The following is a 57,507-nucleotide window of genomic DNA, read 5'->3' as shown; positions in this document are numbered from 1 at the left end:
CGCCCTCATTGCCCTTGGCGCCGAGGCCGACCGGCCATTCGACGGCCGAAGCGGCGCCGACTTCGTCAGCCCAGGACTTGGAGGCCTGCGACAGGTAGGTCGTGAACACGAAGCTGGTGCCCGAACCGTCCGAACGGCGCACGACGGCGATCGCCATGTCCGGCAGGTTGACGTCGGCGTTGAGCTTCTTGATCGCCTCGTCGTTCCACTTGGTGATCTTGCCCTGGAAGATGTCGGCCAGTGTCTGGCCGTCGAGGGTCACTTCACCCGGCTTCAGGCCGGGGACGTTGATGATCGGAACCACGCCGCCGATGACGGTCGGGAACTGGACCAGGCCGGCCTTGGCCAGCTCTTCCGGCTTCAGCGGGGCATCGGAAGCGCCGAAGGTGACCGTCTTGGCCTTGATCTGCTTGATGCCGCCACCCGAGCCGATCGACTGGTAGTTCATGCCGATGCCGGTTTCCTTCTTATAGGTGTCCGCCCACTTGGCGTAGACCGGATAAGGGAAGGTTGCGCCGGCGCCGGAAATGTCCGCTGCCTGGGCCGAACCGAAGCCGATGGTGGCGGCGAAAAGGCCGGCCGCGAGTGCGAATTTCTTGAATGTCACCTGACGTCTCCCTGACGGGGTTCCGGAACTTGCGAGTTGCTTGCCCCGACCACTTGCGACCGGGACGCGAGCGGACCCTAGTCACCACAGGTAATGGTTCTATGACAGTATCATCACTCTTTTATGACAGTCTAAATATAGGAAACGTCACGGCTTTTTCCTTCGCCGGGCAAGGAGCCCCCCGAGAGGGCGACGTTGAATGCGACAGTGAAGCTCGCCCCCTCGCCGGGGCGGCTCTCGATCAGCAGGCGGGCGCGATGGCGGTTGAGGATGTGCTTGACGATGGCGAGGCCGAGACCCGTGCCGCGCTGGGCGTGACTCGCCTGGATGTCGGCGCGGTAGAAGCGCTCGGTCAGGCGCGGCAGGTGCTCGGCCGGGATGCCGGCGCCGAAATCGCGCACCGTCACCACCGGCCCGCCGCGTCCGCCGGGCGGCGGCGTCGCCGTCACCTGCACGCGCTGGCCCAGCTTTCCGTATTTGCAGCCATTCTCGATCAGGTTCTGGAACACCTGCACCAGCTCGTCGCGGTCGCCCGGCACCACCAGAGGCGTCTCCGGCAGCTCGGTCTCGATGGTGACGCCGAGATCGCGCGCCAGCGGCTCCAGCGCATCGACCACGCCGCGGATGACGCCGGTCAGGTCCACCGGCGCCTCGGGGCGCATATGCGCCTTCATCTCGATGCGCGACAGCGACAGCAGATCGTCGATCAGCCGGCTCATGCGCGTCGCCTGGTCGTGCATGATGCCGAGGAAGCGCTGGCGCGCCACCGCGTCGTCCTTGGCCGGGCCCTGCATCGTCTCGATGAAGCCGGACAGCGAGGCGAGCGGCGTGCGCAGTTCGTGGCTCGCATTGGCGACGAAATCGACGCGGATCTTCTCGCTCACCCGCTGCTCCGTCAGGTCGGAGAAGATCAGGATGATGAAGCCGGAGCGGTCGCTGGCGCCGCCGGCCGGTTCCAGCGCCGAGAACCAGGCCAGATACCAGCGCTCGGTCGCGCCGCGCTCGAGAAACTGCACCTTCTCCGCCGCGCCACCGGCGGCGACGCGGTCGAAGGCGCCGACGAAATCGGGATTGCGCAGGCGGAAGGTCAGCGGATCGCCGGGCCGGATCGGGAAGGTCGCCTCCGCCCGGCTGTTGGCATAGCGCACGACGCCGCGCCGATCGAGGATGACGCAGGGATCGGGCAGCGCGTCGGCCATGCGCTTGATGCCGGTCTCCGGCCAGATCGAGGGCGGCGGGCGGCTGGTCAGCCGCACCGGCAGCTCCCCCTGACCGCGCAGGAAGAGCGCGAAGAAGCCGACCGTCGCGGCGAGCACCGCGCCCGCGGCGACCGCGCTCACCTGGTCGATCAGCACGAGGAACAGGAGCAGCGCCGCCATCGTCAGGAAGAACGGCCGCGCCTCGACAAGCCGGGCCATCACCCCGCGCTTGCCGGCGTCCTGCGCCTCGTCCTCGACGACGATCCGGTCCCTGTCGCTCATTCCGTCTCCATTTCCCAGGTTGGCGTTCCCCGGACGGGGCATCCGCCATGACTATGCCGGCTCATCATCGCATGTCGTACAGGACAAGCAGATGACAGCATGGCAGTGTCGTCCTCCAAACGGCTTCTATGTAGGAGATCGGAATCGACATGGCGAATTCAGACAAGAAGAAGTCCAAGTCCGACAATCTGAAAGCGGAGGCGGGCCAGTCCGACGAGCCGAAGGCCGGCAAGGATGCCGGCAAGAACGGCGAGGAGAAGAGCGGCGACGGCAAGAAAAGCGGCAAGAACGGCGACAAGGGCAAGTCCGAAGAGGGCAAGGCCGCCGCGCCCCTGCCCAAGCAGCTCGAACCCAGCGTCGACTCCCCTCCGATCGAGACCAAGCTCGGCAGCTTTGATCTCGACAATCCCGTCCTGCCGGCCTGGGTCGAGGAAACGGCGTTCGGGTCGGGTGGCTATCCCTATGACAAGTCGATGAAATCCGACAAATACGAGGAGGAACTGACGGCGCTGCAGATCGAGCTGGTCAAGCTGCAGCACCACGTCATCGAAAAGGGCCTCAAGGTGGTGATGCTGTTCGAGGGCCGCGACGCCGCCGGCAAGGGCGGCGCCATCTTCGCGCTGCGCCAGTATCTCAACCCGCGCAACGCGCGCGACGTCGCCCTGCCGAAGCCGTCGGACACCCAACGCGGCCAGTGGTACTTCCAGCGCTATATCGAGCAATTGCCGACCGCCGGCGAGATCGTCACCTTCGACCGCTCCTGGTACAATCGCGCCGGCGTCGAGACGGTGATGGGCTTCTGCACGCCCGAAGAGCGCAAGGTCTTCATCGATCAGGCGCCGATGCTCGAGGCGGGGCTGATCGAGGCCGGCACGATCCTGTTCAAGTTCTGGCTCGACATCGGCCAGGAGATGCAGCTGAAGCGCTTCCACGAACGGCGCCACAACCCGCTGAAGATCTGGAAGCTGTCGCCGATGGATTATGCCGCGCTCGGCAAATGGAAGGACTATTCCAAGGCCCGCGACTCCATGCTGGAGACCACCCATACCGACAAGTCTCCCTGGATCATCGCGCTCGCCAACGACAAGCGCCGCGCCCGCCTCAACATCATCCGCTACGTGCTGAGCCGGATCGACTATCCCGGCCGCGACAAGGACGTGGTGCGCGAGCCGGATCCGCTGATCCTGGGATCCGGCCCCGGCTTCCTCAAGAAGGGTTGAAGCCCGCGGCTCCAGCGGGGGCGCGCCCCCTGAAGGAGCCGTATGCTGCCGAAGTTTCGCCTTCAGGCGCTGCTATCAACGGTTCGTTCACCCTTTTCCGGTCATTCCCGAGCGTTATGAGCCAACTCCAAACGGTCCTGCGCCGCTCCGTCGCGCACCTTGCCCCCTCGGACCACGATGGTCGGGAGCGCATGTTCACCAGCGCGCGCGAAGCGATGATCCGGCTGCTGTGGTCGTATGACCCGCCGCTGACGCCGAGCGAGATCGACAGCAAGATCGACGAGTTCGACGGCGTCGTCGCGTCGATCCTCAGCGAACACCGGAACGCGGAGGGCGATGCGCCCGAGGACGACGAGGCCGAGGACGAACCGTCCAGCCTGGTCACGCCCGAAGCCGGCGTTCCGGCCAAGCCCGAGGCCTTGCCCTTTTCCGCCGCGCTGACGCTGCCGCCGCGCGAGCCGGCGCGCAAGCTGGCGCGTTTCGAACCGCTGTCGCGGATCGGCTCGCCGACGCCGATGCGGGACGCGACGAAGAACGACGACAGGAACGGCATCCCGGCGGCGTCCACCGCCGACTCCGCCGTGTTGGCGGCGCTTGCCGCGCTCGACAGCACGGCCGCCGACAAGCCGGCCGGCCGAGGCGACAGGGCCATCCTGGCCAAGTCGACCCAGGGCGGCGCCCCTGCCGCACCTGCCGAGGCCGGCGCCGCGGATGGCTGGCGCCCCGAAGAGGAGCCCGACCCCTTGGACGAGGCAGCGCAGGACGAGCCTGCCGCGGATGCCGAGGATGAGCAGCCGTCCGAGGATCAGGACGAGACGGAAGATCATCGGGCCGACGACGAGCCGCCCGATGAAGGCGACCTTGCGGAAGAGGAAGGACTGGCGGAAGAGGAAGGACTGGCGGAAGGGGAAGAGCCGCTGGACGACGAAGAGGACGGCCGCGACGACGGGCACCCGGACTTGGCCGGCAATGCCGGTCGTGAATCGGCTGACGACATCCTGCGCCGGCACCGCGAGCGCTTCGACGATCGCGCCGCCTTGCGGACCGAACCGCGCCAGCCCGTGGAAGACGATGCCGAGGACGACCTCGACGAGGAACCCTTCGACGCGGATGCGCTGGAGGACGAGCCGTTCGAGGCGGACGAACCGCGTCGCGGCCTTGGCGACCGGCTGCGCGATATCGCCGATGCGATCAGCGGCCGAATGATCGGCATCATCGCCGGTGTCGTCCTGCTGCTCGTCGCGGGCCTTGGCGGCGGCGCCTTCCTGCTCTCGCGCAGCCCGACGCCCGCCGCGACCGCCACCCAGGCCGGGCCTTCGGCACCCGCCCCGGCCCAGCCGGCGCCGCCGACCGACATTGCCGGCGTCATCGCCGCCGCCCCGGAAGAAGCCCCCGCCCCTGCGGCGCCGGCCGCTGCCATACCGGCCGGCGCGCTGGCGCTCGAAACACTCAATCTGTTCGATGGCCGCGATCCCAGCGTGTTCCAGTCGGTTCCCGACAATCCGGTCCGCTTCGAGGGCGATACGCAGGGCGGCTTTGCACGCGTCTCCACATCGATCCATTCGACGGGCTCGCGGATCACCGTCGGCCGCGGTGTCTATGAAAGGCTGGCCGGCCGCACCATCCGCCTCGTCGTCGTGGCGCGCGCATCCGCGACCAACCCGGCCCATTCGCTGCGCTTCGCCTATCAGAACGGCCGCAGCCTCAGTCCCTGGAAGGATGGCGAACTGGGCAAGGACTATGCCCCGCTCTCGGCGACCTGGACGGTGCCGAAGGAGCGCGGCGGCCCCGAGACGGACGCGGTGCTGATCGAACCCGGCATTCCCGGCGACGGTACGGCCGCCGACATCAAGTCGGCGCGGATCGAAGTGCTGCAATAAAGCGAGGCGAGACCCAGACCCCACCCTCTCCCGCAAGCGGGCGAGGGTGACGATCGAGCACGAAAGCTTGGCCTGTGATTGTCGGCGGAGGACGAAAAGCTCCGCCACCCCGCCATACCTCGCCGTCATCCCGGGCGGAGACCCGGGATCCATCCAGCCGGGTTGCGTGCGAGACGCCCAAGAACCCGGCTGCATGGATCCCCGCCTTCACGGGGATGACGGCGTTTTTCATACAGCGGACGTGCTTCCCGGATAGGGAGGCGAACGGCTGTCCTACCCGGCCGAATAGCCCTTCGCCACCAGATACGCCACGATCTCGTCGGCGAGCTGTTCGCTGTCGCCCGAGGTCGTGTCGAGGTGGATGTCGGCGGCGAGCGGCGCCTCATAGGGGCTGTCGATGCCGGTGAAGTTCTTGATCAGCCCTTCGCGCGCCTTCCGGTAGAGCCCCTTCACGTCGCGCGCCTCGGCGACCTCGAGCGGCGTGTCGACGAAGATCTCGATGAACTCGCCTTCCTCCACCAGTTCGCGCGCCAGCTGGCGCTCCGAGCGGAAGGGCGAGATGAACGAGACCAGCACGATCAACCCGGCGTCGACGAACAGCTTCGCCGTCTCGGCGACGCGGCGGATGTTCTCCACCCGGTCGGCATCGGTGAAGCCGAGATCGCGGTTGAGGCCGTGACGCACATTGTCGCCATCGAGCAGGTAGGTGTGCCGCCCCATCAGGTGCAGCTTCTTCTCGACCAGATTGGCGATGGTCGACTTGCCCGCGCCCGAAAGGCCGGTGAACCACAGCACGCCCGGCTTCTGACCCTTGGCAGCACTGCGCGCCGCCTTGTCGATGTCGAGCGCCTGGCGATGGATGTTGGTGGCGCGGCGCAGGCCGAAGCGGATCATGCCGGCCGCCACCGTCTGGTTGGTGAAGCGGTCGATCAGGATGAAAGCACCGGTGGCGCGGTTATCCTCGTAGGGGTCGAAGGCGATCGGCTCGGCCAGCGACAGGTTGGCGAAGCCGATGTCGTTCAGCGCCAGCGTCTTGGCGGCGAGCGGCTTCAGCGTGTCCGCCTCGACCCGGTGCTTCAGCTCCGTCACCGCCGCGCCGACGGTGCGCGTGCCGATCTTCATGAGGTAGGGTCGGCCGGGCAGCATCGGCTCCTCGGCCATCCAGATCAGATGGGCGGCGAGCTGGTCGGACACCTCCGGCCGCGCCTCGGCAGCGACGAGAACATCGCCGCGCGAAACATCGATCTCGCGGTCAAGCGTCAGCGTCACCGCCTCGTCGGTGCCGGCGACGCCGAGGTCGCCGTCATGCGTGACGATGCGCTCGATTTTCGCCACCTGGCCCGAGCGCGCCACGACCAGTTCGTCGCCCGGGCGCGCCGTGCCGCTGGCGATCGTGCCGGCATAGCCGCGGAAGGTCAGGTCCGGCCGGTTGACCCATTGCACGGGAAAGCGGAACGGCCGGTCGATGCCGGGTTCCAGCTCGACATTTTCCAGATGCTCGATCAGCGTCGGGCCGCGATACCAGTGGGTATTCGGGCTGAGCACGCTGACATTGTCGCCATGACGGGCCGAGAGCGGGATCGCGACGCGGCTGGCAAAGCCATAATGGGCGGCATCCGCGTCGAAGGCGGCGACGATGGCGTCATAGACGCCGCGATCGAAGCCGACGAGGTCGATCTTGTTGATCGCCAGCACGACATGGCGGATGCCGAGCAGCGAGGCGATGGTGGCATGTCGGCGCGTCTGGGTCAGGATCCCCTTGCGCGCGTCGATGAGCAGCACTGCGAGGTCGGCCGTCGAGGCGCCGGTCGCCATGTTGCGGGTATATTGCTCGTGGCCGGGCGTATCGGCGACGATGAACTTGCGCTTGTCGGTGGCGAAGAAGCGATAGGCGACGTCGATCGTGATCCCCTGCTCGCGCTCGGCCTCGAGGCCGTCGACCAGCAGCGCCAGATCCATGTCGTCGCCGACGGTGCCGAACTTCCTCGAATCCTTTTCGAGCGTGACCAGCTGGTCCTCGAACAGCTTCTTGGTGTCGAACAGCAGCCGGCCGATCAGGGTCGACTTGCCGTCGTCGACGCTGCCGCAGGTCAGGAAGCGCAGGATGCCCTTGTCGTCCGACGCGGCGAGGAAGCTGGCGCCGTCATCAGGTGCGGCGGCACGGGCGGAAACGATCTCGGCCATTAGAAATATCCCTCGCGCTTCTTCTTCTCCATCGAGCCGGATTCATCATGGTCGATTAGCCGACCCTGGCGCTCGGACGTGGTGGCGAGGAACATTTCGCGGACGATTTCGGGCAGGGTGTCGGCGTCGGACTCGACCGCCGCCGTCAGCGGATAGCAGCCAAGCGTGCGGAAGCGGACGCGCCGGTTCTGCGGCACCTCGCCGGGCAGGAGCCGCATCCGGCTGTCATCCGCCATGATCAGCTGGCCGTTGCGCTCGACCACCGGTCGCTCGGCCGAGAGGTAAAGCGGCACGATCGGGATTTCCTCGGCGAGGATGTATTGCCAGATGTCGAGCTCGGTCCAGTTCGACAGCGGGAAGACGCGGATCGTCTCGCCGGGCTGGATGCGGGTGTTGTAGAGCGACCAGAGCTCGGGCCGCTGGTTCTTCGGGTCCCAGCCGTGATTGGCCGAGCGGAAGGAGAAGATGCGCTCCTTGGCGCGGCTCTTCTCCTCGTCGCGGCGGGCGCCGCCAAAGGCCGCGTCATAGCCGCCGGCGTCGAGCGCCTGCTTCAGCGCCTCGGTCTTCATCACCTGGGTGTAGTTGGACGAGCCATGGTCGAACGGGTTGATGCCGGCCGCCTTGCCCTGCTGGTTGGTGTGGACGCGAAGCTCCAGCCCCAGCCGCTTCACCGTCTCGTCGCGAAACGCGATCATCTCGCGGAACTTCCAGGTCGTATCGACATGCAGCAGCGCGAAGGGCGGCTTGGCCGGATAGAAGGCCTTCATCGCCAGGTGAAGCATGACCGACGAATCCTTGCCGATCGAATAGAGCATCACGGGATTTTCGAAATTCGCCACGACCTCGCGCATGATGAAGATCGCCTCGGCTTCGAGGCGGCGAAGATGCGACGGGGCATGCGGCGATGGGGGGCGTGGCGACATCGGGGAACTCCGGACTGGAGCCGAAACCTAGTCTGCCGGGGGCCTTCGCCTCAAGCAACGGGGATGCCGTATATCCGCGCGGATGCCGCGATCCGTGCCGCGATCGGGCCGAATCCCGCAACCTGATTTCAGTAAACTAGATCGGTTTAGTCGTCTTAGCCTCGGCTGCCATCCGCGCTCCCCGCGCGACGAACCACGGATTGGCATAGGCGGAGATGCCCGCGCCCCCACCCGGTCCATAGGGAAGCGCGGCGCCGCCGACCGTCTCGACCGCCCCGCCGGCCGCGCGGAGCACGGCGTCGCCCGCCGCCGTATCCCACTGCATGGTTGGCCCCATGCGCGGATAGAGATCGGCCTCGCCGGCCGCCATCAGGCAGAACTTCAGCGACGATCCCGCCGCGACCAGCGACGCGCCGGGGAAGCCGGCGATGAAATCGTCCGTCTCCGGCGTGCGGTGGGACCGGCTGGCGAGGATGCGCGGCGGACTTTGCGCGGGATCGGCGACATGGATGGCGCGGCGGGCCGAAACCTCGAAATCGACGATGGACAGATGTTCGGCGCCAAGGCCGATCCGGCCGGCATAGAGATCGCCCCGCGCCGGGGCATAGACGAGGCCCAACACCGGCACGCCGTTCTCGACCAGGCCGATATTGACCGTGAAATCGCCGTTGCGGCTGATGAATTCGCGCGTGCCGTCGACGGGATCGACCAGGAAGAACGAGCCACCGACCGTCGGGATGCGCCCCTCGGCGCAGGATTCCTCCGCCACCACCGGGATCTCCGGCGTCAGGCGCGCGAGATCGGCGAGGATGACGATCTCGGCCTGCTTGTCCGCCTCCGTGACCGGCGAGGCATCGCCCTTGTGCTCGACCGCGAAGGCGCCGTCATAGACCTGCATGACGACGCGGCCGGCGGCGATCGTCGTCGCGATCAGGGCTTCGTAGAGGGCATCGTCGAGCGCGTGCATCGGATCTCGCAGGTCTGGCGAAGGAGGGTCTCCCGGGCTCGTAGCCCGATGCGCGGCCTTCGACAAGCGGCAAGCGTGGTCGCGATTGCCAGCCGGCCGCGTCGACGCCATGATCGCGCCGACCCCAAGAGGACACCGACATCGCCACTTCGCCGCCGCCCCATGGCCATCGCGCGCCCAAGACCTTCGCGCTGGCCCCCTTCCCCGTTTTTCTCGCGGCCTTCGCGCTCTGCCTGGTCATCCGGCTGTCGACGCTCGGGCATCTGGCGCTCTGGTTCGACGAGATCATCACCGCCGACGTCATCGCCGGCTCCTGGCGGGACCTCGTCGCCGACAGGCTCGCCAACGGCCATTTCCCGACCTATTTCGCGATGCTGAAGGCGCTGGGGCTGGCCGGGGCCGACGAATTCTGGCTGCGCCTGCCCTCCGCCATCCTCGACGGCCTGGCCGGCGGCCTGATCGCGCTGGTGGCGCTCCGGCTTTCCGGCGGGATCGGCGCCGTCGCGGCGGCGGTTCTTTACGCGCTCTACCCGGCACTGATCCAGTATGGCCAGGAGGCGCGGCCCTACGCGCTGATGCTCGCCTTCATCGCGCTCGCCATCACCGGCCAGATCAGGCTGCTCACCCGGCGCGCCCCGCCGCGCCGGCAGGCAATCCTCGCCACGATCGGCACCCTCGGCGCGGCGCTGGCGATGCCGGCCGGCATCGTTTCGGTCGCCATGCAGCACCTCGGCTTGCTCGCCTGCGGCTTCCGCCGGTTCGAACCGGCCGAGAAGCGGCTCTGGATCCGGCATGTCGCGGTGACCTGGGTCGCGATTGTCGCCGCCGCGCTGTGCCTGCTTCCCGCCATCCTCGACCAGGCGGCCAAGCCCGTCGGGCTGATGAAATGGCAGAGCCAGATCCCGTCGGCGTTCCGCATCCGCGAGGCATTCGGCGAGACCTATGGGCTGGCCGTTTCGCGCGACCTGCATCGCTTCCTGCCGGAGGAATGGACCGCGCCGCTGGCGCTCGCCCTGCTGGCACTGATGGCGATCGGGCTGATCGCCAACCGCGATCGCGCGCCGCACCGGATGCTCGCCGTCTCGGCCTTCCTGACGCCGCTGGTCTTCCTCGCGCTCGGGGCCTTCTCCGCCAGCGCCGGGCGCTATCTGATCGGCATGCTGCCGGCCGCGATCCTGCTGGCCGCCGCCGGCGTCGCCGCCCTGCTGGCCGACCGGGGCATGCGGCTTGCCGTCGGCGCCACGCTGGCCCTGCTCGGCGCCGGACTGGCGCTGCAGGCGCTCGACATGCTGGTCTCGCCGCGCAAGTTCGACTGGCGCCCGGTCGCCGCCCTGCTGCACGAAAAGGGAGTGCGCGACACGACGATCCTGGCCGATGCGCCGCCGATCGAAAAGGCGCTGCGCCACTACGCCCCGGCGTCCGACCATCTCGCCTTCGACACGCTCGACCCCGATGCCAAGCCGATAGCGACGCTCTGGGCCAGGGCGGCGGACCGGCCGATCGCATACCTCGTCCTCGGCGCCTACCAGACGATCCCGGCGGCGATCGCCAGGGACGCGACCGTCTGCGCCTTCCCGCTCGGCGACGTGCAGCTCGTGATGGTCGCCCGGGACGCGGCCCTCATTCCGCTGGCGCTCAATGGCTGCGCGCGGATTGAGTGAAGACGCTCTTCGCCTCTCCCTGAGAGAGAGGTCGACGGCCGCAGGCCGGCGGGTAAGGGGTTCAGGCCTCACCGGGGAGATCGCACCCCCTCACCCGTAGCTTCGCTCCGCGCTCGGGGGGATGACAGAGGCCGTGATCTACCTCAACCTCGAATGGTTAATAAGCCAACCTTTGCAACTTACCTTTTGACCCCGCCGTGCCTATGTAGAAATTGCCTCTACCGGCCGTTCCGGACCAGGGGCTCAAAAGGAGAGATCATCATGTCCGATACCAACCGGCTCGACGGCAAGGTCATCATCGTGACGGGTGCTGCCGGCGCGATCGGGGCTGCCGCTGCCCGCGTCATGCTGGCGCGTGGCGCAACCGTCGTCGCTGTCGACTATTCCGGCGACGCGCTGGCCAAGCTCGAGACGGAGCTGAATGCCGCCGACAAGCTCGCGACGATCACCGCCGACGTCAGCGACGAGGCGGCCGTGAAGGCCTATGTCGACGAGACGGTGAAGCGCTTCGGCCGCATCGATGCCTTCTTCAACAATGCCGGCATCGAGGGCGAAACCCACCCGATCCCCGATTACCCGCTCGCCGCCTTCCAGAAGGTGATGGCCGTCAACGTCATCGGCGTCTTCCTCGGCCTCAAATATGTGATCCCGGTGATGGCCAAGGCCGGCAAGGGCAGCATCATCAACACGTCGAGCGTCGCCGGCCTTTCCGGCTCGCCCAACATGGTCGCCTACAATACCTCGAAGCACGCTGTGATCGGCCTGATGCGGGTCGCGGCCGTCGAATGGGGCGCAAAGGGCATCCGCATCAACACCATCAATCCGGGCCCGATCGAGGGCCGCATGATGGATTCGCTCGATTCCACCCGCGCCGCCGACGCCGTGGCGGTCCGCAAGGCGACCCAGGCCGCCATACCGGCCGGACGCTATGGCAAGCCGGAGGAAGTGGCGGCACTCGCGGCCTTCCTCGCCTCCGACGACGCCAGCTACATCAATGGCGGCGTCTACCCCGTCGATGGTGGCCTCACCGCCGCCTGATCGCGGCACAGATAGCCCTGACATGGAAAACGGGCGCCCAGGGGCGCCCGTCCTTGATCGATCGCGTTGCGGCGAAGCCGGCCTATTTCAGGCCCGCCGCGTCGGTCACGGCATGCGTCCAGGCGCCGGTCGGCTCCTTGGTGATGACGGGCGATTCACCGCCGGCTGCCAGCAGCGTCGCCACGGTGCGCTTGTAATCGGCTTCGTCGAGCGCGCCGGTCGTGCCTTCGGTCAGCTTGTTGACCTCGCCCATCATGAACTTCTGGTGGGCTTCGGTCTGCGCGCCGGTGTCGTCGTTCTCCAGAACGATCTTGGCGGCTTCGTCGGTATTGTCGCGGGCATAGGCCCAGCCCTTCATCGAGGCGCGGACGAACTTCGCCATCTTCTCGACGAAAGCCGGATCCTTCAGCTTGTCTTCCATGACATAGAGGCCGTCTTCCAGCGTCGCGACGCCCTGGTCCTCATATTTGAAGACGATCAGCTCGCTTTCCGGAATGCCGGCGTCCAGCACCTGGCCGAACTCGTTGTAGGTCATGGTCGAGATGCAGTCGGCCTGCTTCTGGATCAGCGGGTCGACGTTGAAGCCCTGCTTCAGCACGGTGACGCCGTCGGGGCCGCCCTCGGTCGAAAGGCCGAGCTTGGCCATCCAGGCGAGGAAGGGATATTCGTTGCCGAAAAACCAGACGCCGAGCGTCTTGCCCTTGAAGTCATCCGGCGATTTGATGCCGGTTTCCTTGCGGCAGGTCAGCATCATGCCCGACTTCTTGAAGGGCTGGGCGATGTTGACGAGCGGCACGCCCTTTTCGCGGGACGCCAGCGCCGCCGGCATCCAGGTGGTGATGATATCGGCGCCGCCGCCGGCGATCACCTGCTCGGGGGCGATGTCCGGGCCGCCCGGCTTGATCGTCACGTCGAGGCCTTCCTCGTCGTAGAAGCCCTTCTCCTTGGCGACATAGTAGCCGGCGAACTGGGCCTGCGGGACCCATTTCAGCTGTAGCGTCAACGCATCGGCCGCATGGGCCGAGACGCTGGTCATGAGCCCCGCCGCAATCGCGAGCGCTCCAATCATAAGCTTCTTCATTGACCCCTCCAGGTTCTGTTCGTTGTCGTCTCTTGCCGGTCGCGCTTTCCTCACGCGAACCGGTAGCCACTTCGCTCGAAAACGCTCCAGCCCCGCCTTCAGGTGCGGAAGGACGGATGCCAGAAGGTCGAGGCGCGCTCGATGAGCGCGATCACCCCGTAGAAGACGGAGCCGGCGAGCGCCGCCACCGCGATTTCCGCCCACACCATGTCGATGTTCATGCGCCCGACTTCGGTGGAGATACGGAATCCCATGCCCACGATCGGCGTTCCGAAGAACTCGGCCACGATGGCCGCGATCAGGGCGAGTGTCGAATTGATCTTGAGGGCATTGAATATGAAGGGCAGCGCCTCGGGAAGCCGGAGCTTGAAGAGGGACTGCCAATAATTCGCGGCATAGGTGCGCATCAGGTCGCGCTGCATCGGCTGCGAGGCGGCAAGACCGGTGACGGTATTGACCAGCATCGGGAAGAAGGTCGCGACGACGACCACCGCCGCCTTGGACGGCCAGTCGAAGCCGAACCACATCACCATGATCGGGGCGATGCCGATGATCGGCAGCGCCGAGACCAGATTGCCGACCGGCAACAGGCCGCGCTGCAGGAAGGGAACGCGGTCGACCAGGATGGCGACGAGAAAGCCGGAGCCGCAGCCGAGCACATAGCCGGCGATCACCGCCTTCAGGAAGGTCTGGCGGAAATCGGCGGCAAGGATCGGGATCGACGAGACGAGCTTGGCCCAGATCGCCGAGGGCGGCGGGATCAGCACGCTCGGCACCTGGAAGGCGACGACGATCACCTGCCAGAAGACCAGCAGCCACGCCCCGAACAGCAGCGGGACCACCAGCTTGAGCAGGAAGCCCGCCGGCCCGGCGCGCGGCTTGATGGCGGCCAGTTGCGACACCAGCGCCCAGGCGAGCAGCCAGGCCGTGGCGAGCAGCGCCCAGAAGCCGGGGCCGGCATGGCCGGCGAGTCCGGGCAGGATGTCAAGCACCATCCACGCGCCGGCGCAGGAGGCCAGCGCCAGCAGGACGGCGGTGACGGGGCTGCGCTCCGCCTTGACCGCGGCATAGGCGGCGGCCGCCAGGAGAAGGATCACGACCCAGCCGAAAGCGCCCTCGCGCGGCAGCAGGCGCCAGGCATCGGCGGCATCCAGCGGCAGGGCGACGGCGGCGAACAGACCCAGAAAGGCGATCCAGGGCTGGAGATGCCCGCGCGGGTGGGTGGCGCCCATGGCCCTCATGACCGGCCCTCCGCGTGCTCAGGCCCTCGCCCGCTTGCGGGAGAGGGCTTTCTGAGGGTCCTGCATGCTTCGAACTTGCGGGCGGCTTGGGGGAAGGAAAGAAAGCCCCTCACCCCCGCCCTCTCCCGCAAGTGGGCGAGGGAGCGATCCGCGCTTCGTCCGGCTGGAAAGAGCCCTCTCCCGCTCGCGGGAGAGGGTTGGGTAAGGGTCTTGCTTGCTTGGGTTTTGCGGACGCCATCGTTCATCGCGCCATCCCCATTCGCCGCACGACCAGCCGGTTGGCATAGCCAACGATCGCCACCAGCACGGCGGCGAGGATCGAGGCGGCGAGAAGCGCCGCCCAGATCTGCACCGTCTGGCCATAGTACGAGCCGGCCAGCAGCCGCGCGCCGAGGCCCGCCGCCGCGCCGGTCGGCAATTCGCCGACAATGGCGCCGACCAGGCTGATCGCGATGGCGATCTGCATCGAGGTGAACAGATAGGGCAGCGAGGCCGGGAAGCGCAGCTTCCAGAAGGCCTGCCAGCCCGTCGCCGAATAGGTCCGCATCAGGTCGAGATGCATCGGATCGGGCGAGCGCAGCCCCTTCACCATGCCGACCGTGATCGGGAAGAAGGACAGGTAGGTCGAGATCATCGCCTTGGCGAGGAAGCGCGACGTATCGGTCGAGAGGCCGAGCTGGCCGTTCATGAGGTTGTAGCCGACGACGACGATCATCGGCGCGATCGCGACGATGGGGATGGTCTGCGAGGCGACGACCCAGGGCATCAGGCTCTTGTCGAGACTCGACACATGCACGATGCCGACGGCGAGCAGCAGGCCGAGCAGCGTGCCGATGACAAAGCCGGCGAGCGTCGCCGAGAGCGTCACCCAGCCGTGATAGACGAGGCTGCGCTTGGAGTTGATGGCATAGCCGGTCGTGCTCTTCCAGAGCTCGGTCGCGACCTGGTGCGGCGCCGGCAGCAGCGGACGCTCCATCGAATAGGTGGCGCCGATCATCTGGCCGAGGGTCGGCTCGACCTTCTGCCGGGCGAAGGCATCGCGCGCCAGCTGCGCATTCAGGAAGAACGCGCCGACATACCAGATGGCGAGGATGGCGACGACGACGACCATCACCGGAAAGACCTGGCCGGGCTTCTTCAGCGGGCGGGGTGCTGGGACGGCGAGCGTGGTCATGCCGCGAGCCCCTCCCCATATATCCCGCGACGATCCCGCAGCGACGCGACCAGCCGAGGGGAACCCCAATGAGCACCACGACCGCGACCCGGCCGACCTGCCGGATCATCCGACCCAACGAGGCCTATGCCGGCAAGCAGGGCTTTTCCTATCTCGAGGGCATCTCCGCCCAGTCGGTCGGCTCGACCGGCCTGTGCATGGTGCTGCTCACCATCCCGCCCGGCGGCCGCGCCAGCGCTCACAAGCACGAGCACCACGAGACCGCGATCTATGTGATCGCCGGCAAAGCCGAGACCTGGTTCGGCGAGCGGCTGGAAAGCCATGTCGTCGTCAAGGCGGGCGAGATGTTCTACATCCCCGCCGACATGCCGCATCTCGCCGCCAATCGCGGGACGGAACCCTGCGTCGCGGTCATCGCCCGCACCGATCCGAACGAACAGGAAAGCGTCGTCCCGCTGCCGGAGCTGGAATGCCTGGTGCCGCGCTGACGGAAGGATAACGGAGGGTTTACACGCGCCGGGCGCGTTAACCCCCTCACCGGCGGTTCTCGCTACGTCAGTCCTCATAGGAGTGCCCTGCCCTGAGACCGTTGCGGACGCGGGCGGCGACCTCCAGGAATTCCGGCGTCTCGCGGATGTCGAGCGTCCGGTCGCGGGGAAAGCCGCAATCGATGATGTCGGTGACGCGGCCCGGGCGCGGCGACATCACGACGATCTTGGTCGAAAGAAAGACGGCCTCGGGGATCGAATGGGTGACGAAGACGACGGTCTTCTGCGTCTTCGCCCAGAGCTTCAGCAGTTGCTCGTTCAGATGGTCCCGGACGATTTCGTCAAGCGCGCCAAAGGGTTCGTCCATGAGCAGAAGCTCGGGCTCGACCGCGAGCGCGCGGGCGATCGAGGCGCGCTGCTGCATGCCGCCGGAAAGCTGCCAGGGATATTTCTTCTCGAAGCCGGCAAGGTTGACCAGCGCGAGGTTGTCGGCGATCCGCCGCTCCCGCTCAGCCCTGGGCAGGCCCATGATCTCGAGCGGCAGAGCGACGTTCCTGGCGATGGTGCGCCAGGGATAAAGTGCTGCCGCCTGAAAGACATAGCCATAGGCGCGGGCCTGCCGCGCCTCCTCCGGCGACACGCCATTGACCGTGATGGACCCGCCGGTCGGCTGCTCGAGATCGGCGATGACCCTGAGCAGCGTGGTCTTGCCGCAACCCGAAGGCCCGATGAACGAGACGAAATCGCCCCGCCTCACATCGAGATCGATGTTGGACAGCGCCTGGACCGGCCCGTCATTCGTCTCGAAGGTGAGCGAGAGCCCCCGGATATCGATGACGGATGCGGCGTTTCCGGCGGCTGGCTGATCGTCGGCTCTTTCCTCGTAAGGCTGGAACACGGCGCTCATCCCCGCCTCAAACGCCGATCGGCATATGCTCGGGCGAGCGGGTCACGGCGCGCGGCGCCGTCACTTCCTTCCACTTCGAAAGGGCGGCGTTGACCGCCGGGAACGGCTTGCGCCTGATGAACTTGCCGCGGCCGGGCTGGGGCTGCGAATTCTGCCCGTCGGCCCAGACGATCTCGCCGCGCGACAGCGTGTAGCGCGGCAGGCCGTTGACGGTGAAACCCTCGAAGACATTGTAATCGATGATGGATTTCTGGTTGGCGGCGGAAATCGTCTTCGAAAGCTTGGGATCCCAGACGACGAGATCGGCGTCCGACCCGGGCAGGATCGCGCCCTTCTGCGGGTAGATGTTGAGGATCTGCGCGATATTGGTCGAGGTCGCGGCGACGAACTCGTTCGGCGTCAGCCGGCCGGTTTCGACGCCCCTGGTCCAGAGCACGGATAGCCTGTCCTCGACGCCGCCGGTGCCGTTCGGGATCTTGGCGAAATTGCCGAGGCCGAAGCGCTTCTGCTCGGTGGTGAAGGCGCAATGGTCGGTGGCGACCACCTGCAACGACCCGGCGGCGAGGCCCGCCCAGAGGCTGTCCTGGTGGATCTTGTTGCGGAAGGGCGGCGACATCACACGGCGGGCGGCATAGTCCCAGTCGCGGTTGAAATATTCGCCCTCGTCGAGCGTCAGGTGCTGGATCAGCGGCTCGCCATAGACGCGCATGCCCTTCTGCCGGGCCCGGCGGATCGCCTCGTGGCTCTGCTCGCAGGAGACATGGACGATATAAACCGGCACGCCGGCTGCGTCGGCGATCATGATGGCGCGGTTGGTCGCCTCACCCTCGACTTCCGGCGGGCGCGAAAAGGCGTGGCCTTCCGGTCCAGTCGTGCCTTCGGAGAGATATTTCTGCTGCAGCGCCGCGACGATGTCGCCGTTCTCGGCATGCACCAGCGGCAAGGCGCCAAGCGCCGCACAACGCTGGAACGACGCGAACATCTCGTCGTCATTCACCATCAGCGCGCCCTTATAGGCCATGAAGTGCTTGAAGGTATTGATGCCGCGATCGACCACCTTGGCCATGTCTTCAAAGTGCTTCTGCGACCAGCCGGTGACGCACATGTGGTAGGAATAGTCAGAAGACGCCTGCCGGGTGGCGCGGCCTTCCCATTCCTCAAGCGCGGCCAGCATGCCGGCTTCGCCCGGAATGACGAAGTCGACCACGGTGGTGGTGCCGCCGGAAAGGGCGGCGAAGGTGCCGCTTTCCCAGGTTTCGGCCGCCGTCGTGCCCATGAAGGGCATTTCCAGATGGGTGTGCGGATCGATGCCGCCGGGGATGATGTAGGCGCCCGACGCATCCACCACCGTATCGCCGGAGAGATCCGGCCCGATGGCCTGGATGGTCTCGCCTTCGATGAGGATGTCGGCTTCGTAGCTGCGGTCCGCCGCCACGATCGTTCCGCCCTTGATAACCGTCGACATGGTGAAATTCCCTCTGGTCTCTCGGCCGACTTTGCCAGCCTTTTTGTTCTTGTGCCGGAGGTTAGAGCCTTTCGCCGTTTCGTTGAACGGGGAAGGGCTCTAACACCCTGACGGGTCGCGTTTTCTTCACGCGAACCGGAATCCACTTCGCTCGAAAACGCCCTAGCCGGCGATCTCGGCAGTCTCCAGCACGGCGTGCAGCAGCACGTCGGCACCCGCCGACGCCCATTCCGGACTGATTTCCTCGGCCTCATTATGCGACAGACCGCCGACGCAGGGACAGAAAATCATGGTGGTCGGCGCGACCTTCGCCGTCCAGCAGGCGTCGTGGCCCGCACCCGAGATGATGTCGGCGTGGCTGTAGCCGAGCCGTTCGGCAGCGCCGCGCACGCGTCCGACCAGCGTCGGATCGAAGGTCACGGGGTCGAAATGGCCGACGGCCTCGATGGCGCAGCCGACCCCCAGCGCCTCGGCGATCCCGGCGGCTTCCGCTTCGATGCGGGCGCGCATGGCATTCAGCTTGGCGAGGTCGGGCGTCCGGATGTCGATGGTAAACACAACCTTGCCCGGCAGCACGTTGCGCGAATTGGGCGTGAAATTGACCTGGCCGACGCCGCCCACGGCGCCTGGCTGATTGTCCATCGCCACGGCCTGGACCATCTCGAGGATGCGCGCCATGGCGAGGCCGGCATTGACGCGGAGGTTCATCGGCGTCGAACCGGTATGCGCCTCGCGGCCGGTCAGGGTCACCTCCAGCCACCAGAGGCCCTGGCAGTGCGTGACCACGCCGATCTGCTTCGCTTCAGCCTCGAGGATCGGGCCCTGTTCGATGTGATACTCGAAATAGGCGTGCATCTTGCGCGCGCCGACTTCCTCGTCGCCGACCCAGCCGATCCGCTTCAGCTCGTCGCCGAAGGTCTTGCCTTCGGGATCCCTGCGTTCATAGGCGTAATCGAGCGTCAGCGCGCCGGCGAACACGCCGGAGGCCAGCATGGCGGGAGCGAAGCGCGCGCCCTCCTCATTGGTCCAGTTGGCGATGGCGACCGGATGCCTGGTCCGGATGCCGAGATCGTTGAGGCTGCGGACGACCTCCAGCCCCGCCAGGACGCCCAGCACGCCGTCATACTTGCCGCCGGTCGGCTGGGTATCGAGATGGCTGCCCATATAGACCGGCAGCGCGTCCGGATCCGTGCCGGGACGGACGGCAAACATGCTGCCCATCTTGTCGACGCCCAGAGTCATGCCGGCCGCCTCGCACCAGGACTTGAACAGGTCGCGGCCCTCGGCATCGGCATCGGTCAGCGTCTGGCGGTTGTTGCCGCCGGCAATTCCCGGCCCGACCTTGGCCATCTCCATCAAGCTTTCCCAAAGGCGCTCGCCATTGATGCGGAGATTGTCGGTCGGGCCAGTCATGCGTTCATCTCTCTACAGGAAGGCTTTCAGCCGTGGTTACGGTCAGAGCCGGGACACTCCCGCGTCGCATCCAGCCGGAAAAGGCGCCGGCCGGATGCGTCCCCGACGAAGCAGGGATCGCGGCAACAAGATTCTGTCCCGACAACACTTTAGCGTCACATCGTCGGGAAATTGAACACCGCACCGGACTTGATCCCGTCCGGCCAGCGCGTCGTCACCGTCTTCAGACGGGTGTAGAAATGGACGCCCTCCGGTCCGTAGATGGCGTGGTCGCCGAAGATCGACCGCTTCCAGCCGCCGAAGGAATGATAGGCGACGGGAACCGGAATCGGCACGTTGATGCCGACCATGCCGGCCTCGACCTTGTCGGCGAAGGAGCGCGCGGCGTCGCCATCGCGGGTGAAGATCGCGGTGCCATTGCCGAATTCGTGGGCATTGATGAGTTCGAGGGCATCGGCATAGGAGTTCGCCCGGAGCACGGAGAGCACGGGACCGAAGATCTCCTCGCGGTAGATCGTCATGTCCTTGTCCACATGATCAAAAAGCGTGCCACCGACGAAGTAGCCGTTCTCGTAGCCCTGGAGCTTGAAGCCGCGGCCATCCACGACCAGCTTGGCGCCTTCGGCCACGCCCTTGTCGATATAGCCGAGCACCTTTTCCATGTGCTGCTTCGTGACCAGCGGCCCCATCTCGGCGTCGCGGTCGGTCGCCGGGCCGATCTTCAGCGCGCGCACGCGTGGCGCCAGCGTCTCGATCAGCGCGTCCGCCGTCTTCTGGCCGACGGGAACCGCCACCGACACGGCCATGCAGCGCTCGCCGGCCGAGCCATAGCCCGCCCCCATGAGCGCGTCGGCCACCTTGTCCATGTCGGCGTCCGGCATGACGACCATGTGGTTCTTGGCGCCGCCCAGCGCCTGGACGCGCTTTCCGGCCGCCGTTCCGGTCGCATAGACATATTGCGCGATCGGCGTCGACCCGACGAAGGAGACGGCCTTGATGTCGGGATGATGCAGGATCGCGTCGACGACTTCCTTGTCGCCATGCACGACGTTCAGCACGCCGGCGGGCAGGCCGGCCTCATGCAGGAGTTCGGCCACCAGCATGGCGGCGCCCGGATCGCGCTCCGAGGGCTTCAGGATGAAGGTGTTGCCGCAGGCGATCGCGACCGGATACATCCAGAGCGGCACCATGCAGGGGAAGTTGAACGGCGTGATTCCAGCGACGACGCCGAGCGCCTGGCGATCGGAATAGGTGTCGATCGCGGGACCGACATTCTTCGAATATTCCCCCTTGAGCAGATGCGGGATGCCGCAGGCGAACTCGACCACTTCGAGGCCGCGCTGCACTTCGCCGAGCGCATCGTCATGCGTCTTGCCGTGCTCGGCCGAGATGGCGCGCGCGATCCGGTCGGCGTTCTGTTCCAGCAGGTCCTTGAACTTGAACATCACGCGGGCGCGCTTCATCGGCGGCGTATCGGCCCAGGCCGGAAACGCCGCCTTGGCCGAGGCGACGGCGGCGTCGAGCTCGGCCGCGGTCGAAAGCGGCAGCGTCGCGGACGGCTCGCCGGTCGCGGGATTGTAGACCGGCTGGCTGCGGGTCGACGTCGAGGGCGACGGCTTGCCGCCGACGAGATTGGTGATGGTATTCAAGGCGATGGCGTCCATGATTTCCTCCACGAGCCTCAGTCGATCTGCTTCAGCACGCTCGAAAGCGTTTCGAAGATCTCGTCGATATGGCTCTTCTCGATGATCAGCGGCGGCGACAGGGCGATGATGTCGCCGGTCGTGCGGACCATCAGATTGCTCTCATAGGCCTTCAGGAAAGCCTGGAAGGCGCGCTTGGTGGGCGCACCCGGGATCGGCTCCAGCTCGATCGCGCCGATCAGGCCGAGATTGCGGATGTCGATGACATGCGGCAGGCCTTTCAGGCTGTGCAGCCCGTCCTCCCAATATTGCGCGATCTCGGAGACGCGGGTGAGCAGGCCTTCCTCGGCATAGACATCGAGCGTGGCGAGCGCCGCGGCGCAGGCCACCGGATGGGCCGAATAGGTGTAGCCGTGGAATAGCTCGATCGTGTTCTCGGGCGCATTCATGAAGGCGTCGTAGATCTTGCTCGACGTGAACACGGCGCCCATCGGCACCACGCCACTGGTCAGGCCCTTGGCGGTGGTGACGAGATCCGGGATGACGTCGAAATAATCAACGGCGAACGGGGTGCCGAGGCGGCCGAAGCCGGTGATGACCTCGTCGAAGATCAGCAGGATGTCGTGCTTGTCGCAGATCTCGCGCAGGCGCTTCAGATAGCCCTTCGGCGGCACCAGCACGCCGGTGGAGCAGGCGACCGGCTCGACGATCAGCGCCGCGATGTTGGACGCGTCATGCAGCGCGATGACCTTTTCCAGATCATCGGCGAAATCGGCGCCATATTCCGGCTGGCCGCGCGTGAAGGCATTGTGCGCCAGGTCATGCGTGTGGCGGATGTGATCGACGCCGGTCAGCATGGTGCCGAAGGTCTTGCGATTGCCGGAGATGCCGCCGACCGAGATGCCGCCAAAGCCGACGCCGTGATAGCCACGCTCGCGGCCGAGCAGGCGATACTTGGTGCCGTTGCCCTTGGCGCGGTGATAGGCAAGCGCGATCTTCAGCGCCGTATCGACCGATTCCGAACCCGAATTGGTGAAGAACACATGGTCGAGCGGCTTCGGCATCATCGCCGCGAGGCGCGCCGCCAGTTCGAAGGCCTTGGGATGGCCCATCTGGAAGGCCGGTGCATAGTCGAGTTCCGCGACCTGCTTCGACACCGCCTCGACGATCTTGGGACGGCCGTGGCCGGCATTGACGCACCAGAGGCCCGCCGTGCCGTCCAGGATCTGCCGACCATCCGCCGAGGTGTAGTGCATGTCCTTCGCAGAGACGAGCATGCGCGGGTTCTGCTTGAACTGGCGGTTGGCCGTGAACGGCATCCAGAAGGCTTCGAGATTGTTCGAATACTGCGCGCTGGTCATTTTTTCGGGGGTCCTCATACGGCCGACTTCCCTGTACGGCCGATCATTTTTATGAACGTATCCGCAGGGTATGAGCCGGTCAATTCGTTGCAGCCGTTAAGAATGTTCTTTATATTGAACGGATGAACGCTTCGAATTTCGATGTCGACGTGGGCGCCCGGCTGCGCGAACTGCGCGTGCGCCACGGCCTTTCGCAGCGCGCGCTGGCCAAGCGCGCCGGGGTCTCCAACGCGACCGTGTCGATGGTCGAGGCGAACCGGATGAGCCCCTCCGTTTCCGGCCTGCGGCAGATCCTGTCGGGCATCCCGTTGAGCCTGTCCGAGTTCTTCGCCGAGGCGAAGCCGACGGTCGAGCAGGTGGTGTTCCGCGCCTCGGAGCTGAAGGAGATCGCCGGCGGCAGGATTTCGTTCCGCCAGGTCGGCAGCAATCTGGAAGGGCGCTCGCTGCAGATGATCCACGAGCGCTACAAGCCGGGGGCGGTCTCGGGCAAGGCGATGCTGTCGCATCAGGGCGAGGAGGCCGGACTGATCATCCGCGGCCGAATGGGGCTGGAGGTCGACGGCGCCCGCTACGAGCTCAATCCGGGCGACGCCTATTTCTTCGACAGCCGCAAGCCGCACGCCTTCAAGAATATCGGCGACGAGGATCTGGAACTCGTATCGGCCTGCACGCCGCCCAGCTTCTAGCCGCCGCCGCGGCCGCGAAACCATTGAAGTCGAGCTAGAATCGACCGAAAGTCGGACCGGGACGGCAAGCCGGCGTCGCGACGCTCCGCGACAGAAGGCCGGAACTTGCCGGGTGGTCGGGCGCGCCACGGAGAACCAACGGGAAAATCGGCCACCACCATGACACCTGCCAACACCGCCCGCGCCGGCCAGACGAAGAAGCGGACGCGCATCCAGGAAGAAAACGAGGAACGTATCCTCGACGCGGCGCTGGAAATCTTCTCGAGCTACGGCTTTCGCGGCGCGACGGTCGACCAGATCGCCGAGCTGGCGGGCATGACCAAGCCGAACCTGCTCTATTATTTCCGCCGCAAGGACGACATCTATCTCGCCATCCTGCGCCGGACGCTGGAGCTCTGGCTGCAGCCGCTGGAATCGCTCGGCGACGGCGACGACCCGGCCACCGAGATCCGCGCCTATATCGACCGCAAGCTGGAGATCTCGCGCGACAACCCGAAGGCGTCGCGGCTCTACGCCATGGAAATCCTGCAGGGCGCGCCGGTGATGGGGACGGTGCTGAACAGCCGGCTGAAGACGCTGGTCGACAGCAAGGCCGAGGTGATCCGACGCTGGATCGACGAGGGCCGCCTGGCGCCGATCGATCCCTACCATCTTCTGTTCATGATCTGGGCAACGACACAGCATTACGCGGATTTCGATGTTCAGGTCCGCGCCATGCTGGGCGACGAGACCGATGACAACCGCCACTTCGCGACGGCGACGCGGACGCTCGAGGACCTGTTCCTCAAGGGCATTTTCCGCAGCTGAAGCGGCAAGGCGCTCCCCTCGTTCGCCAATAGGTCAAAGAGGCTTACGCCGCCGCTCTCAAACAGACGCCCGCCGACATAGGAAGCCCCCTCCCGCGCGACACGCGGGAGGGGGTTGCGTTCCTTATTCCGCAGGCTCGACGACCGCGGCGGGAGCCGCCATCGGGTTGTTCTTGTGGGTCGTCCAGTTGGCATATTCGCCGGTGATGGCGTAGCCGGTGCGCGGATCCACGCCGTCGACCATCTGCTCCATCGTGATGCAGTTCTCGACCGGGCAGACATTGACGCAGAGATTGCAGCCGACGCATTCGGCGTCGATCACCTCGAAATGCCGGACGCCGTCGAGCATCGAGGTGATCGCCTGGTGCGAGGTGTCCTCGCAGGCGATGTGACAGCGGCCGCACTTGATGCAGGCATCCTGGTCGATCTTCGCCTTGGCCACATAGTTGAGGTTCAGATACTTCCAGTCGGTGACATTGCCGACCGCGCGGCCGACGATCTCGTCCACCGAGGTAAAACCGTGCTTGTCCATATATTCCGACAGGCCGGTGATCATCTCCTGCACGATGCGGAAGCCATAGGTCATGGCGGCGGTGCAGACCTGCACGTTGCCGGCGCCGAGCGCCATGAACTCGACCGCGTCGCGCCAGGTCGTGATGCCGCCAATGCCGGAGATCGGCAAATCGCGGGTCTGCGGATCGCGGGCGATCTCCGCCGTCATGTTGAGGGCGATCGGCTTCACCGCCGGGCCGCAATATCCGCCATGGCTGCCCTTGCCGTCGACCGTCGGGATCGGCGCGAAATTGTCGATGTCGACGCCGATGATCGAGTTGATGGTGTTGATCAGCGACACGGCGTCGGCGCCGCCATTATGCGCGGCGCGGGCCGAGGTGCGGATGTCGGAGATGTTGGGCGTCAGCTTGACGATGACCGGCATGCGCGTGTGCTGCTTGCACCAGCGCGTGACCATTTCGACATATTCCGGCACCTGACCGACGGCGGCGCCCATGCCGCGCTCGCTCATGCCATGCGGGCAGCCGAAATTCAGCTCGACGCCGTCCGCCTCGGTGTCCTCGACCTTGGCGAGGATGTCCTTCCAGTAATGCTCCTCGCAGGGAACCATCAGCGACACGACCAGCGCCCGATCCGGCCAGTCGCGCTTGACCTCCTTGATCTCGCGCAGATTGACGTCGAGGGGACGGTCGGTGATCAACTCGATATTGTTGAGGCCGATCAGCCGGCGGTCGTTGGAGTGGATCGCGCCGTAGCGCGGGCCGGAGACGTTGACAACCGGCGGATCGGTGCCGAGCGTCTTCCAGACGACGCCGCCCCAACCATCCTTGAAGGCGCGGACGACGTTATAGGCCTTGTCGGTGGGCGGCGCGGAGGCCAGCCAGAACGGATTGGGCGACTTGATGCCGACGAAACTGGACGCGAGATTGGCCATGGGTTCCTCCTAGGCCGCGACAGACGAGAGCGCGCGATGGATGGACTCGGCGGCGATGCGGCCGTCGGCGACGGCAGCGACCGTCAGATCTTCTCCGGTGGCGGCGCAATCCCCGCCGGCCCAGACGCCGGGAAGCGTCGTGCGTCGCTCGTCGTCGACGCGGATCTTGCCACCATCGAGCGCGATCGTCTCGGCCGATCCGTTCAAAGCTGCGGGAACGAGGGTCTGGCCGATCGCCTTGAACACGGTGTCGGCGGGGAGCGTGAAGGTGACTCCGGTGCCTACCAGCCGGCCGCCATCCTCCATCGTCTCCTCGAACTCGATCGCCGCGACGCGGCCATCCTCGGTCAGGAGACGGCTCGGCTTGGCGTTGTGCCGGATGACCACGCCGTCGGTCTGGGCAAGATCCTGCTCATAGCCGGAAGCGCCCATCTTCTCCTGGCCGCGCCGATAGACGACGGTCACGTCCCTTGCGCCGAGGCGCTTCGATTGCACGGCGACGTCGATCGCCGTCATGCCACCACCCACCACGACGACCCGGGCGCCGACCGGTAGCGTCGAGAGATCGGTCGCCTGACGAAGCTCGGCAATATAGTCGACCGCGTCGGCGACGCCGGCGAGATCCTCATTTTCGAGGCCGAGCGCATTGACGCCGGCAAGGCCCATGCCGAGAAACACGGCGTCATAGCCCTTGCGCAGATCCGACAGCTCGACGTCGCGGCCGATCGCCTTGCCGTGCTCGACGGTGATGCCGCCGATGGACAGGACGAAGTCGACTTCCTTTTGGGCGAAATCGTCCGGCGCCTTGTAGGCGGCGATGCCATATTCGTTGAGGCCGCCGGCTTTGGGACGCGCATCATAGATGACGACGTCGTGGCCATGCATGGCGAGGCGGTGCGCGGCGGCAAGGCCCGCAGGCCCGGCGCCGACCACGGCGACGCGCTTGCCCGTCGAAGGGGCCCGGGCAAATGGTTGCTCGCCCTGCTCTTCCATCAGAACGTCGGTCGCATAGCGCTGCAGCAGGCCGATCTTGACCGGCTTGCCCTCTGCTTCCTCGCGAACGCAGGCTTCCTCGCACAGCGTTTCGGTCGGGCAGACGCGGGCGCACATGCCGCCCAGGATGTTCTGCGACAGGATCGTCTCGGCCGAGCCGATCGGATTGTCGGTCATGATCTGGCGGATGAAGAGCGGGATGTCGATCGATGTCGGACACGCCTTCACGCAGGGCGCGTCATAGCAGAAGTAGCAGCGATCCGCCTCGACCACGGCCTGGTGGTGGTCGAGCGGCGGGTGGATATCGAGAAAATTGGCGGCATATTCGTCGGGCGCAAGACGGCCCGATGCGATGCCCGGCAGATGCGACGGCATGCGCTGATCCCTCCCTACCGGCCAAGCGTGGCCCTGGGTTCCCATGGTCCGGCAGGCGCTCCGCCAACCGGTCGAAACTGCTGCCGCGACCACCCCTCATTTTTTGATTTTTGGGGTCGCGGCTCAAAAGCTTGATCATTTGGACAAATTCTAGAAATTTCGTCAAGGCTCGATTTGAGCCATTCCAAAGTGTGCGCTGCACAAGAACGAGCCAGTGGCGCGGCGCGCTGGAAACCCATGGATTCGCTTCTGCATGGAAATTGCGCAGCGCCCTGAAAACGGGCTGCCCGCCATTGGCCAGACACTCAGACTGCTTAAAAATTCGGCAGGCATCTTATTTCGCCATGCCAAACAGTCGCGCCCTCTCCTTCCCCAAGCCTTTCCCAATCGGAAAACCGCGGAATTCCGCCGCTGGCACGCGACTTGCCACTCTCTCCGCAGGTTCCATTGGAGACGATGATGGCACGACCCGCAGATCTGGAATTGGCATCGGTCACCAAGAGCTATGGCGGCACGATCGCCGTCGACGCGATCAACCTCAAGATCAAGGCTGGCACCTATTGCTGCCTTCTCGGCCCCTCGGGGTGCGGCAAGTCCTCGACGCTCCGGATGATCGCCGGGCACGAGGCTGTTTCCGACGGTGACATCGCGCTCGGCAACGAGATCGTGAACAAGCTGCCGCCCGCCAAGCGCGGCACTGCGATGATGTTTCAGTCCTACGCTCTCTTCCCGCATCTCTCGGTGCGCGACAACGTGGCCTTCTCGCTGAAGATGAAGGGCGTCGGCAAGGTCGACCGCTCGATCAAGGCGACCGAGGCGCTGAAGCTCGTCGACATGGAGCGCTATGCCGAGCGCTTGCCCGCGCAGCTCTCCGGCGGCCAGCAGCAACGCGTGGCGCTGGCCCGCGCGCTCGTCACCGATCCGCAGATCCTGCTGCTCGACGAACCGCTCTCGGCGCTGGATCCCTTCCTGAAGATCCGCGTGCGCGCCGAACTGAAGCGCTTCCAGCGCGAACTCGGCATCTCCTTCATCCATGTGACGCACAGCCAGGAAGAGGCGATGGCCCTGGCCGACCTGATCGTCATCATGAACAACGGCAAGATCGAGCAGGCCGGCACGCCGCGCGAGATCTTCAACGCTCCGGCGAGCGAATTCGTCGCCCGCTTCATCGGCGGCCACAACGTCCTGCCGGTCGATGGACGCACGGTAAGCGTCCGCGCCGACCGGCTGAGCGTCTCGCCGGGTGGCGGCGAAGGCGTCGCCGCCGCGGTGCGCGACGTCGAGTACCAGGGCACCGCCGTTTATCTCAGCCTCGCGACCGATGCCGGCATCGAGATGACCGCGATCGTCCCCGAGCGCGCCTTCTACCAGCAGCCTTTCGAGACCGGCGACACCGTCACGGTGCAGTGGGATCCCAACGACGTCCACGAACTCTCCGCCTCGGCCTGAGCGCGGATCACGGCAACAAACCCAGAGGAGAACAGGGAATGAGCGACAAGACCAAGAGCGGGATCTCCCGCCGTACGCTGCTGAAGGGCTCCGCGATCACCGCCGGCTTCCTCGGCACCACGGCCGTGACCGGCTTTCCGGCCGTGCATGCCGACGAACCGATCACGCTGCGCTACCTCTCGACCGCGACCAACCAGTCGCCGGCCATCGCCGCCAAGGCGAAGGAAATCACCGGCATCAACATCGAATACGTCACCGTCACCACCGATGACGTCACCAAGCGCATCATCACCCAGCCGGACTCGTTCGATCTGGTCGATACCGAGTATTTCTCGCTGCGCAACCTGATCCCTTCCGGCAACTTCCAGGCGATCGACGCCAAGAAGGTCAAGCTGGTCGACAAGCTCGCGACCGCCATCACCAAGGGCGAGATCGACGGCAAGAAGATCGGCGACCAGGGCACCGCGCCGCACAAGGTGATGTATCTCGAGAAGCAGCGCGGCAAGGAGTTCGCCAAGGAGCAGACCGAGTGGATCACCCTGATACCGACGACCTACAACGCCGACACGCTCGGCATCCGTCCCGACCTGATCAAGCGCCCGATCGAAAGCTGGGCTGAGCTGCTCAACCCGGAATTCAAGGGCAAGACCTCGATCCTCAACATCCCGTCGATCGGCATCATGGACGCCGCGATGGTCAACGAAGCCCTCGGCACCGTGAAGTACGGCGACAAGGGCAACATGACCAAGGAAGAGATCGACAAGACGATCGCGACCCTGATCGAAGCCAAGAAGGCCGGCCAGTTCCGCGCCTTCTGGTCGGACTTCAACGAGAGCGTCAATCTGATGGCCTCGGGCGAGACGGTCATCCAGTCGATGTGGTCGCCGGCCGTCACCGCCGTCCGCCTGAAGGGCATCCCCTGCACCTTCCAGCCGCTGAAGGAAGGCTATCGCGCCTGGGCTTCGGGCTTCGGCCTGCCGAAGACGCTGAAGGGCAAGAAGCTCGACGCCGCCTACGAGTTCATCAACTGGTTCCTCGACGGCTGGGCCGGCGCCTATCTGAACCGCCAGGGCTACTACGCCGCCGTGCTCGATACCGCGCAGCAGAGCATGGAACCCTATGAATGGGCGTTCTGGATGGAAGGCAAGCCGGCCGAGAAGGACATTCTCGGTCCGGATGGCGGCCTGCTCGAGAAGGCCGGCTCGATCCGTGACGGCGGCTCCTACAACACCCGCATGGGTGCCGTGGCCTGCTGGAACTCGATCATGGATGAGAACGCCTACATGATCCAGAAGTGGAACGAGTTCATCGCCGCCTGATCGGCCATGACCTTGCCTGCGGGCGGGATCCCAACCCCCGCCCGCAGGCAAACTGCGATACCAGACGACCGCGCCCGCCCGCCGTTCCTAGCCCGGTCGCCCCCGCAATGCCCCTGCCCGTCGGCGCAGAGTCATGCGATCCCGGCTTTCCGCCTTCTTCCATCGAAATGGAGCCTGCCCGACCATGCTGGAAATGAAATCGCGCTGGGCACCCTATTGGCAGGCCGCGCCGCTCGCGATCGTCTTCCTGATCTTCTTCGTGCTGCCGCTCCTGGTAACGCTTGCCGTCAGCTTCTGGACCTATACGGGCTACTCGATCGAACCGGCCTTTGTCGGCGACAACTACGCCACGGCCTTCGACAAGTGCCTCGCCTCGCTGCCGGACCTCTGCACCACCTTCCGCACCTATCTGTCGACGCTGAAATTCTGCCTGATGGTCTGGCTGATCACGCTCGTGCTCGGCTTCACGATCGCCTATTTCCTCGTCTTCGAGATCAAGTCCAACAACATGCGCCTGATCCTGGCGCTGGTCACGACGATCCCGTTCTGGACCTCCAATGTCATCCGCATGATCTCCTGGATCCCGCTGCTGGGACGCAATGGCGTCGTCAACCAGTGGCTGATGGGCGTCGGCCTCACTTCCGAGCCGCTCGACTGGCTGCTCTATTCCAATTTTTCCGTGGTGCTGGCGCTCGTCCACCTCAATACCGTCTTCATGATCGTGCCGATCCTGAACTCGATGTCGCGCATCGACAAATCGCTCGTCGAGGCCGCCTATGACACGGGCGCTTCGGGCTGGCAGACGCTGTGGAACGTCATCATCCCGCTATCCAAGACCGGCATCGCCATCGGCTCGATCTTCGTCATCACGGTGGTGATGGGCGACTTCATCTCGATCGGCCTGATGGGCGGCCAGCAGATCGCCTCCGCCGGCAAGGTGATCGAAAGCCAGATCAACGCGCTGCAATTCCCGATCGCCGCCGCCAACGCCGTCGTCCTTTTGGCCATCGTGCTGATGATCATCTGGACGCTGCTGCGCTTCGTCGACATTCGCAAGGAGCTCTGAGCATGGCCGAAGGACGCTCCCGCGCATTCTACGTGCTGTCGGCGGTTTTCGCCCTCTATGTGCTGTTCCTCTACGGCCCGACGATCACCATCCTGGTGCTGTCGTTCCAGGGCCCGAACGGCGGCATGACCTTTCCGATGAATGGGGTCTCGCTGCACTGGTTCCACAATCTGTGGGCCGGCATCGGCGTGCCCAACGTCGTCGACGCGCTGATCAACTCGCTGAAGCTGGGCCTCGTCGTGACGCTGGTCACCGTCGTGATCTCGGTGATGGCCGGCTATGCCTTCCGCCAGAAGTTCAAGGGTTCCAACATCCTGTTCTTCACGGCGATCGCCAGCCTGATCCTGCCCTCGATCGTCGTGTCGCTCGGCATCGCGCTGGAATTCCAGCTGTTCAACCAGACCATCACCGGCCTCGGTGACCGTCTGGTCGAAAACTATGTCGACATCCCCGACCCGACGATGTGGACGAACTTCCTCGGCAATATCGGCATCCTGATCCAGGACAATTTCCAGACCCTGATGGGGCTGTTCACCTCCGGCCTCGGCGCGCATCTGACCTGGACGCTACCCTTCGGCCTGCTCATCATGTTCGCCGTCTTCAACCGATTCAACCCGGCCTATGAGGAAGCGGCGCGCGACCTCGGCGCCTCGTCCTGGCAGACCTTCCGCTATGTCGTGCTGCCGATGATTGCACCGTCGCTGGTTGGCGTCGCGCTGTTCGGCTTCACGCTGTCCTGGGACGAGATCGCCCGCTCCAGCCAGACGGTCGGCTCGGTCAATACCCTGCCGCTGACGCTGCGCGGCCTCACCACCACGGTGACCACACCCGTGATCTACGCGCTCGGCACCGTGACGACGGCGGTCTCCTTCGCCGTCATCGGCCTGGCGATCCTCGCCATGCTGATCGCCCAGCATCGCCGCAAGCGTCATGGCTCCGACGCGGGCAAGGGCACGACCTGACAGGACGCCGGGGCACGACCCCGGTTCTTGTCGAAATGACAGACTTCCGCCGCGTCCGGGTCACCCGGGCGCGGCGGATTGCATTGGAGCAGGCTTGCCATCGTGCGGCGAAGAGCGGTCGCGATCCCACTGGAACCATTGGCGATTTGGGCCGTTCTCTCTGCGGGTCGCTTGGAATGAACCAGGATGGAACAAATGATCGCATATCAGGGATATGCCGGCTTTTGGCGGCCCGGGGATATCGTCGAGGACAAGGTTCTCTCGGACAGCCAAAAGGCGGAAACGCTGCTGCATTGGCGACGAGCGGTCAGCAGGCTGGCGCCCCTTGCTTCAGCCGAGGAGCGGGAAGCTTATAAAAAGCTAACCATGGAACTCTCCACCGCGCTGAAACATGTCGACAACTCGATGCCCGCGCCGCATATACTTCCGGGTAGATCTCTCAAGCCTTCTTAAACTTGAGCAACGAACAGGAGTGCCAAAATGGTGACCAAGACAGACGGTTCGGACCTCTCCGACCAGGTGAAGGCCATCCAGGCCGAATTGGCCTCGCTGACGGATACGATCCGCAAATTCGGTTCGGAACAGGCGAGCGCCGGAGCGGACGCGCTGCACAATGCCGCCGGCCGGGCCAGCGAGACCTTCCGCGCCTCGGCCGACGAGGCACGCCGCCGCGGGCAAAGGGTCGCCGAGGATATCGAAGGCCAGATCACCGGCAATCCGGTTCCCGCCGTGCTGATCGCAGCCGGCATCGGCCTGTTCATCGGTGCGCTCATAGGCCGGCGATGAGCGGCCTGTTCCAGGCCCTGACAAGCGTGGCGGCCGCTGCCGCCACGCAAACCACCGTGCGCACCCTCAAGCGAGTCGGCCTTCTGGCCCTCGCGGGGGTGTTCATTATTGTCGGCGTTTGCTTCGGCGTGGCTGCCGGGTACCAGGCACTGGCCTACAGCTATGGATCGCTGGTCGCCAAGATGGTCGTGGGCGGAGCGTTCCTGGTGGTTGGATTGATCATCCTGCTGGTGGCGAACTGGCGTAACGGCCGCCGCCAGCAGCAGGAGGTCGGCACCACCAGCGTCGCCCTTGCCTTCGCCATGGGCCTTCTGGGCGGCCTGGCGCGCAAGCGCTGAATTCCAGCCCGGCCCCGCGCCGCGGCTAGACATCCAAATTGCGGAAACGGAGAGGAGCCTTTCACAGGCTCCTTTTTTGTTGCGGGCTTCGGCGGAGTGGCCGTCCGACCGGGAACCTCGAATGGCCTCAGTCCAGCGCGTGGCTCGAGGGGATGTCGATCTCGCACACCACGCCGCCCGGCGTGAACTCCAGCGTGACGATGCCGTCGAGCGCCTGGCCGACGCTGCGCTCCAGCAACGTGACACCGAAGCCAGTCTTCTCCGGCTGCTGCACCATCGGCCCGTTGGTCTCCTCCCAGCGGAGGTGAAGCCGATCGCCGTTGCGGATGCCCCAGTTTAGCGAGATGCGCCCGTCCGGAACCGAAAGCGCGCCGTACTTGGCCGCGTTGGTTGTCAGCTCATGCAAGGCCAGGCCGATATTCTGCACGGCATCCGGGCGAAGACTCAGCATCGGTCCTTCGATGACGAGCTGGTCGGAACCCGGATCGATCGCCTGCGAAAGCTGGGCGCTGACGAGGTCCTTCAGCGTGGCGCCGTGCCATTCGCGGGCGACCAGCAGGTCGTGCGACGCCGCCATCGCCCGCAGCCGGGCGGAGAAACGGGTGACGAAGGTCTGCGGATCGTCCGAGCGGGCGGCGGTCTGGCGCGCCATGGCCTGGATCACCGCGAGCAGGTTCTTGGAGCGGTGGGTCAGTTCGCGCATGACCAGCCGCAGATGCAGTTCCTGCTGATGCGCCTCGGTGACATCCACCGCCACGCCCGCCAGTCCCTGGATGCTGCGATCCCGCCCGAGGATCGGCTCCAGCCGTAGCTGGAAATAGCGTGGCTTGTCATCGAGCGTCATGACGATCTCGCCATGCTGCGCCTCGCCGGAGGCCACTGCCGCCTTCTTCATGTCGACGATCGACTGACTGCCTTCGTCCTGCCAGAATTCCTCGTCGGTGCGGCCGATCATGTCATCGGCATTGAGGCCGATCGCCGGATTGTAGACCCAGTTGTAGCGCAGGTCGCGATCATGGCTGAAAACCATGATCGAGGATCCCCGCAGCGCCATGTCGAACCGGGCATTGGCCTCGGCCAGTCCGGAGGTCAGCGCCGACAGGCGCGTCTCGTAGTCATGGCGCTCGGTGAGGTCGACGACCGCGGACGTCAGGCCGATGATCTCGCCCGACCCGTCCCGCAGCGGCTCGATCGAAAGGCGCAGATACTGGGACGCGCCATCGGTCTTGACCACGACGTTGAGCGACGTCCCCTTGCCGCTCTCGACCACGTTGCGCTTGGCGTCCGCCACGGACTGGGCGACATCTTCGGGAAACAGGTCCGCGTCCGTCTTGCCGACCACCTCTTCCGGCGTCAGGCCGCGCCGCGGGTCATAGGCCCAGGTGAAGACCAGCCGCGTATCCTGGTTGAAGACCGCGATATCCGAGCCGGAGAGCGCTGCTTCGAAGCGCTGCTTGGTCGCCGTCAGCTCGCGCGTGCGGACATATACCTTCTCCTCGAGCTCGCTGCGGATGTCGGTCAGCTGCCGCATCGTGTCGATATGCGCGTCGATCTCGGATTTGAGATGGCGGTTGTTGCGCTCCAGCAGCCGAGGCGACGGCAAAGCGAGCAGCTCCGGAAGAACGTATCGGATGAGGAATACCGCCACCAGCGCGCTCAGGGCGGCGACGATCTCGAAGACCCGCGCATAGATCGACGGTCGCAGCACCGGAAAGGCCGCAATCAGATAGGAGACCGCGATTCCCAACAGCAGCAGGATGAGCGACAGCGCGACGCGCCGATAGACGGTGGGAAGATCGCGGCGACGCCACAGAAACGATATCGCGGCCACCGCGATCGCAAAAGTGCTGACCGAAACCATCAGCCTCGGGATCGATCGCAACAGATTTCCGCCCAGCGCATCCGAACCCTGAGAAAGGATGTTGAGCAGCCAGTCCATGGAATGGTCCTTCTTCGCGCTGCGTAAATGCGGGAACGATCCGGCCGACCGGCCATTGACCTTCCACTACTCCACCCGAAAGAGGAGACGGACAATGAACCGGGACGCAGTCCAAGGCAATTGGAAGCAGTTCAAGGGCTTGGCCCGCCAGCAGTGGGGAAAGCTCACTGATGACGACCTCACCGTGGCGGCCGGCAAACGCGAGGAATTGGCCGGCCGGCTTCAGGAGCGCTACGGCATCGCGCGCGAAAAGGCAGAGGCCGAAGTCGATGAATGGATGAAGCGGCTGTCATGATGCGGGGGGAGGCCCGGCTTGACGCCGGGCCCTCTCGCCTCAGGCTGCCACCGACGCTGTCGAGTTGAAGAACAGAGCCTGGCTGATCGCCGCCTTGACGGTGCGGGGATCGAAAGGCTTGGTCAACAGGAAGGTCGGCTCCGGGCGTTCGCCCGTCAGCAGACGCTGGGGGAACGCCGTGATGAAGATAACGGGAAGCGTGAAACCGGAGAGGATGTCCTTCACGGCATCGATGCCGGAGGAGCCGTCGGCAAGCTGGATGTCGGCCAGCACCAGACCGGGCTGCTCGCGCGCGGCAGCCTCGACCGCATCGGTGCGAGTGCGCGCCACGGCGGCGACCTCGTGACCCAGTTCCTGAACGATGCCGGTGAGATCCATCGCGATCAGCGGCTCGTCCTCGATGATCAGCACCCGCGTGCGGGTCTGGCGATCGATCTCCGCGAGCGCGTCGCTCAGCAGCGGCTGGACTCGCTCGGCCGGAATGCCCATGACGGCGGCGGCGTCCTCGTCGGAAAAACCTTCCATCGTGGTCAGAAGGAGGGCCTGCCGGCTTTCCGGCGTCATGGCGGCAAGACGCTGCTGCGCCGTCGTCTCCTGGCGGCTCAGGCCGTCGATGACAACGTCGCTACCAAGCTGCGTTCCCGACCAGATGGCGTGGAACAGGCGATAGAGAGCAATCTTGGGATGGACCGAGCGATCGATGATCGCGGGCGCGTTCACAATCGCGAGCAGGCAAGCCCGGACATAAGCATCGCCGCTGATCTGGCCGCCGGTCAGGGCGCGCGCGTAGCGCCGCAGAAACGGCAGATGCGGCGCAAGCGCCTGCGACAGACTTTCGGGCATCTATTCCCCCTTCAAAAGGATCGTTCCAGACGAGAGAACGCAGTCGGTTCGATTCGGTTCCAAAAATTCAGGAACCTTTTTTGGGGTGCCGCATTGGCACCGACAGAGACGCACCGCACTCACCAACGGAGCGCAAATTGGGCACAGCCAGGACAAGAAACGTGGACAACAACGATAGCAACGCGAAAAGCGCCGAGTTTCGCTCCGCGCCCCCTTCGGCCAACAGCCAGGGCGAAAAAGAGGACTGGATCGGCCGGCAGTTGCGCCGTGTCTTCGACAATTCGTTGAGCGAACCTCTCCCCGACGACATCATGTCCCTTCTCGACAGGATCGACGACGAGCCCGTGAAGTCCGAGCCGCCGCCACCACCCAAGGGCACCCCGTGAGACGACTGCCGCATATCCTGAAACTGCCCCAAGGCATGGATTGCCACGGAGACAGACATGAAGAATGAACTGGTCGACGCACTGCCCATGCTTCGCGCCTTCGCTCGCTCGATCAGCGGCAATCGCGATCGCGCTGACGACCTCGTGCAGGAAACCGTCATGCGCGCCCTTGCCAACAAGGACAAGTTCCAGGTCGGCACGAACCTGCACGCCTGGCTGGTGACGATCCTGCGCAATCAGTACTATTCGGAAGGCCGTAAACGTCGGCGCGAGGTCGAGGACGCGGAAGGCACGCACGCCGCCCGTCTGTCCGATATCGGAGCCCAGCACGGCCATCTGGAACTGGACGACTTCCTGCGCGCCATGCAGCTCCTGCCCGACGAACAGCGCGAAGCGCTCGTCCTGATCGGCGCCAGCGGCTTCTCCTACGAAGAAGCGGCCGAGATCTGCGACGTGAAGGTCGGCACGGTGAAGAGCCGCGTCTCCCGCGCCCGCGCCCGGCTGGAGGAGATCATGAGCGGCGGCGTTCCCCTGCCGCCGGCCGAAACGGCCAAGCGCTCCGCCGACGAGATCGAACAGGCAATGGCTCTGCGCGCCGGCTGAACCGCTCCCCGATAGCCCAACAAAAAAACCCCGCGATCCGAGATCGCGGGGTTTTTTGTGACGTCGCCTTCGAGCGTTCAGGCCCGACGCATCAGGTGCATGACACCGGAGATCAGGAACAGAACGATCGCGACCACAAAGATGATCTTCGCGATGCCAATGGCGGTACCAGCGATGCCGCCGAAACCAAGAACGGCAGCGACAAGCGCGACTACGAGAAAGAAAATCGCCCAGCTCAGCATCAAAATTCTCCATGGGTGCACGCGGCTTCAGGCCGCTCAAGCATCCAATGCAGAATGAGCGATGCGGTTCCCTCCGCGAAAACCCGCTATGCCTTCCGGGCCAGGAAATCACTCATCCGAATGCTCGCGGCCGGTAATGGCGATGCCGAACCCCTGCAGGCCGACATATTGGCGCTCCTGCGACGACAGCAGGCGGATCGAACGGACCTTGAGATCCCGCAGGATCTGAGCGCCGACGCCGATCTCGCGCCAGCGCTCCTTGCGCTGCCGGGCCGACATATGGCGCTCCTCGCCATCGCCGGCGGCCGAGCCATCCGGACGCACCACCGCGGGATCGCGGATCAGCACGAAGACACCGCGATCGGCGGCGCCAACCTTGCGCAAGGTCGTTTCGAGCCAGCCCTTGGAGTCCGGGCCGCGCGAGATCAGGTCGGAGATCGGATTGGCACGATGGATGCGAACCAGCACGTCGGCCTGCTCGGCGACGTCGCCGAAGACGATAGCCAGATGCTGCAGCGGATCGAAAGGGGTCTCGTACACGAAGGCCGTCGCGGTGCGCCCGCCGACCGGAACCTGGAAACTGTCGACGACCTTGACGAAGTTTTCCGTGCGGGCCCGATAGGCGATCAGATCCTCGATCGAGACGATCTTCAGACCATGCTCCCTGGCGAACTCCAGCAATTCCGGCAGGCGCTTGACGGTGCCATCGTCATTGACGACCTCGGCCAGCACGCCGGCCGGCTCCAGCCCGGCCAGGCGCGACAGGTCGGTCGCCGCCTCGGTATGGCCGGAACGGATCAGCACGCCACCCTCGCGCGAGATCAACGGGAAGATATGGCCGGGACGGAGGAAGTCCGATGCGGTGCAATTGTCGTTGGCAAGCGCCTGGATCGTGTTGGCGCGCTCCTCGGCGGAAATTCCGGTGGTGAGGCCCACCTTGTAATCGACCGTGACGGTGAAAGCAGTGCGCATCGGATCGCGGTTGTTGGCGACCATCGGCGGCAGATGCAGCGCCTCGGCGCGATCGGCATGGACGGGAACGCAGATGATGCCGCTGGTATGCCGGATCATGAAGGCGACCTTCTCGGCCGTTGCCTTCGACGCGGCCATGATCAGGTCGCCCTCGTTCTCGCGATCCGTATCGTCGACGACGACAACCAGTTCGCCGGCAGCGATCGCGGCGACGGCTTCTTCAATCGTATTGAGGGCCATGAACCATGTCCGTGAGCGGAAAAGATCCTGTCCTTATAAGCAATCAACCACGGAGTGCCACTCCGCAAGCGCGCAAAACGGGTTGTCTGATGACCATATGGGCCTTACCAGTATCGCCACCGTAGAGGCGGCGTTGTTCGGACGCGGACAGAGGAAGAATAGACGAATGGCAGATATCAAGCGTTTTTCCGGTCGGGGAGCGATCGTGACGGGCGGCGCTTCGGGAATCGGGTTCAAGACCGCCGAGCGCATTGTCTCCGAGGGCGGAACAGTCTGTATCTGGGACGTGGACGCAGCCCGAATCGACGCCGCCAAGGCCGCACTGGGCCCGAAGGCGCATGGCGTGCAGCTCGATATTTCCAAGCCGGAACAGGTCGAAGCCGCCGCCAAGACCGCCGAAAGCCATCTCGGCAAGATCGACATCCTGATCTGTTCGGCCGGCATCGCCGGCAAGAACGCGCTCGTCGTCGATTATCCGATCGAGGAATGGCAGCGCGTGTTCGAGATCAACGTCCACGGCCTGTTCTATTGCAACCGCTTCGTCGCGCCGCTGATGAAGAAAAACGGCTACGGCCGCATCGTCAATGTCGCCTCGATCGCCGGCAAGGAAGGCAATCCGACGGCATCGGCCTATTCGGCCGCCAAGGCCGCGGTCATCGGCTTCACCAAGTCGCTCGGCAAGGAACTGGCCAAGGACAACATCACGGTCAACGCCATCACGCCGGCGACGATCGACACGCCCATCCTCAAGCAGGTGAGCCAGGCGCATATCGACTACATGCTGTCGAAGATCCCGATGGGCCGCTTCGGCACGGTCGAGGAAGCCGCCGCCATCCTGACCTGGCTCGCCAGCGAGGAATGCTCCTTCACCACCGGCGCCGTGTTCGATCTTTCGGGCGGCCGCGCTACCTACTGATCATCGCGCTTTCCCAGCAAACCTCCGGCCCCGCAGCGGGGCGGAGGTTTTTTATTGGCTTGCACCCGGCCTTGCGCGGACGGAGCACCGTGCTTCCGACGCAACCGAAAAAGTCGCCGGCGGGACGACTCACCGCGATCGGCGCCCTTGCAGGCGCCCTCTTCACTCCCAATCTCTCCATCCAGCGCGGCAGCGCCGGGCGAGTTGTGACGGATTTGCCGCAGATTGGCGGGCCGGACGAAGATTCGACAGCGGCGCTTCCAGCCCCATCTTGACTTAGCGGCATGGCGACAGCATCTGCTGCGAGCGAACATTCATTCGCAAGTAAGTCCGGATGCCAATGACCCAGCTCGCGCAACCTGAAGTCACCGACCTCTCGCCGCGCGAAAGCGCGCAGGATGCCCGACGCACGCAGATCCTCGACGCGGCCCGCACCTGCTTTGCCCGCTCCGGGTTTCGCGGCGCCTCAATGCAGGAGATCTGCCTCGAAGCCAAGATGAGCCCCGGCGGCCTCTATCGCTATTTCCCTTCCAAGGAAGCGATCATCGAGGCCATCGCCCAGGAGGAACGCTGCGGCGCGGCCGAACTGATCGAGACGATGCGCGGAACCGGGCCGCTGCTGGATCGGATGATGAGCTGCGCCATGGGCTATTTCGCCTATATGCGCGATCCCGGCGCCTGCGAGTTGATGGCGGAAATCAGCGCGGAAAGCCTGCGCAATTCCGAGATCGGCAAGCGCTTTGCCCAGATCGACGACAGCGTGCGCGACATCATGCGCGAAGTTTTCCTCGAGGCGATCGAGACGGGCGAAATGCCGCCGAACGCCGATCTCGATGCAACGATCAGCATGCTGCAGGCCGCCGTCGACGGCATTGCGCTGCGCCAGATCAACGACCCCGACCTATCGCTTGCCCGGGTCGAGCCGCTGCTGCGGCGGCTCGTCGCCGGTGTTTTGGGAATGAAAGCCTGAGCGGCATGACGGCGGCGTGAGACCGCCCGCGCCAACCTGACCAGAGGGGCCGCTTGAGGCGGCCGAACGAATATGAAGCGTATGACCCGTCTCGCGGCTTCGGCCGCCTTCGTCGCCGCCATCGCCGCCGGGGCGCTCGCCCTGCCGGACTCGATGTTCCCGGCGTCGGCCAACGAGCCCAGGCCGTCCACGGAAGCCCCCAAGCCGCCGGCGATCACCGTCATTCCCGCGGCGCGCAAGGAGGTCGTGCAGACCGCCATCGTCATCGGATCGCTGGTGCCGCGCGAGGAAGTGCTGGTCGGCGTCGATCTCGACGGCTACCGGCTGACCGAGCTTTCGGCCGAGGAAGGCGACCACGTCAAGGCCGGCCAGGTTCTGGCGCGGCTTTCGACCGACATGCTGGATGTCCAGCTTGCGCAGAACGCCTCGTCCCTCGCCCGCAACGACGCGGCGATCGCCCAGGCCAAGAGCCAGATCGCCGAGGCGACCGCCATCGAGGCGCAGGCCAACGCTTCCTTCGATCGCGGCCAGTCGCTGAAGACCAAGGGCATCGTCGCCCAGGACACGCTCGACCTGCGGGAATCGACCGCCAAGACGGCCGCCGCCCGCCGCGACGCCGCCGCCCAGGGCCTGGCGCTTGCCGAGGCCGACAAGACTCTGACCGAGGCGCAACGCCGCGAATTGGAACTGCGCGTCGCCAAGACCGAGATCAAGGCGCCGACCGATGGGCTCGTGTTGTCGCGCTCGGCCCGCATCGGCGCGATCGTCTCCGGCGGCGGCGAACCGCTGTTCCGCCTGGCCGAGGATGGCGCCATCGAGCTGGAAGCGCAGGTGCCGGAAGCCGAACTGGCGCAGATCGCGGTCGGCCAGCCGGTCCTGGTCACCGTCCAGGGCGTGCCGGAAGGCATTCCCGGCACGGTGCGCCTCGTCGCTCCGCGCATCGACAATGCGAGCCGGCTTGGCCGCCTGCGCGTCGCGCTGCCGGCCGGCATCAAGGTCAATGCCGGCGCCTTTGCGCGCGGCACGGTCGAACTCGCCCGCCGGGAAGGCGTGACGATCCCCGTCTCCGCCGTCGTCACCACGGCCGGTGAAGCGACCGCGCAGGTCGTCGTCGACGGCAAGATCCAGACGCGGCCGATCAAGACCGGCATTTCCGGCAAGGGACTGGTCGAGGTCGTCGAAGGCATTTCGGTGGGCGACGCCGTGGTGCTGCGCGCCGGCACGTTCGTACGGGACGGCGATGCCGTGACCCCGGTGGAAGCCAAGCGCGAAGGCGACAGCGAGGGAGCGAAGGGATGAACTGGAACTTCTCCGCCTGGGCGATCCGCAATCCGGTTCCGCCGATCCTCCTGTTCGTCGTGCTCTGTGCCTTCGGCATCGTCTCGTTCATGGGACTGCCGATCACGCGCTTCCCCAACATCGACGTGCCGATCATCTCGGTCACCGTGACCGATGCCGGCACGGCGCCGGCCGAGCTGGAAACCCAGATCACCAAGAAGGTCGAGGACGCGGTTGCCGCCATCACCGGCGTCAAGCACGTCTCCTCGACCATCACCGACGGCCAGTCGACGACCGCCATCGAATTCCGCCTCGAGGTCAATACCGACCGCGCGCTGAACGACGTCAAGGACGCGATCGCGAAGATCCGTGGCGACCTGCCGCGCACGGTGGACGAACCGATCGTCCAGCGAATCGACGTCGAAAGCCAGTCGATCATCACCTATGGCGCGCTGGCGCCGACCATGTCGCCGGAGCAGCTCTCCTGGTTCATCGACGACAGCGTCATCCGCGACCTGCAGGCGCTGAAGGGCGTCGGCCGCGTCGAACGCATGGGCGGCGTCACCCGCGAAATCCAGATCCGTCTCGATCCCGACCGCCTGATGGCGCTCGGCGTCACGGCGGCGGACGTCAATCGCCAGCTGCAGATCACCAATGTCGACCTCGCCGGCGGCAAGGGCGAAGTCGGCAGCCAGGAGCAGACCATCCGCACCCTGGCGGGCGCCAAGTCGATCGAGGATCTCGCCAACGCCCGCATCGTGATTTCCGGCGGCCGCGAGGTCCGGCTCGGCAGTCTCGGCACGGTCGAGGACCATTGGGAAGAGCCGAAATCCTTTGCCCGCCTCGACGGCAAGCCGGTCGTGGCGCTGGCGATCTATCGCGCCAAGGGCGCCAGCGATGCCTCCGTCGCCGAGGTCGTCGACGCCAAGATCGCCGAGATCGGCCAGGCGCATCCAGACGTCACCTTCTCGGTCATCGACAACACCGTCCACTACACCTACGGCAATTACGAAAGCGCGATGGATACCCTCTATGAGGGATCGATCCTCGCCATCCTCGTCGTGCTGCTGTTCCTGCGCGACTGGCGCGCGACGCTGGTCGCGGCGATCGCGCTTCCGCTTTCGGCGATCCCGACCTTCTGGGCGCTGTCGATGCTGGGCTTCTCGCTCAATCTCGTCAGCCTGCTCGGCATCACGCTGGTGACGGGCATCCTCGTCGACGACGCCATCGTCGAGATCGAGAACATCGTCCGCCATACCCGCATGGGCAAGAAGCCCTATCGCGCGGCGCTCGAGGCCGCCGACGAGATCGGCCTCGCCGTCATCGCCATCTCGGCGACGATCATGGCGATCTTCGCGCCGGTCTCGTTCATGGGCGGCATCGCCGGCCAGTACTTCAAGCAGTTCGGCCTGACGGTCGCCGTCGCCGTATTCTTCTCGCTGCTGGTCGCCCGCCTGATCACGCCGATGATGGCCGCCTATTTCATGCGCGCGCCCTATCTCGGCGACGGCTCGGACGGCGAGCCCGTCTATGGCGGCTTCCGGAACGATCTCGGCCGCAAGCTCCGCGCGATGATCCCCATCGCCGTGGTGATGGGGCTCGGCGCACTCGTGCTGCAGATCACCGGCGAAGCGCTCGTCGGCGTGCCGCTGCTCGGCACGCTCGCCGAACGCGTCGCCTCGATCGGCTGGACCAAGATCGCGCTCGGCGCGCTGGCGCTGGCCGCCGGCTTCGCCCTGGTGCGCGCCTGGCTTGGCCAGCCGCACCCGGCCGAGGAGCATGATGGTCTCGTCATGCGGATGTATACCGGCCTGCTCCGGGCGACCCTCGCCCGCGGCATGCGCTGGGTGACGCTCGGCATCGGCATCGCCACCTTCGCCGTCTCGATCTGGGCGACAGGCCTGCTGCCGTCCGAGTTCATCCCCGAAGGCGACGAGGGCCGGCTGATGGTCTCGGTCGAGCTGCCGCCGGGCACCGGGCTCGACGAAACCACCGTCACCACCGACAAGATCGCCGCGGCGCTCGGGCAATTGCCGGAGATCCAGCGCGTGTTCGTCATGGGCGGCACATCGCCGACCGGCACACTCGAAACCCGCCGCGCCGCCGTCATCCTGGAACTCGTGCCGAAGAAGGAGCGCAGCGTCAGCCAGAAGGACATGAAGCCGATCGTCGCCTCGGTCCTCTCGACCATTCCCGACATCCGCTTTTACGTCGTCAACGAACGCGGCGACCGCGAAACCACGATCGCCGTCACCGGACCGGATGGCGACGGCGTCGCCAGGGCGTCGGGCGACCTCGAAGCGGCGATGAAGGCCGACCCGATGTTCCTGAACCCGGTCGCGCTCTCCTCCTTCGCGCGTCCGGAAATCCGCATCGTGCCGAAACTTGACGAGGCTTCCGCGCTCGGCATCGCGCCGGACCGGATCTCGGAGACGATCCGCGTCGCCACGACCGGCGCCGCCGACGCCAATCTCGCCAAGTTCACGGTCGATGGCCGTCAGGTGCCGATCCGGGTCGAACTCGACCGCGTCGCCCGCTCCGATCTTTCGGTGCTGTCGGCGCTGCGGGTTCCCTTGCCGGCCGGCGGCTCGGTGCCGCTTTCGACGGTTGCCGATGTCAGCTTCGGCCAGGGTCCGGCAACGATCGAGCGCTATGACCGCGAACGGCTGGTCAAGGTCGGCACCGACATGGCGCATGGCTTTACGTCGGGCCAGGGCACCGAGCGCATCAAGACGATGGACGCCGTCAAGAACTTCCCCGAGGGCGTCCGCCTGCAGGAAACCGGCGATGCCGAGGCGCAGGCCGAGGTGTTCTCCGCCTTTGGCGTCGCCATGGGCTCGGGCATCCTGCTGGTCTTCGTCGTGCTGATCATCCTGTTCAACAGCGTGTTCCAGCCGCTCACCATCCTTGCCTCGCTGCCGCTTTCGATCGGCGGCGTGGTGGCGGCGCTGCTGCTCACCAACAACGCCTTTTCGATGCCGGTGATCATCGGCATGCTGATGCTGATGGGCATCGTCACCAAGAACGCGATCATGCTGGTCGATTTCGCGGTCGAGCAGGTCAAGCACGGCATGGACCGCAAGGAGGCGATCATCGACGCCGGCCGCAAGCGCGCCCGACCGATCGTGATGACCACCATCGCGATGGGCGCCGGCATGCTGCCGGCGGCGCTGGCGCTTGGCGAGGGCGGCGAATTCCGCGCGCCGATGGCAATCGCCGTGATGGGCGGGTTGTTCCTGTCGACGATCCTGTCGCTGGTCTTCATCCCGTCGGTCTACACGATCATGGACGACCTCTCCCGGCTCGTCGGCCACCTGTTCCATCACGCCTTCGCGCCGAACGAGGTCGACGAAGACGAGCCCCATGCCGGCCACAAGCCGACCCCGGCCGCGCCGCCGCTCTCGAAGGAACTGCGGATCGCGGCGGAGTAGGGCCGCGATTCCCGGCTGTTTCGAAGCCCCTCACCCCAGCCCTCTCCCGCGCGCGGGAGAGGGAGTCTTCCCTCCGCGGCGCTGTGCATCGACTTCCGGTTCGTGCCTGGCACTGGACCTCACCCTTTAGCCGCCTCGGCCCAAGGCCCTCGCCCGCTCGCGGGAGAGGGTTGGGTGAGGGTCTTGCTTTCAAGCCGCCGATCGAAACAGCGTGACGCCCTGTCCTCCGACCGCCTATCCTGCGGGCCACGGAGGAAACCCAGAATCATGATCACCCACTGCGTCTTCATCAATTACCGCGCCGACACCACCGCCAAGACTAAGGTGGCGATCCTCGACGCGCTGCTGGCGCTGCGCCCGCGCATCGACGGCCTGATCAACATCATCGTCGGCAACAACATGAGCCCCGAAGGGCTCGACAAGGGCTTTTCCGAAGGCTTCATCGTGACCTTCCGCGACGTCGCGGCGCGGGACCAGTATCTGGCCGATGAAGAGCACGCCAAGGTTGGCGCCGCCATTGTCGCCGCCGCCGAAGGCGGCATCGACGGCATCCTGGTCTACGACCTCGAGCATTGAGGCTCTTGCTCCTGCCCACCGTCCTCAGTGAAAATCCCGCGATTTCGGGATGATGCGGACGTTGCGCGGGTGGCTGCCGCCGGGGTGGCGGGGCTGTTGCGGGTGGACGAATTCGTCGGCCCGCGACAGAGCAAGGTTCGGGCGGCGGTCTTCGTCGAGGTGATCGAGGTCGCCCGTGCGGTCGATCAGCTTCTTCGCCACGAGATGGACGATGCCCTCCGCGCTCTTCTGGATATTGCCCTCGACCAGAACCAGTTTGGCGCCGATGATGGTGCGGCGGAACTCGTCGAACAGCCGCGTCCAGACGACGACATTGACGATGCCGGTCTCGTCCTCGAGCGTCATGAACACGACATTGCCCTTGCCGGGACGCTGGCGGACCAGAACGACGCCCGCCGTCCGCGCGAAGGCACCATCGGCCAGCGCCGCCATCGCCGCGGCGGACAGGATGCGCTCGCTCGTATAGCGCTCGCGCAGGAAACGCATCGGATGCGCCTTCAGCGACAGGCGCAGCGTCTGGTAATCGGCAACGACATGCTCGGAAAGCGGCATGGCGGGTAGCGGCATATCCTGCTCGCGGCCCAGTTCAGCCGCATCGGCGGCGGCGAAGAGCGGCAGGATGTCGGAACTGGGCAGGCGGCGCACTTCCCAGAGCCCCTGCCGCCGGTCGAGCCCGAGCGAGCGCAGCGCATCGGCGTCGGCAAGCTTTTCGTAAGCCCGCCGCTCCAGCCCCGTATGGCGGACGAGATCGTCCATTGCCGCGAAACCGGCCTCGCCCCGCCGCGACGCGATCGTCTCCGCCCAATCCTTGCGAAAGCCGTCGATCTGGCGAAAGCCAAGCCGCAGCGCCAGCCCTTTTTCCGTCGGCTCCAGCGTGTTGTCCCAAAGGCTTGCATTGATATCGACAGGATGGATCGGCACGTCGTGATCGGCGGCGTCGCGCACGATCTGCGCCGGCGCGTAAAAGCCCATGGGTTGCGAGTTCAGCAGCGCCGCGGCGAAGGCGGCCGGGTGATGGCACTTGATCCAGGCCGAGACATAGACAAGCCGGGCGAAGCTCGCGGCATGGCTTTCGGGGAAGCCATATTCGCCAAACCCCTTGATCTGCTCGAAGCAGCTGTTGGCGAAGGCGGGGTCATAGCCGCGCGCGATCATGCGGCTGACCATCTTTTCCTCATAGCGATGGATGGTGCCATTGTGCCGGAAGGTCGCCATGGCACGGCGCAGGCCATTCGCCTCGTCGCCGGTGAATTTCGCCGCGACCATGGCGAGTTTCATCGCCTGTTCCTGGAATATCGGCACGCCCAGCGTCCGCGACAGGACCTCCTTCAGTTCGTCGGGATGGCCATGCTCCGGCGATGGCGAGGGATAGGTCGCCTCCTCCAGGCCGGCGCGGCGCTTCAGATAGGGATGCACCATGTTGCCCTGGATCGGGCCTGGGCGAACGATCGCCACCTGGATGACGAGATCGTAGAACCGGCGGGGCCGCAGGCGCGGCAGCATGTTCATCTGCGCCCGGCTCTCGACCTGGAAGACGCCGATCGAGTCGCCCTTGCAGAGCATGTCGTAGACGGCCGGATCTTCGGAGGGCAAGGTGTGGAGTTCGTGACGTTCTCCGCCCGCCTCCGCGATCAGGTCGAAAGCCTTGCGGATGCAGGTCAGCATGCCGAGCGCCAGGATATCGACCTTCATCATGTCGACGGTATCGATGTCGTCCTTGTCCCATTCGATGAAGCTGCGATCCTTCATCGCCGCCGGGCCGCTCGGCACGAGGTCGTTCAGCAGCGTCTGCGTCAGCACGAAACCGCCGACATGCTGCGAGAGGTGGCGCGGAAAGCCGCGCAGTTCCATGGCAAGCCTGACCGCGCGCTCTATCTCCGGGTTTTTCGGATCGAGGCCGGAATCGGTGATGTGCTTGTTCTGGATGTCCGAGCCCCAGCCGCCGCCCCAGACGGTGCCGCCGAGCGCGACGATGACATCCTCCGAAAGCCCCAGCGCCTTGCCGACCTCGCGAATGGCGCTCTTCGTCCGGTAGGAAATGACGGTGGCGCAGATCGCGGCGCGGTCGCGGCCATAGCGCTCATAGATGAACTGGATCACCTCCTCGCGCCGCTCATGCTCGAAATCGACGTCGATATCGGGCGGCTCCTCACGCTCCGACGACAGGAAGCGCTCGAACAGCAACTGATGCTGGACCGGGTCGACCGAAGTGACGCCCAGGCAATAGCAGACGGCGGAATTGGCGGCCGAGCCGCGCCCCTGGCACAGGATGCCGACGCCGCGCGCAAAGACGACGATGTCATGCACCGTGATGAAATAGGCGGCGTAGTTACGCTCCCGGATCAGCGCGAATTCCTTGGCGAGCGTCGCGCGGACCTCGGCGGGGATGCCCTGGGGATAATGGCGCTCCGCCCCCTGCCATGTCAGGATCTCGAGATAGTCCTGCGGGCTCATGCCTTCCGGCACGGCCTCATGCGGATATTCGTATTTTATCTCGTCGAGGGTGAAGGTGATACGCTTCAGAAATCGCATCGTCTCGCCGACGGCTCTTGGAAAATCGCGAAACAGCCGCGCCATTTCGAGGCCCGGCTTCAGATGCCGCTCGGCATTGGCCTCCAGCAAGCGCCCCGCCGTCTCGATCGTCGTCTTGTGGCGGATGCAGGTCAAAACGTCCTGCAGCGGACGCCGCTCGGTCGCGTGATAGAGCACGTCGTTGACGGCGATGAGCGGCAGCCGGCATTCCCGCGAAAGCTCCGACAGGGCGGCGAGCCGGCGGCGGTCGTCGCCCTTGCGGTAGAGCACGGCGGCGATCCACGCCCGGCCGGGCGCGAGATCGGCGAGCTTTCGCGCCGCCGCGCCAAAATCTCCCGGCACCCGAGCCGGCGGCATCAGGATGAAGAGCGCCCCCTCCGCATGCCCGGCCAGATCGTCGAAATCGAGATGGCACTCGCCCTTCGGCGCGCGGCGCTTGCCGAGGCTCAGCAACTGGCAAAGCCGGCTATAGGCGGCGAGATCCGCGGGATAAGCGAGGATATCGGGGGTGCCATCGCGAAACACCAGCCGGACGCCGACGACGAGGCGGAATCCGGCAACCCGCGTGTTGCCATAGTCCTCGCTGGACCAGGCATCATGTGCCCGGACGATGCCGGCAAAGGTGTTTCGGTCGGCGATGCCGATGCCCTTCAGCCCCAGCGCATGCGCCTGGACGATCAGTTCATGGGCATGCGACCCGCCCTCCAGGAAGGAGAAGTTCGACATCACGGCGAGTTCGGCATAGGGGCTCATGCAGCCTCCATCCTCAGGAAGCGGCAGAAGAAACCCTCACCCCAACCCTCTCCCGCTCGCGGGAGAGGGAGCGCGCCTATGCAGATTGCCGCGCTCATCGTCCATGCCGGACGCCGCCCAAAGCCCTCTCCCCTTTGGAGAGGGCTGGGTGAGAGCCTTGCTCGACTCCTCATGCGAACAATCCATGCAGGAACCAGCGCGGCTGCGGCCGGTCGGCCGCATAAAACCCTTCCCGGTAGAGCCAGAAGCGCCCTCCATTGCGATCCTCGACGCGGAAATAATCGCGGTCGGGCCAATCGCCCCCGGCGCGCCACCATTCCGGCGCGATCCGCTCCGGTCCTTCGGCGCGGGTCACCTGGTGCAGCACGCGGCGCCAGCGAAAGCTGAGCGGCGGGCCGTCCGGCACCTCGCCCATCGCCTCGATGGGTTCGGGCGGGTCGAACAGGCTGAGTGGCCGGAGCGGCGGGTCGCCGGGCTCCAGTTCGTCCTGCCAGAGAGCCGGATTGCCGCTCATGGCGAAGACCGGCACCCGCCTCGCCCGCCGCTCGGGAATATGCGTGTCTTCCCGCAGGAAGCCCTGCACCCGCTCGGGCCCGAAACGGGCGCCGAGACGATCGACCAGATCGGCCACCGCCTCGTCGTCGAGCGCATGACCCTCGAGGCTCGACTGCGCGGCCAGGAAAGGCTCGGTGCGAAAGGCGCCGAGACGGATCAGGTCGAAGCCGAAGCCGACATCAAGCGGATCGGAAAGCGCGTCCAGTTTCTCGTGAAACAGTCTCGCGATCGCCTTCGGCGCCCGGTTGGGCCGCGCGGTCGCAACCTCGATCCGCCGCACGGCGCCGTCGACGCGATAGAAGCTCGCCTCGAAATGGCGGCCGCCCTCGCCCCGCGCCTCCAGCAGCGAGGCGACATCGGCGGCGAGGCGGGCAAGCGTGGCCGCGATATCGTCCTGATGGGCGATCGGCTGGAAGAAGATGCGCTCGGCGAGCGCCGCCGGAACCGGCCGGCGCGGCGAAATCGGGTGCTCGGCAATGCCGGCCAGCCGTTCCAGCCGTTCGACGCAATCGGCGCCGAAGCGGGCGGCGAGCGGGGCGCGCGGCCGGTCGATCAGATCGGCGACGATCTTCAGCCCGGCCCGTCGCAGCGCCTGCACGCGCGCGGCGTCCAGCCCCAACGCCGTGATGGGCAGGGGCCTTACCGCCTCCGCCTCGCGGCCGGGCGGCACGATCACGCGATCCCGCCCACGGGCCAGCGCACGGGCGGTTGCCGGCGCGCCGGCGATCGCGCCATGGGCCGTGAGGCCAAAGCCGGCAAGCCGCGTCAGGAGGTCCTCGAGCAGCGCCGCCTCGCCCTGGAAGAGATGGGCGGCGCCGGTGATGTCGAGCATCAGGCCGCGCTCGCCATGGCGGGCGACCAGCGGGGTATAACGATCGCACCAATCGGCGATCCGCTCCACCAAGGCCTCGTCGGCGGCGGGATCGTGCTCGGCCACCACCAGATTGGCGATGCGCGCCCGCGCCTCGGCCAGCGTCAGGCCGGGGCAAAGTCCCTGGCGCAACGCCGCCGGGTCCGGCGCGGCGAGTGCCAGCGCGCCCTTCGCCTTTTCGACGATCAGCAGCGGCGCTTCAGCCGGCAAGCCGGAATGGGGCGCGTTCGGCAGGTTTCGGAGCCGGTTCGATGCGAGGAAGGGCAGCCGGATCGCGCAATAGCGCCGGGCGCTTGAAGAGTTTTTCATCGCGGTTCCACTCCAGCCGCCAGGGTCCGCCGGGCGGTCCGTGGCGATGGCGCAACAAGGTCAGGTCAAAGGTCGGATGGCCCGGCGCGTTCATCGCCAACGGCGCGGCCGGTTCGGAACGCACGAGCCAGCGGGTCTCCGCCCCGCCCGGCATCGGCCGCGCGCCCGGCCGCAGCAGCAGGACGGTGACGCCCGAAGCCTCCGCCGCCAGCGAAAAGCGGCGCTGCGTCGTGAGGTCGAGCGCCTTCGGTTCGCCCCAGGGCTCGATAATCACGGCGCCCAGCGCGCCGCAGCGGGCCGCCTCGCCGCCGGCGCGCAAGACGGCCAGCGCATCCCGCAACTGCACCAGGATCAGCGCGGAGGGATCGAGACCCAGCGCCTGCAGGCCATCGGCATGGAGGTCACCGCCCTCGTGGGCGGCATAATCCTGCCGCACCCAGACGATCGGTCGCCCGGGGGGAGCGGCCGCCAGCGCCAGAGCCAGCGAGAAGCCCGACGCCGCCATGGTATCGGCGCCCGAGGCGGCATGGATCTCATGCAGCGCGCCTCGCGCCAGCCCGCCCCCCAGCGCGGCGTCGACCGCATCCCTGTCGAGCGCGATCCGGGACGCGCGCGCGGTTGCCCTCGGCGAGAGGGCCCCGCCCGGCGGCGCGGGCCGGGCCGTCGTCTCCAGCGCGGCAATGCGCTGCCGCAATGCGGAAAGGGTCGTCCTTGCGGTATCCATCCTGGTCGTCGCTATCCGATCCGATCGCCATCGTTCCTGTTTTGTTCTATCCAATACGACTCCAAATCCGGCAAGAGTCAATCGCGCGGCAAGCGAACTACCCAGCCTGTCGCGTATCAGAACGGGTACCGTCATCCGGAGGGGGCGATCGCCTACGGGGGAGATCCTGGAGCGTCATGAAAAGGCGAAAGGACGCGGGTCGCCGTGCCAATGCTGCCAGTTTATGGCATCATGGGATGAAAGGGATGCCCCATGTCGCGATCGCAACGCCTGCTGGACCTGATCCAGATCCTGCGCCGTCATCGCCGGCCGGTGAGCGGCCAGGTGTTGGCCACGGAACTCGGCATCAGCCTGCGCACCCTCTATCGCGACATCGCCACGCTCCAGGCGCAGGGCGCCTCGATCGAGGGAGAAGCTGGCATCGGCTATATCCTGAAGCCCGGCTTCATGCTGCCGCCGCTGATGTTTTCCGAGGACGAGATCGAGGCGATGGTGCTGGGCTCGCGCTGGGTTTCGAAACGCGCCGATCCCCGACTGGCGCTCGCCGCCAGCAATGCGCTGGCCAAGATCGCCGCCGTGCTGCCGGCGGATCTGCGCGAGGATCTCGACAGTTCGACGCTTCTGGTCGGCGCCAGCTCGACCGAGACACCCGGCGTCGACCTGGCCGCAATCCGCGCGGCGATCCGCGGCGAGCGCAAGCTTGCCTTCGCCTATGTCGACGCGGTCGGCGCCGCTTCGCAACGTACAGTGTGGCCGTTCGCGCTCGGCTTCTTCGAGAAGGTGCGCGTGCTCGTCGCCTGGTGCGAAACACGGGAAGACTTCCGCCATTTCCGAACCGAACGGATGACCGATCTCGTCGTCACGGAAACGCGCTACCCGCGCCGCCGGCAGGCGCTGCTGAAGGAATGGAAGATCGCCGAGGGGATCAGCCATCCGACACTGCTGTCATAAACTGACAGCAGGCCCCGCTACATCTGCCTCATCGACAACGGAGGCAACACCATGACGACCCCGAGCATGATCCTGCTCTATGTGAACGACACGGCCGCCAGCGCCGCCTTTTATGGCGACCTGCTCGGCCATCCGGCCGCGAGCCTGTCGCCCAACTTCGCCGCGCTGCCGCTCGACAACGGCCTGACGCTCGGCCTCTGGGGCCGCGCCCAGGCCAACCCTGCCACCACCGCCACGGCAAACGGCGCCAATGGCGAGATCGTCTTCATGGTCGAGAACAAGCCGAAAATCGACGCACTCTATGCCGACTGGCAGCAGCGCGGGCTCCGGATCGAGCAGGCCTTGACCGTCCTCGATTTCGGCCCGACCTTCGTCGCCCTCGACCCCGACGGCCACCGCCTGCGGGTCTGCCTGCAGGACGAATAAGGCCGTCCCTTGAACCCTCCCCTCGAGGGAGGGTCAAAACCGCGTAGCGGTTTTGGGGAGGGGATCTTCGGCGCGTCCAATCCAGACGCTAGTTCCCTTCCCGTCGAAACGCCCCCTCCCCGAAAACGCCGATGGCGTTTTCGACCCTCCCTCAAGGGGAGGATTCAAAGAAGAGGGCCCCTACTTCCACATGCCCCGCATCCGGGCGGCTATGTCGACAGGGACGCGCGGCTGCGCGGCCGCGCCCGCCACCTCGCTCGGCGCCGGGGGCCAGATCACCTGCTGGAACAGGCCGATGATGGCGGAGGGAATGAAGCGGGTGCGGGTCGCGTAGATGTGGCGGTCGCCGCCGCGGGTCTGCTGCGTGACGAAGAAGCGTTGCGGCATGACGAGGTGCAACTCGTCCTTGGCCCGCGTCATCGCCACATAGAGCAGCCGCCGCTCTTCCTCGATTTCTTCCGCCGTGCCGGTCGACAGATCGATCGGCATGCAGCCATCGACGACGTTGAGCACGAACACCGATTTCCATTCCTGCCCCTTGGCGGAATGGATGGTCGAGAGGATCAGATAATCCTCGTCGAGCAGCGGCACGCCCGCCTCGCCGCTGGTGGCATCCGGCGGATCGAGCGTCAACTCGGTCAGGAAGCGTTCGCGCGAGGCAAAGCCGGCAGCGATCTGCTCGAGCTGCACCAGGTCGGCCAGCCGCACCGTCGCGTCGTCGTGGATGCGCTCGAGATGCGGTTCGTACCAGCTGCGCACCGCCTCGATCTCGGCCGGCCAGCCCAATTTCGCCTGGCGCAGATGGCCCACCAGCTCGACAAAGGCCGGCCAGTCGGCCGCCGTCTTCTGCGGCGGCTTGAACTCGGCCAGCGCCGCCATTGGATCGACGGCGCCGGCCATCGATTCCAGCATCTTGCCCGCCGTGCCCGGCCCGACGCCCGGCAGCAATTGCGCGACACGAAAGCCCGCGACGCGGTCGCGCGGATTTTCCACGAAGCGCAACACGGCGAGCAGATCCTTCACATGCGCCGCATCAAGGAACTTCAGCCCGCCGAACTTGACGAAGGGGATATTGCGCCGGGTCAGCTCGAATTCGAGTGGGCCCGAGTGATGCGAGGCGCGGAACATCACCGCCTGTTCCTTCAGCGCGACGCCGCGCTCGCGCGCCTCCAGCACCGTCTCCACGACATAGCGCGCCTGCTCGGCCTCGCCGCGCACGGTCACCAGCTGAGGCTTGTCGCCGCTTTCACGCTCGGTCCAGAGGTTCTTGGTGAAGCGCTCGGTCGCCAGCGAGATCACGCCATTGGCGGCCGCGAGGATCGGCCGGGTCGAACGGTAATTGCGCTCCAGCGTGACGATCTCGGCGGCCGGCGAGAAATGGCCGGGGAAATCGAGGATGTTGCGCACGGTCGCGGCGCGGAACGAATAGATCGACTGCGCATCGTCGCCGACCACCGTCAGCCCCTCCCCCTTCGGCTTCAGCCCGAGCAGAACGGAGGCCTGCAGGCGGTTGGTATCCTGATATTCGTCGACCAGCACGTGGTCGAAGCGGGCGGCGATCTCGCCCGAGATCGAAGGCTCGGCCATCAGATAGGCCCAGTAGAGCAGCAGATCGTCGTAATCGAGCACGTTCTGCGCCTGCTTCGCCTCGACGTAAGCGGCGAACAGCGCCTTCAGTTCGTCCTTCCACATGGCGCACCAGGGGAAGACGCGGACCAGGACCTCGTCGATCGTCGTCTCGGAGTTAACGACGCGCGAATAGATGGCGAGGCAGGTGCCCTTGGCCGGAAACCGGCTCTCCTTCTTCGAGAGCCCGCGCTCGTGGCGGACCAGGTTCATCAGGTCCGCGGAATCCTCGCGGTCATGGATCGTGAAGGCCGGATCGAGGCCGATCCATTGCGCGTGCTCGCGCAGGATCTTGGCGCCCACGCCGTGAAACGTGCCGGACCAGGCGAGCGCATCGGTCAGCACGCCGCCCTTGGCGCCGAGCACGCTCGCCGCGATGCGCTCGACCCGCTTCGCCATTTCGCTCGCCGCGCGGCGCGAAAAGGTCATCAGCAGGATGCGGCGCGGATCGGCGCCGTTCAGGATCAGGTGCGCGACGCGGTGCGCCAGCGTGTTGGTCTTGCCGGAGCCGGCGCCGGCGATCACCAGCAGCGGGCCGCACTCGGGCGTGGTGACCCCGAATTCGACGGCGCGGCGCTGGTCGTCGTTCAGCCGGGCGAGATGGGCAGCCGTCATGGAAATGCGTGGTTCCGTCGAATCAAGGGCGGGATCGTCCCGGATTGGAGCATGTTTCCCGTTTTGTTCGCAATGCGGGCGACCGCCGCATGGGCCGGTGTTGACTCACGATTTCCGTTACGTCACCTTGGGTTGTGCGGGCGGCTTCCTGCATCCCAGGACCGCTGTACCCAGCATCTGCGAAACGGATCGGCTTCGACGGGGGAAGTCAGGATGTCGGACGGCAGGGGCCTGCGCCTCGCTTCGGAGGATGGCCAGGACTCGCCTGCGCCGCCGCCCTCCGTGCCATCGGCCGCATCGCTCGCGGAGCCTCCCGATCCCTGGCGCCTGTTCCGCCTGCTGCGCAGGCAGGCGTGGACCTTTCTCGGCGTCGTCCTTGCCATCAACCTGTTGGCCGCGCTGTTCCTCTGGCAGGCGACGCCGGCCTACAAGGCCTCCGCGCTAGTCATTGTCGATCCCTGGCAACGCAGCATGCTGGACGCGGGCGGACCCGACGGCGGCAGGCCGACCGATGCGGCGCGGGTCGAGAGCGAGGTCGAGATCCTGCGCTCGCCCTCGGTGCTGCTGTCCGTGGTCAACACGCTGGACCTGGTCCGCGACCCAGAATTCACGCCGAAGCGGGGCTTGCGGGCGCGTCTGGCAAGCCTGCCTGGGCTTGGGTCAGCCACGCTTTCCGCCGAGCAGGCCACCCGGCTGACCCTGAAACGGCTGAGCCAGGCGATCGCGGTGACGCGGCGAGGGGCAACCTATGTCATCGAAGTGGCGGCGCGCTCCCAGGATCCCGACAAGGCGGCGCGGATCGCCAACCAGCTGGCCGCCGCCTATATCGACGCGCAGATCCGCGCCAAGGTCGATTTCGCGGCGGACATGCAGAAGCGGCTCGCCCAGCAGCTCGAAAGCGCGCGCGCCGCGCTGCGCGAGATCGACCGCAAGCTCGACAGTTTCCTTGACGACAGCATCCTGCAGATCGACGACACGGAGCTTCGCGCCGAGCTGAGAGACATCCGCTCCGCCATCAAGGAGCAGGAGGCGAACCGCCTTCGCTATGACGCGCTGGCCGGCCGATCCCGGGAGCGCGCCCGCAAGCGCGAATGGGACGCGCTGATTGCCGAACTCAATTCCGAGCGTATGGTGCGGCTCCAGGCCCAGGCCGCTGCGATCCGCCAGGGCCCGACTCCTGCCAACAGCGCGGACACCGAGGCCCGCCTCGCGCAACTCGACCGACAGATCGACAAGGAGGCCCAGGCCGTGATCGCGCGGATCGCCGCCGAGGCGAGCACGGCGCAGCAGAACGAAGCCGAGTTGCGCAACCGCCTCAGCCAGCGGCTGACGGCCCCCGACGTACCGGCTGACCTGGTGCTGCATTTCCGCGAGGTCGAGGGAGATGCGGCGGCGCTGCGCCTGGTCGTCGACAAGCTGACGACCAATTCGACGACCGCCACGGCCGAAATCGACCTGCAGCTTCCCGACAGCCGAATCGTTTCGGCCGCCCTGCCGCCCTCCACCCCGAACTATCCCGACACGCCGCTGATCGCCGGCCTCGCCATGGGCTTCTCGCTGCTGATCGGGGTTTCGGCCGCCATCGTGCGCGACCGCGTTTCCGGAGGCTTCGTGGACGAGAGTGCGCTCGAGGCATTCTCCGGCGTGCCGGTGCTGGCCTCCCTTCCCGCCATCGAGACGCGACCCGGACGCCCGGGGGAAAGGCCGGCGGACGAGATCCTGGAGCATCCGGCCGGCCCTTATGCCGAAAGCGTGCGGCAATTGCGGTTCGGGCTCGATCTCGCCCCTTCCATTCCGCGACCACAGGGAATCACCCGCGTGGCGCTGGTCACGGCGGCTCTCCCCGGCGAGGGCGCGACGCTGACCGCGATCACACTGGCGCGATCCTTCGCATTGTCCGGCCGCAGGACCCTTCTGATCGACGGCAATCTTCGCCAGCCCGGCATTCACGCCGCGCTCGATCGCGATCGACGCCATGGCCTCGCCGATCATCTGGCCGGACGCATCGCCTCGGTCCTGCCCGCCGACGCCTTCCTGTTCGACGACGTGACGCCCCATCTCACCGTCGCCGCCGGTCCCGGCGATGCGCGGCTCAAAGTGGACGCGCTGCTGCAATCCGGCCGCCTCGGCAACTGGCTTCAGACTGCGCGGCAGTCTTATGACCAGATCGTCATCGACAGTTCGCCCATGCTTGGCGTCGTCGACACCCTGCTCTGGATACGCCATGCCGACGATATCGTGATGATCGTCGAGGCCGCGACGCCGGCCCGTGATGTCCGCGCCGCGCTCCGGGCGATGGCGCGCGGCGGACGGGGCACGGCGCATCTCTGGCTGGCGCTCAACCGCGCCGCCCGCCCCCAACGCCGCGCTTTCCGAACAGCGCGCACCGCGCCGCCACCGCAACCATTCGGAAAGAATGTTCCAAACTGAGCGGTCCGAACCGAACTCCTGAGAGACCGGCGCGTTGAATTGGTACCCCCCGCCATGCAACAT

General features: G+C 66.0%; 48 protein-coding genes (1 of these 48 cut by a window edge). 25 read left to right on the top strand and 23 right to left on the bottom strand.

Annotated elements, in window-relative coordinates; genetic code table 11:
• Together pstS and OSH10_RS05990 are read right to left on the bottom strand one after the other, a co-directional pair.
• Positions 1-607 carry the 5' portion of a phosphate ABC transporter substrate-binding protein PstS gene (gene pstS / locus OSH10_RS05995; protein ID WP_266330718.1) on the bottom strand. It extends 443 nt beyond the left edge of the window, so only the first 607 of its 1,050 coding nucleotides appear in the window; the start codon lies at positions 605-607; the stop codon falls past the left edge of the window.
• Positions 608-738: 131 nt separating this feature from the next.
• Positions 739-2,088 carry an ATP-binding protein gene (locus OSH10_RS05990; RefSeq protein WP_266330717.1) on the bottom strand — a complete coding sequence of 450 codons (1,350 nt, stop codon included), beginning with the start codon at positions 2,086-2,088 and terminating at the stop codon, positions 739-741.
• 149 nt (positions 2,089-2,237) lie between these two features.
• Between OSH10_RS05990 and ppk2 the strand changes: the two genes are divergently transcribed.
• Complete coding sequence (gene ppk2 / locus OSH10_RS05985; protein ID WP_266330716.1) at positions 2,238-3,308, top strand: polyphosphate kinase 2; 1,071 nt, start codon at positions 2,238-2,240, stop codon at positions 3,306-3,308.
• A gap of 191 nt (positions 3,309-3,499) precedes the next feature.
• Positions 3,500-5,188: a hypothetical protein gene (locus OSH10_RS05980; RefSeq protein ID WP_266330715.1), complete on the top strand. Its 1,689-nt coding sequence runs from the start codon at positions 3,500-3,502 to the stop codon at positions 5,186-5,188.
• 273 nt (positions 5,189-5,461) lie between these two features.
• On the opposite strand, the gene cysN is transcribed toward OSH10_RS05980, so the two are convergent.
• From cysN to cysQ, 3 genes are all read right to left on the bottom strand, one after another.
• Positions 5,462-7,372 (bottom strand): sulfate adenylyltransferase subunit CysN, encoded by a 1,911-nt coding sequence (gene cysN / locus OSH10_RS05975; RefSeq protein WP_266330714.1) that lies wholly within the window; start codon positions 7,370-7,372, stop codon positions 5,462-5,464.
• Positions 7,372-8,295 (bottom strand): sulfate adenylyltransferase subunit CysD, encoded by a 924-nt coding sequence (cysD, locus tag OSH10_RS05970; protein ID WP_266330713.1) that lies wholly within the window; start codon positions 8,293-8,295, stop codon positions 7,372-7,374. Before cysD ends, cysN begins: the two co-directional genes overlap by 1 nt.
• A 136-nt stretch (positions 8,296-8,431) precedes the next feature.
• On the bottom strand, positions 8,432-9,262 hold the full coding sequence (gene cysQ, locus OSH10_RS05965; RefSeq protein WP_266330712.1) for a 3'(2'),5'-bisphosphate nucleotidase CysQ: 831 nt from the start codon (positions 9,260-9,262) through the stop codon (positions 8,432-8,434).
• Between the two features lie 371 nt (positions 9,263-9,633).
• On the opposite strand from cysQ, the gene OSH10_RS05960 reads away from it, so the two are divergent.
• Together OSH10_RS05960 and OSH10_RS05955 are read left to right on the top strand one after the other, a co-directional pair.
• The gene (locus tag OSH10_RS05960) at positions 9,634-10,923 is read left to right on the top strand and encodes a glycosyltransferase family 39 protein (protein ID WP_266330711.1); all 1,290 of its coding nucleotides are present in this window, start codon (positions 9,634-9,636) and stop codon (positions 10,921-10,923) included.
• 261 nt (positions 10,924-11,184) lie between these two features.
• Complete coding sequence (locus tag OSH10_RS05955; RefSeq protein ID WP_266330709.1) at positions 11,185-11,961, top strand: SDR family NAD(P)-dependent oxidoreductase; 777 nt, start codon at positions 11,185-11,187, stop codon at positions 11,959-11,961.
• Between the two features lie 82 nt (positions 11,962-12,043).
• Here the strand turns inward: OSH10_RS05955 and OSH10_RS05950 are convergent, their stop codons facing one another.
• From OSH10_RS05950 to OSH10_RS05940, 3 genes are all read right to left on the bottom strand, one after another.
• Positions 12,044-13,042 (bottom strand): ABC transporter substrate-binding protein, encoded by a 999-nt coding sequence (locus OSH10_RS05950; RefSeq protein ID WP_266330708.1) that lies wholly within the window; start codon positions 13,040-13,042, stop codon positions 12,044-12,046.
• A gap of 98 nt (positions 13,043-13,140) precedes the next feature.
• Positions 13,141-14,274, bottom strand: coding sequence for an ABC transporter permease (locus OSH10_RS05945; protein ID WP_266331127.1), 1,134 nt, complete (start codon positions 14,272-14,274; stop codon positions 13,141-13,143).
• 250 nt (positions 14,275-14,524) lie between these two features.
• On the bottom strand, positions 14,525-15,457 hold the full coding sequence (locus OSH10_RS05940; protein WP_266330707.1) for an ABC transporter permease: 933 nt from the start codon (positions 15,455-15,457) through the stop codon (positions 14,525-14,527).
• A gap of 68 nt (positions 15,458-15,525) precedes the next feature.
• Between OSH10_RS05940 and OSH10_RS05935 the strand changes: the two genes are divergently transcribed.
• On the top strand, positions 15,526-15,945 hold the full coding sequence (locus tag OSH10_RS05935) for a cupin domain-containing protein (protein WP_266330706.1): 420 nt from the start codon (positions 15,526-15,528) through the stop codon (positions 15,943-15,945).
• Positions 15,946-16,012: 67 nt separating this feature from the next.
• On the opposite strand, the gene OSH10_RS05930 is transcribed toward OSH10_RS05935, so the two are convergent.
• The 5 genes from OSH10_RS05930 to OSH10_RS05910 form a co-directional block, all read right to left on the bottom strand.
• Complete coding sequence (locus OSH10_RS05930; RefSeq protein WP_266330705.1) at positions 16,013-16,852, bottom strand: ABC transporter ATP-binding protein; 840 nt, start codon at positions 16,850-16,852, stop codon at positions 16,013-16,015.
• A gap of 7 nt (positions 16,853-16,859) precedes the next feature.
• Positions 16,860-18,317 carry a dihydropyrimidinase gene (gene hydA, locus OSH10_RS05925; RefSeq protein WP_266330704.1) on the bottom strand — a complete coding sequence of 486 codons (1,458 nt, stop codon included), beginning with the start codon at positions 18,315-18,317 and terminating at the stop codon, positions 16,860-16,862.
• A gap of 162 nt (positions 18,318-18,479) precedes the next feature.
• A complete protein-coding gene (locus tag OSH10_RS05920; RefSeq protein WP_266330703.1) occupies positions 18,480-19,730 on the bottom strand; it encodes a Zn-dependent hydrolase in 1,251 nt (416 codons plus the stop codon).
• Between the two features lie 155 nt (positions 19,731-19,885).
• Positions 19,886-21,394 (bottom strand): CoA-acylating methylmalonate-semialdehyde dehydrogenase, encoded by a 1,509-nt coding sequence (locus tag OSH10_RS05915; protein ID WP_323181557.1) that lies wholly within the window; start codon positions 21,392-21,394, stop codon positions 19,886-19,888.
• Positions 21,395-21,411: 17 nt separating this feature from the next.
• Complete coding sequence (locus tag OSH10_RS05910; RefSeq protein WP_266330702.1) at positions 21,412-22,734, bottom strand: aspartate aminotransferase family protein; 1,323 nt, start codon at positions 22,732-22,734, stop codon at positions 21,412-21,414.
• A gap of 122 nt (positions 22,735-22,856) precedes the next feature.
• Between OSH10_RS05910 and OSH10_RS05905 the strand changes: the two genes are divergently transcribed.
• The gene (locus tag OSH10_RS05905; protein ID WP_266330701.1) at positions 22,857-23,420 is read left to right on the top strand and encodes a cupin domain-containing protein; all 564 of its coding nucleotides are present in this window, start codon (positions 22,857-22,859) and stop codon (positions 23,418-23,420) included.
• 159 nt (positions 23,421-23,579) lie between these two features.
• Positions 23,580-24,227 (top strand): TetR family transcriptional regulator C-terminal domain-containing protein, encoded by a 648-nt coding sequence (locus tag OSH10_RS05900; protein WP_266330700.1) that lies wholly within the window; start codon positions 23,580-23,582, stop codon positions 24,225-24,227.
• 123 nt (positions 24,228-24,350) lie between these two features.
• Here the strand turns inward: OSH10_RS05900 and preA are convergent, their stop codons facing one another.
• Positions 24,351-25,673, bottom strand: coding sequence for an NAD-dependent dihydropyrimidine dehydrogenase subunit PreA (preA, locus tag OSH10_RS05895; protein ID WP_266330699.1), 1,323 nt, complete (start codon positions 25,671-25,673; stop codon positions 24,351-24,353).
• A 9-nt stretch (positions 25,674-25,682) separates the two neighbouring features.
• Complete coding sequence (locus OSH10_RS05890) at positions 25,683-27,041, bottom strand: NAD(P)-dependent oxidoreductase (protein ID WP_266330698.1); 1,359 nt, start codon at positions 27,039-27,041, stop codon at positions 25,683-25,685.
• Positions 27,042-27,500: 459 nt separating this feature from the next.
• On the opposite strand from OSH10_RS05890, the gene OSH10_RS05885 reads away from it, so the two are divergent.
• The 7 genes from OSH10_RS05885 (at position 27,501) to OSH10_RS05855 (ending at position 32,961) form a co-directional block, all read left to right on the top strand.
• On the top strand, positions 27,501-28,490 hold the full coding sequence (locus tag OSH10_RS05885; RefSeq protein WP_266330697.1) for an ABC transporter ATP-binding protein: 990 nt from the start codon (positions 27,501-27,503) through the stop codon (positions 28,488-28,490).
• Between the two features lie 38 nt (positions 28,491-28,528).
• Positions 28,529-29,809 carry an ABC transporter substrate-binding protein gene (locus tag OSH10_RS05880; protein ID WP_266330696.1) on the top strand — a complete coding sequence of 427 codons (1,281 nt, stop codon included), beginning with the start codon at positions 28,529-28,531 and terminating at the stop codon, positions 29,807-29,809.
• Positions 29,810-29,993: 184 nt separating this feature from the next.
• Positions 29,994-30,875, top strand: coding sequence for an ABC transporter permease (locus OSH10_RS05875; RefSeq protein ID WP_266330695.1), 882 nt, complete (start codon positions 29,994-29,996; stop codon positions 30,873-30,875).
• A gap of 2 nt (positions 30,876-30,877) precedes the next feature.
• Positions 30,878-31,837 (top strand): ABC transporter permease, encoded by a 960-nt coding sequence (locus OSH10_RS05870; protein WP_266330694.1) that lies wholly within the window; start codon positions 30,878-30,880, stop codon positions 31,835-31,837.
• A 195-nt stretch (positions 31,838-32,032) separates the two neighbouring features.
• Positions 32,033-32,290: a hypothetical protein gene (locus tag OSH10_RS05865; protein WP_266330692.1), complete on the top strand. Its 258-nt coding sequence runs from the start codon at positions 32,033-32,035 to the stop codon at positions 32,288-32,290.
• 27 nt (positions 32,291-32,317) lie between these two features.
• The gene (locus OSH10_RS05860) at positions 32,318-32,623 is read left to right on the top strand and encodes a DUF883 family protein (RefSeq protein WP_266330691.1); all 306 of its coding nucleotides are present in this window, start codon (positions 32,318-32,320) and stop codon (positions 32,621-32,623) included.
• Complete coding sequence (locus tag OSH10_RS05855; protein WP_266330690.1) at positions 32,620-32,961, top strand: hypothetical protein; 342 nt, start codon at positions 32,620-32,622, stop codon at positions 32,959-32,961. The genes OSH10_RS05860 and OSH10_RS05855 overlap by 4 nt, the downstream gene beginning before the upstream one ends.
• A 127-nt stretch (positions 32,962-33,088) precedes the next feature.
• Here the strand turns inward: OSH10_RS05855 and OSH10_RS05850 are convergent, their stop codons facing one another.
• Positions 33,089-34,900, bottom strand: a complete 1,812-nt coding sequence (locus tag OSH10_RS05850) for a sensor histidine kinase (RefSeq protein ID WP_266330689.1) — start codon at positions 34,898-34,900, stop codon at positions 33,089-33,091.
• Here OSH10_RS05850 and OSH10_RS05845 point away from each other — a divergent pair.
• Positions 34,899-35,195, top strand: a complete 297-nt coding sequence (locus tag OSH10_RS05845; protein ID WP_456077679.1) for a CsbD family protein — start codon at positions 34,899-34,901, stop codon at positions 35,193-35,195. The two genes, OSH10_RS05850 and OSH10_RS05845, sit on opposite strands and share 2 nt — an antisense overlap.
• Positions 35,196-35,234: 39 nt before the next feature.
• Here OSH10_RS05845 and OSH10_RS05840 read toward each other — a convergent pair whose 3' ends face one another.
• Positions 35,235-36,038 (bottom strand): response regulator, encoded by an 804-nt coding sequence (locus tag OSH10_RS05840; RefSeq protein ID WP_266330688.1) that lies wholly within the window; start codon positions 36,036-36,038, stop codon positions 35,235-35,237.
• Positions 36,039-36,199: 161 nt separating this feature from the next.
• On the opposite strand from OSH10_RS05840, the gene OSH10_RS05835 reads away from it, so the two are divergent.
• The gene (locus OSH10_RS05835; RefSeq protein ID WP_266330687.1) at positions 36,200-36,424 is read left to right on the top strand and encodes a NepR family anti-sigma factor; all 225 of its coding nucleotides are present in this window, start codon (positions 36,200-36,202) and stop codon (positions 36,422-36,424) included.
• Between the two features lie 57 nt (positions 36,425-36,481).
• Positions 36,482-37,027 carry a sigma-70 family RNA polymerase sigma factor gene (locus OSH10_RS05830; protein ID WP_266330686.1) on the top strand — a complete coding sequence of 182 codons (546 nt, stop codon included), beginning with the start codon at positions 36,482-36,484 and terminating at the stop codon, positions 37,025-37,027.
• A gap of 77 nt (positions 37,028-37,104) precedes the next feature.
• On the opposite strand, the gene OSH10_RS05825 is transcribed toward OSH10_RS05830, so the two are convergent.
• On the bottom strand, positions 37,105-37,269 hold the full coding sequence (locus OSH10_RS05825) for a DUF1328 domain-containing protein (protein WP_266330685.1): 165 nt from the start codon (positions 37,267-37,269) through the stop codon (positions 37,105-37,107).
• Positions 37,270-37,377: 108 nt separating this feature from the next.
• Complete coding sequence (gene ribB, locus OSH10_RS05820) at positions 37,378-38,481, bottom strand: 3,4-dihydroxy-2-butanone-4-phosphate synthase (RefSeq protein ID WP_266330683.1); 1,104 nt, start codon at positions 38,479-38,481, stop codon at positions 37,378-37,380.
• A 166-nt stretch (positions 38,482-38,647) separates the two neighbouring features.
• Here ribB and OSH10_RS05815 point away from each other — a divergent pair, with 166 nt between their 5' ends.
• The 5 genes from OSH10_RS05815 to OSH10_RS05795 all read left to right on the top strand — a co-directional run bounded on the left by OSH10_RS05815 (position 38,648) and on the right by OSH10_RS05795 (position 45,652).
• Complete coding sequence (locus tag OSH10_RS05815; protein ID WP_266330682.1) at positions 38,648-39,397, top strand: SDR family NAD(P)-dependent oxidoreductase; 750 nt, start codon at positions 38,648-38,650, stop codon at positions 39,395-39,397.
• A gap of 340 nt (positions 39,398-39,737) precedes the next feature.
• Positions 39,738-40,367 (top strand): TetR/AcrR family transcriptional regulator, encoded by a 630-nt coding sequence (locus OSH10_RS05810; protein ID WP_266330681.1) that lies wholly within the window; start codon positions 39,738-39,740, stop codon positions 40,365-40,367.
• Positions 40,368-40,448: 81 nt separating this feature from the next.
• Complete coding sequence (locus OSH10_RS05805) at positions 40,449-41,666, top strand: efflux RND transporter periplasmic adaptor subunit (protein WP_266330680.1); 1,218 nt, start codon at positions 40,449-40,451, stop codon at positions 41,664-41,666.
• On the top strand, positions 41,663-45,076 hold the full coding sequence (locus OSH10_RS05800; RefSeq protein ID WP_266330679.1) for an efflux RND transporter permease subunit: 3,414 nt from the start codon (positions 41,663-41,665) through the stop codon (positions 45,074-45,076). The genes OSH10_RS05805 and OSH10_RS05800 overlap by 4 nt, the downstream gene beginning before the upstream one ends.
• 267 nt (positions 45,077-45,343) lie before the next feature.
• Entirely contained in the window at positions 45,344-45,652 is a 309-nt protein-coding gene (locus OSH10_RS05795; RefSeq protein WP_266330678.1) for a Dabb family protein, read from the top strand.
• A 24-nt stretch (positions 45,653-45,676) separates the two neighbouring features.
• Here the strand turns inward: OSH10_RS05795 and OSH10_RS05790 are convergent, their stop codons facing one another.
• The 3 genes from OSH10_RS05790 to OSH10_RS05780 all read right to left on the bottom strand — a co-directional run bounded on the left by OSH10_RS05790 (position 45,677) and on the right by OSH10_RS05780 (position 51,396).
• Entirely contained in the window at positions 45,677-48,937 is a 3,261-nt protein-coding gene (locus OSH10_RS05790) for an error-prone DNA polymerase (RefSeq protein ID WP_266330677.1), read from the bottom strand.
• A 169-nt stretch (positions 48,938-49,106) separates the two neighbouring features.
• Complete coding sequence (locus tag OSH10_RS05785) at positions 49,107-50,672, bottom strand: Y-family DNA polymerase (RefSeq protein WP_266330676.1); 1,566 nt, start codon at positions 50,670-50,672, stop codon at positions 49,107-49,109.
• Positions 50,563-51,396 carry an ImuA family protein gene (locus tag OSH10_RS05780; protein ID WP_266330675.1) on the bottom strand — a complete coding sequence of 278 codons (834 nt, stop codon included), beginning with the start codon at positions 51,394-51,396 and terminating at the stop codon, positions 50,563-50,565. Before OSH10_RS05780 ends, OSH10_RS05785 begins: the two co-directional genes overlap by 110 nt.
• Before the next feature lie 252 nt (positions 51,397-51,648).
• Between OSH10_RS05780 and OSH10_RS05775 the strand changes: the two genes are divergently transcribed.
• Entirely contained in the window at positions 51,649-52,347 is a 699-nt protein-coding gene (locus tag OSH10_RS05775) for a helix-turn-helix transcriptional regulator (RefSeq protein WP_266330674.1), read from the top strand.
• A 51-nt stretch (positions 52,348-52,398) separates the two neighbouring features.
• Positions 52,399-52,773 carry a VOC family protein gene (locus OSH10_RS05770; protein WP_266330673.1) on the top strand — a complete coding sequence of 125 codons (375 nt, stop codon included), beginning with the start codon at positions 52,399-52,401 and terminating at the stop codon, positions 52,771-52,773.
• A gap of 180 nt (positions 52,774-52,953) precedes the next feature.
• Here the strand turns inward: OSH10_RS05770 and OSH10_RS05765 are convergent, their stop codons facing one another.
• Positions 52,954-55,014 (bottom strand): ATP-dependent helicase, encoded by a 2,061-nt coding sequence (locus OSH10_RS05765; protein ID WP_266330672.1) that lies wholly within the window; start codon positions 55,012-55,014, stop codon positions 52,954-52,956.
• A gap of 213 nt (positions 55,015-55,227) precedes the next feature.
• On the opposite strand from OSH10_RS05765, the gene OSH10_RS05760 reads away from it, so the two are divergent.
• On the top strand, positions 55,228-57,444 hold the full coding sequence (locus OSH10_RS05760; RefSeq protein ID WP_266330671.1) for a GumC family protein: 2,217 nt from the start codon (positions 55,228-55,230) through the stop codon (positions 57,442-57,444).
• Positions 57,445-57,507 lie beyond the last annotated feature (63 nt).

Origin of the sequence: Kaistia defluvii (assembly GCF_026343955.1) — a bacterium.
Classification (GTDB): domain Bacteria; phylum Pseudomonadota; class Alphaproteobacteria; order Rhizobiales; family Kaistiaceae; genus Kaistia; species Kaistia defluvii.
The sequence above is the reverse complement of the archived record's forward strand: the minus strand, read 5'-3'. Positions and strand labels throughout refer to the sequence as shown.

Coding starts and splice junctions, on each gene's coding strand:
- OSH10_RS05980 (WP_266330715.1), top strand. CDS start 3,500: ATGTTCACCAGCGCGCGCGAAGCGATGATCCGGCTGCTGTGGTCGTAT.
- OSH10_RS05770 (WP_266330673.1), top strand. CDS start 52,399: ATGACGACCCCGAGCATGATCCTGCTCTATGTGAACGACACGGCCGCC.
- OSH10_RS05855 (WP_266330690.1), top strand. CDS start 32,620: ATGAGCGGCCTGTTCCAGGCCCTGACAAGCGTGGCGGCCGCTGCCGCC.
- cysQ (WP_266330712.1), bottom strand. CDS start 9,262: ATGCACGCGCTCGACGATGCCCTCTACGAAGCCCTGATCGCGACGACG.
- OSH10_RS05775 (WP_266330674.1), top strand. CDS start 51,649: ATGTCGCGATCGCAACGCCTGCTGGACCTGATCCAGATCCTGCGCCGT.
- OSH10_RS05910 (WP_266330702.1), bottom strand. CDS start 22,734: ATGACCAGCGCGCAGTATTCGAACAATCTCGAAGCCTTCTGGATGCCG.
- cysN (WP_266330714.1), bottom strand. CDS start 7,372: ATGGCCGAGATCGTTTCCGCCCGTGCCGCCGCACCTGATGACGGCGCC.
- hydA (WP_266330704.1), bottom strand. CDS start 18,317: ATGTCGACGGTTATCAAGGGCGGAACGATCGTGGCGGCGGACCGCAGC.
- OSH10_RS05850 (WP_266330689.1), bottom strand. CDS start 34,900: ATGGACTGGCTGCTCAACATCCTTTCTCAGGGTTCGGATGCGCTGGGC.
- OSH10_RS05800 (WP_266330679.1), top strand. CDS start 41,663: ATGAACTGGAACTTCTCCGCCTGGGCGATCCGCAATCCGGTTCCGCCG.
- OSH10_RS05900 (WP_266330700.1), top strand. CDS start 23,580: ATGACACCTGCCAACACCGCCCGCGCCGGCCAGACGAAGAAGCGGACG.
- OSH10_RS05765 (WP_266330672.1), bottom strand. CDS start 55,014: ATGACGGCTGCCCATCTCGCCCGGCTGAACGACGACCAGCGCCGCGCC.
- OSH10_RS05940 (WP_266330707.1), bottom strand. CDS start 15,457: ATGACCACGCTCGCCGTCCCAGCACCCCGCCCGCTGAAGAAGCCCGGC.
- OSH10_RS05990 (WP_266330717.1), bottom strand. CDS start 2,088: ATGAGCGACAGGGACCGGATCGTCGTCGAGGACGAGGCGCAGGACGCC.
- OSH10_RS05865 (WP_266330692.1), top strand. CDS start 32,033: ATGATCGCATATCAGGGATATGCCGGCTTTTGGCGGCCCGGGGATATC.
- OSH10_RS05785 (WP_266330676.1), bottom strand. CDS start 50,672: ATGAAAAACTCTTCAAGCGCCCGGCGCTATTGCGCGATCCGGCTGCCC.
- OSH10_RS05930 (WP_266330705.1), bottom strand. CDS start 16,852: ATGAGCGCCGTGTTCCAGCCTTACGAGGAAAGAGCCGACGATCAGCCA.
- ppk2 (WP_266330716.1), top strand. CDS start 2,238: ATGGCGAATTCAGACAAGAAGAAGTCCAAGTCCGACAATCTGAAAGCG.
- OSH10_RS05830 (WP_266330686.1), top strand. CDS start 36,482: ATGAAGAATGAACTGGTCGACGCACTGCCCATGCTTCGCGCCTTCGCT.
- OSH10_RS05845 (WP_456077679.1), top strand. CDS start 34,899: ATGGAATGGTCCTTCTTCGCGCTGCGTAAATGCGGGAACGATCCGGCC.
- ribB (WP_266330683.1), bottom strand. CDS start 38,481: ATGGCCCTCAATACGATTGAAGAAGCCGTCGCCGCGATCGCTGCCGGC.
- OSH10_RS05760 (WP_266330671.1), top strand. CDS start 55,228: ATGTCGGACGGCAGGGGCCTGCGCCTCGCTTCGGAGGATGGCCAGGAC.
- OSH10_RS05815 (WP_266330682.1), top strand. CDS start 38,648: ATGGCAGATATCAAGCGTTTTTCCGGTCGGGGAGCGATCGTGACGGGC.
- OSH10_RS05915 (WP_323181557.1), bottom strand. CDS start 21,394: ATGGACGCCATCGCCTTGAATACCATCACCAATCTCGTCGGCGGCAAG.
- OSH10_RS05795 (WP_266330678.1), top strand. CDS start 45,344: ATGATCACCCACTGCGTCTTCATCAATTACCGCGCCGACACCACCGCC.
- OSH10_RS05955 (WP_266330709.1), top strand. CDS start 11,185: ATGTCCGATACCAACCGGCTCGACGGCAAGGTCATCATCGTGACGGGT.
- OSH10_RS05805 (WP_266330680.1), top strand. CDS start 40,449: ATGACCCGTCTCGCGGCTTCGGCCGCCTTCGTCGCCGCCATCGCCGCC.
- OSH10_RS05935 (WP_266330706.1), top strand. CDS start 15,526: ATGAGCACCACGACCGCGACCCGGCCGACCTGCCGGATCATCCGACCC.
- preA (WP_266330699.1), bottom strand. CDS start 25,673: ATGGCCAATCTCGCGTCCAGTTTCGTCGGCATCAAGTCGCCCAATCCG.
- OSH10_RS05950 (WP_266330708.1), bottom strand. CDS start 13,042: ATGAAGAAGCTTATGATTGGAGCGCTCGCGATTGCGGCGGGGCTCATG.
- OSH10_RS05840 (WP_266330688.1), bottom strand. CDS start 36,038: ATGCCCGAAAGTCTGTCGCAGGCGCTTGCGCCGCATCTGCCGTTTCTG.
- OSH10_RS05905 (WP_266330701.1), top strand. CDS start 22,857: ATGAACGCTTCGAATTTCGATGTCGACGTGGGCGCCCGGCTGCGCGAA.
- OSH10_RS05810 (WP_266330681.1), top strand. CDS start 39,738: ATGACCCAGCTCGCGCAACCTGAAGTCACCGACCTCTCGCCGCGCGAA.
- OSH10_RS05960 (WP_266330711.1), top strand. CDS start 9,634: ATGCTGAAGGCGCTGGGGCTGGCCGGGGCCGACGAATTCTGGCTGCGC.
- OSH10_RS05780 (WP_266330675.1), bottom strand. CDS start 51,396: ATGGATACCGCAAGGACGACCCTTTCCGCATTGCGGCAGCGCATTGCC.
- OSH10_RS05880 (WP_266330696.1), top strand. CDS start 28,529: ATGAGCGACAAGACCAAGAGCGGGATCTCCCGCCGTACGCTGCTGAAG.
- OSH10_RS05875 (WP_266330695.1), top strand. CDS start 29,994: ATGCTGGAAATGAAATCGCGCTGGGCACCCTATTGGCAGGCCGCGCCG.
- OSH10_RS05825 (WP_266330685.1), bottom strand. CDS start 37,269: ATGCTGAGCTGGGCGATTTTCTTTCTCGTAGTCGCGCTTGTCGCTGCC.
- OSH10_RS05920 (WP_266330703.1), bottom strand. CDS start 19,730: ATGACTGGCCCGACCGACAATCTCCGCATCAATGGCGAGCGCCTTTGG.
- OSH10_RS05885 (WP_266330697.1), top strand. CDS start 27,501: ATGGCACGACCCGCAGATCTGGAATTGGCATCGGTCACCAAGAGCTAT.
- OSH10_RS05890 (WP_266330698.1), bottom strand. CDS start 27,041: ATGCCGTCGCATCTGCCGGGCATCGCATCGGGCCGTCTTGCGCCCGAC.
- OSH10_RS05860 (WP_266330691.1), top strand. CDS start 32,318: ATGGTGACCAAGACAGACGGTTCGGACCTCTCCGACCAGGTGAAGGCC.
- cysD (WP_266330713.1), bottom strand. CDS start 8,295: ATGTCGCCACGCCCCCCATCGCCGCATGCCCCGTCGCATCTTCGCCGC.
- OSH10_RS05945 (WP_266331127.1), bottom strand. CDS start 14,274: ATGGGCGCCACCCACCCGCGCGGGCATCTCCAGCCCTGGATCGCCTTT.
- OSH10_RS05790 (WP_266330677.1), bottom strand. CDS start 48,937: ATGAGCCCCTATGCCGAACTCGCCGTGATGTCGAACTTCTCCTTCCTG.
- OSH10_RS05870 (WP_266330694.1), top strand. CDS start 30,878: ATGGCCGAAGGACGCTCCCGCGCATTCTACGTGCTGTCGGCGGTTTTC.